Genomic DNA, 56545 nt, shown 5'->3' with positions numbered 1-56545 from the left:
AGGGGACGGTGTAGAGGACGTTGCGCACCGAGATGGTGCCGAAGCGCGTCACGCCCGCGCTGGCGACGCTGTAGTCGCTGGTGCGGTAGATGGGCAGCGGCGCGAGGGCGGCACGCTCCACCGCCAGGGCGTCGCGCACGGCGGCGTTCCTGCGCAGGGCATAGTCCTGCAGGAAGGCCTGGTAGGCGGCCAGATCGGCGAAGTCCTTCGAGCCGCGCAGCTCCAGCGCCTCGCTCAGGCCGAGCTTGAGATGGCCATGGGCCGCCTCCACGGAGCCGTTCTCATGGGCGAGGCCGGCATTGTTGCGGGTCGGCTCCAGGCCGTAGTGCCGGCAGAAGGCGGCGTAGCCCTCGGCTTCGTCGTCACGGGTGGCGAGATTGCGGTAGGCGGCCGAGAGCCGGTCGGTACGGTGTTCGCGGGGCACGCCGCCGAGCTGCCAGAGGGCGTCCTGCAGGCCCTCGGTCAGCGCGGTGAAGCTCTCGCCGCCGCAGATCGCTTTGAGGAAGCGCCAGCCCGAGTAGGCGAGCCAGAAGTGGTAGAGCAGATGCGGGAAGGGTCGGCCCGCTACGGTGACGCCGAGTTTGGATCCGTCGGTGAAGTCCGAGAGCGCCTGTCGCCCGGGCGGATGCTCCTGACGGAAGATCAGCTCGCGCTCGGGCCCCTGGGTGGCGCGCCAGTGGGCGACGCGCCGCTGCAGGGAGCGCAGCACGCCCTCACCGAAGCGCCCGGGATGGCGGCGGTCGAGTTCTTCGAGCAGGCTGGTGGCCCGGATGTGGGGCACGGCCTCTAGCAGAGGGACCAGTTCCTCACGCCAGACCTCGGCGAAGGGATCGGCGCGGGTGCGATAGGCGCGCGGCGGCTTCTGGCTCGGCAGTGTCGGACCGGCCTCGATGCGCCGCCCGGTACGCTCGCTGAAGCCGGCCTGGGCTGCCGCGACAGCCTGCGTCTGGCCTTCCCGTCGTGAGGTCATGTAGCGCCGGACCTGTCGGTCGGTGACGTGCAAGCCCGGCATCAGACCTCTCCCCGTGATTACGGGGGAAGGCTGCGCGCCCTCACGTCGAACCGGCCATCCCAATCGTCGTCAGGCGGCAATCGTAATTGGCGTCACACAAGTCGGTACAGTTTCGCATCGGCGGATCGGTGGTGCGCTGAATCGGTTCGTACGATACAAAGCGGCGAACCAAGGCCAGCCGTGAACGCGCTGTCACGATAGCGTAGAGAGCTGAATGACTTGGGCGGCGGACCCGTCGAAGGCCCGGTCGGCTCCGATGGGGCGGATGCGGACGCCTCGTTCGACAAGTCGCGCGCACGCATGGCTACCCCTCGAATCGGGCGTGTCGGCATCTACCGGCGGCGCGGCACCTCAGGTATAGCGCCGCCCCCGCATCGACCGGAGCGCACCGATGACGCTCGCCGACCTCGACAAGCCCGCCGACCTCACCTTGTGGCCGAGCGATGCTCCGGCTCACGTCGCCGCCACGTGCCGGTTTCCGACCCTACGGGCAGCCCTGGCCGCCGCGGCTGAGGCGATCGACGCCGAGAACGCCGCGCCTTGGATCATCATGGACGCCGGCGACATTCTCGCGCCCAATTGGATCCGTGCCAACGCCGGATCACTTCACCTGCAGTAGCGACGCGTGAGCCCGCGCCCCGCGGTATCCCGTTCACCCACTGCAGACCGCGAGCCGGGCGGTGAGTGACAGACCTATTCCACCGCAAGGCGGCCAGCGCCGTCTGGGGCTCTGCGCCAAGGTCGAGCGCCTCGGCTCCCAGCCGAGCGATGCGCTTCCCGATCGTGGCTGCACCGATCCTGCCAGGACGATGAATGGTATCCGCGGCTCCTGAAACGCGTCCATGAGCACGACGCGAGGTGCACGCTTGCAGAGGACGTCGCGTTGGTTGTTCGCCCAGTTACGCCAAGGAAGAACGCTGCGTGAACGTCATGCAACGCGACGTTGGCGCGGCAGGTTGAGCGGCCGCCGGCCCCTCGGCATGGCGACGTGGTCCCAGAGGAAGTCTCCGGAGAGCGCGATGTGCTCCCACCCGACGGGCGAGGTGTGGCTCAGCAGGTCGTCGGGCGCGGGCTCGACCGTCGTACGCAAGTGCGCCACCGCGTCGGCCATGTAGGTCGAGTTCCAATATACGATGGCGGCGATGACGAGGTTGAGCCCCGAAGCGCGATACTCCTGCGCCTCGCGCGAGCGGTCGGCGATGCGTCCCTGTTTGTAGGTGCAGATGGCACCGGCCAGAACGTGGCGCTGCTCGGACTTGTTCAGTCCCGCATGGCAGCGTCGGCGCAGCGCGGGCGCCTCGAGCCAGTCGAGCATGAACAACGTACGGCAGATGCGGCCCATCTCGGCGAGCGCGAGGTCGAGCTGGTTCTGCCGTTCGTAGGCGGCAAGCTTCTTCAGCATCGCGGAGGGCGCGACGACGCCGGCCTTCAGCGAGGCTACGAGGCGGATGATGTCCCCCCAGTGCTCGCGAATGAGTTCGACGCGCACCCTCTTTCCCATGATGGGCTTCAGCGCCGGGTATCGTGCGGCGGGCTCGATCGAGGCGAGCCGGCGGTCGGGGAAGTCGCGCAGGCGGGGGCAAAAGCGGAAACCCAGCAGCGCGCACAGGGCGTGGACGTGGTCGGTGCTGCCGCCAGTATCGGTGTAGTGCTCGGCGATGCTCAGGCCGCTGCCGTGATGGAGAAGCCCGTCGAGGACGAAGGGCGCCTCGTGCTCGGTGGCCGAGATCACGGTCGCATGGAAGGGATCGTGCTGATCAGAGGTGTGGGTGTAGAAGGCAAAGCCTGGATCGACACCGTAGCGGGCGTTGACCTCGCCGGCGGCGTCGCCGCGCTTGCCCGACCGGAAGAACTGACCGTCGGACGCCGAGGTGGTGCCATCCCCCCACACACAGGCGATCGGCAGCGCGTGGTGCGCGTCGATGATGCGCGCGAGCGCGGCCCGGTATGTCTCATCGCGGATATAGGCTTCGCGGGTCCAGAGAAGCTGGTCGCGGGTCACGCCCTGGCTCGCCTCGGCCATGCGAGACAGGCCGAGATTGGTGGCGTCGGCGAGGATCACGGCCAGGAGTGCGGCCTCGTTGTCGACCGGCCGGTGCGTGCGCAGATTGGTGAAGGCGGAGAGGAAGCCGGTCTCGCGCGCCACCTCGTGAAGAAGGTCGGTGACGCGCACGCGCGGCATCAGTGCGTCGATGCGCTCGGCCAGCGCCGCCGCGTCCGGCGGGGTCGCGGAACGCACCGGCGCGATAGACAGCCGGCCGTTCTTCATGGACACGCCCTCGACTTGGCCTCGGGTCAGGCGGCCTGCGAAGCGCTGGAGGCGCCAGTCGAGTTCACGGCCCCGCTCCGACAGCCACGCGTCGCCGCTCGCCGGCAAGTCGAGATCGGTGACGATGGGCGCAGCTTCGGCCGCAGGAAGGAGATAGCTGTCGAAGCGACGATACTCGCCCGAGCGCTCCACCCAGACGTCGCCCGAGCGCCACTTGTTACGCAGGTGGGCGAACACCGCAGTCTCGTAGAGCCTGCGGTCGACCTTGCCGTCAGCACCGGCGACGAGCCTGCGCCAATCCTTCTTGAACGGCATCGGCGCGTCGCGGGGCACGTCGCGTTTTCCGGAGCGGTTAAGCTGACGCAGGGTGGCGAGAGCAGCAATCGTGGGGTCCGTGCTCCGGCTCGCCCTGAAGTCGATCGCCTCTAGAAGGAGCGGCGCGAACTTCCTGAGGGTGCCATGCCGGTCGGCGGCGCGCACCAGCGGATCCTCCTCCGCGAGGTCAGCGATCGCAGCCGCGTCAGGCTTAGCGTGGATAAGCCGGTCCAGCCCGACCGCCCCGTCGATCGCGCTGAGCGCGTCGCCGCCGTCGCGCACCGCGGCCTCGACCGCTTCGATCGTGCCGTGGAGCAGGCGCATGAGCCGGCCAACGTCACGCGAGGTCGCCGTGTAGGTGCGCTCGCGGGCATTCTTCCCCCGTGTGAAGCTGGCACCGATCAGCCGATCGGCCATGCCGAGCACGGCGTCGGTCAATCGCCTCTCCAGGTCGAGCAGCGCCGCGACCAGGATGGCGCGGCGTCGGTGCGGCGTGTAGCGTTCGATCGCGTGGGGCGACGACAGTTGTCCCTCCCGCACGAGTGCGCGCAGCCGGTCGGGGTGGATCCGGTTGGTGAGGGTGGGGTCGAGACCGACCGCGCGCACCATCGCCAGCCGGTCCACAAGTTCGCGAACGTGGTCAGGCTTGGGCGCGACCGGCAGGTCCCTCGTCCAGGCAAGCAGCGTGCGGCCGGTCGCAGGATCCACGGCCAGCATTGCATCGAGCCTTGTGATCTGCTCGTGCGAGAGGCCGGCGAGCAAAGCGTCGGCGGCGCGCTTCCTCGCACGAGCGCGTCCGGCCAGCCCGGCGCGTTCGATCGTGTCGGGTGTCGGCAGGACGATGCGGACGTCGCGCAACGCGTGGATGATTCCTTCAGCGATCGGCCCTCCCTTGTCTGTCGGCCACGCCGCAGCCGCGGCGGACTCGATCATCAGCGGCAGATCCACCCGCGTCGCCGGGCGCAGGCCCAGGGCGCGCTCGAGCTCGCGAGCGTGCTCGGTCGCGGTCGCGACTCGGGCTGCGTAAGCGGCAAAGGCGCTCGGCTCGATCCCGAGTTGCTCGGCGAGGAAGACGACGAGCGCCTCGGGAGCGCCGGTAGCGACAGAGAGACCGAAGCCGGGGTCGCGCAGGAGCGCGAGCTGTAGCGCGAAGCCGAGCCGGTTCGCGTCGCCTCGATGCCCCGAGACGAGCGCCAGGTCGGTTAGGTCTAGGGTGTAGCGCCGGACAAGTTCGTCGCGACCCGTCGGCACGCCGAACAGCCGCTCGCGCTCGGCATCCGTCAGCAGGCTCCGACGTGCCATCCCGATCCTCCCACCGTCCAGAGAAGGCAGGGGATCATTGTGGACACGGATGCTTAACGGGACGCATTAAGTGGACGGGAACGAAGCCTGCGCCGGATCGGCTCGGCGGGCGTCCCGAGAACGGACGTTTGCGGGACGAGATCATGGGCGACGTGCTGGGTTACGCACGGGTGTCGACCGGAGACCAGGACGTCGCGGGGCAGACGCTGCGGCTCGAGCGGGCGGGCGCCATCTGCGTCTTCACCGACGTGCGGTCGGGCAAGAGCATGGACCGGCCCGGCCTGACCGAACTCCTCGCCTACGCGCGTCGCGGCGACACCCTGGCGGTGGTTCGCCTCGACCGACTCGGGCGCTCTCTCGCCGAGCTGTTGTCGAGCGTAAACCTGCTCAAGGAACGCGGCATTGCGCTCGTGAGCCTGGAGGAGAAGATCGACACCGGCTCGGCCGCCGGCGAACTGGTCTTCCACGTCTTCGGTGCGATCGCCCACTTCGAGCGGCGGCTGATCGCCGAGCGCACCAAGGACGGGATCGCGGCGGCCCGTGCCAAAGGCAAGCGTCCGGGCCGGCAACCGGTCGATCCGGACAAGGTCGTGGCCGCCCTGAAACTCGTCCAAGCCGGGCTATCGCCTACGGAAGCGGGGCGCCAGGTCGGGCTCGGCCGCGCCACCGTCTATCGCGAAATGGCCCTCGCCGGGATCACACGAGCGGTGTAGCCGCCACCCTCGCAGCTCTTCCGAGGCGGCAACCGTTCACGACCCGTTCGTCTCGACCGTAACTCAGCGAACAATCAACGCGACGCCCTCTTGCAGGGCGGCCTCTCCCTGCCTGTCGCGTGCACCCTGATACACATGACGAGCTCATCGCGAAGGGTCATTCCGGTAGCCATCGGCCTCAGCCGGTCGTCATCTTGGCCGGCGCAGCCTCCAGCGGCAGGTTGCAGTCCGTACAGCCGAGGCCGGTCTCCGGCTTCGCCCAGGCGTTCGCCCCGCAGCCCGGGCAGGTGTACTTCGTCTTGCTGGCCGCCTTCTTCTCCCGCGTCTCGCGGTCGGCCTCGCTCCCCGCCTCGACGAAGGGCACCATGCCCGTCCGCGTGGCGAGCAAGTCGGCGCAGGCGAGCGCGAAGCGTCCGTCCTCCTCGATGTAATGGCTGACGCGCTGACCCGTTTCCTTGCCGCCCGGCTCGCCCGTCGAGGACGGGATCAACCCCACGGCCCGCATCATCCGCGCCCATTCCTGGTTGTGATAACTGCCGCGCGACGGCGTGCCGAAATGCTCCTGCTGCAGGTGGACCATCTCGTGGACCAGGGTCGCGAGCGTGCTCTCGATGCTGCGCTCGGCGAAGTAGCGCGGATTGAGCGCGATCTCGTCAGTAGCTTGCGTGCCGTCACGCGTCGTGAAGCGCTGACCGGAGAAGTAGCCGTAGGCTCCACGTCGGCGCTGGAGGGTGATGAGGCAGGGTGGCAGTTTATTCGCGAAGAGCCGCTCGTTGAAGAACGCGTAGGCCTCCGTCAAGCCGAGATAGGTCTGGGTCGTCGGCTCCGTTGTATCGTACGAAACAGAGGCGTCCGACCCCTGCTGGACGGCAGCCCCTTCGTGCGTGCGAGCGACACCATCGTTCGACGGCGACGGATCTCCGTCCGGAGAAGAGGCGAGGCCAAGTTTCTCAATCTTAGGTTGTGCCATGGTGCCGACTCGTCGCGGGACGAGCTCGGTTCACGCCAGCCACGTAGGGCCCCGGCTCTCAGCGACCGAAGAAGGCATCCTTCAGCGACCGGCGCAGACCGGTCGATGGCTCATCCACATAGCGTCCACGAACGGGACTATCGGATGCCGGGGACAAGGGACGGGTCGGATCAGCCGTCTGGATCAAGAGAGATCCCGGACCGCCTCTCCGCCGCGCCAGCACAGGCCGACCCGGAGGATGAACGCCGCAGAGCAGCGCTAACCTTTCGAGCTGCCGATCTCGGAGCAGCGGCAACCCACAGCCCCAGCACGTTCGTTGCCTAGGCGTCCCTCTGCTGCCACGGACCGCCTGGAGGGCTCAAGCGGCTCACGCACGTTGAGGCCACGTCGGTAGCGATTGCCCACAGGTAAGACATCCGACGAGCTTCAGCGAGGAGACATCACGGGGATCGAGAGGCGATCGGCTTCTCAAGCCCGAAGTTTCGTCGGGCGTGTTTCCACGTGACCCAAGCTTGAGGCTATGAGCGCCAATTGCCGAGTTCCGTGAACCCGAATTTCTCGGCATCCTCGCCAATCGTCCCCAGTCCATCGATGAGGCCATGCATGAGCCCCGGCCGGTGCTTAATCGGGACAGAGGCGAGCCCCTCGCGCAAGGCATCCCGCCAAGCCGAGCCTCTGTGCCACGCCTCAGCGTAGGCCATGGCGAGATCACCCGCCCGTCGCGTTCTAGCCATTGCCTGTCCGAGAGCCGCCGCCTGGACGGCGTCCTTGTCGCGCTTCAGGTGCCCGGCCGGATCGTCCCGCCGCCGGCTCGCGACGATGAGCTTGTGGACGGCGAAACGCTCCGGGGACGGCACCACGACGTTGACCCCGCTGCCATGCAGGAGCACGGCCCTGACCGGCTCGTGGATCAGAAAATCCAGGAAGCGGAGCGGTTGCGCCGAGGCACCGCCCAGTGCGGGCATGTCCGCCGGCTTGCCGTCGTGGTCGGAGCTGCCGCGGTTCGGCGTCAGGAACTCGACCTCGTAGCCCTTCCCGTTCCGGAACTTGGTCGACCGTCGCCCGTCCGCCTGGTGGGGGACATCGCGAAAGGTCGCGTCGACCGAGCGCAGCACGTCGAGCATCGGCGGCAGGCTGTCCTCGACCGCCGCCGAGATGGAGTGGAACTGCGCGAAGTCGGCGTCGCCGGTCTGCAGAGCGGCGTTCGGCAGTCGTACGCCGAGGATGCCCGGATAGCACTGGAACGCGACGGTGCCGACCAAGACGCCGCGGAGGCGGAACAGGCCGGCTTTCGAGAGGGCCTGCACCACGTCTCCCGAAAACCGCTCGGCCGCCGGCAATCCCGCCTCCCGCACGAGGGTCGAGACCAGCTTACGCCGGGCTTTATGATCGTCCTTGACGGCTTGGAAGCGTTCGACCCGTGCCGTGATCTGCGCGTCGGCCTTGGGCCCAACGTAGCGGCGCTTGACGCCGTCCGGCCCAGGCAGGTCGAAGTACCAGTAGGCGCGGCCCTTGACCGGGACCGTCACGAAGCGGCCCGCGACCGGGAAGTCGGCCTCGAACGCGCCGTCGAGGCTGCGCTGGCACAGCTCGGCGTAGAGCGTCCGGTACGCAAGGTCGATCTCCTTCACGGCCGCTCCGCTATAATCTTTTCACGCAAGAGTTATAGCGGAGCGGCGGAGGGATACGACGCCTTGTTATAACTTTTCCGTAGGGAAATTATACACGGCACTCAGCGTGCCTGCGCTCGCACCTTATCGGGATGAGCAGGATGGTGCCCTTGCGAGGCACGGCGGCCGTGTCGACGAGCGTTTCTCGGCCGTGCAACATGAAGCTTGGTCATGGCGTCTGATACGATGTGGCCCTGCCTGATCGATCTCATCGTCTGTTGGCTCATATGAAGCGACGTCACCCCTCGCCGATGTCAGGCTGGGTCTGATCGGAAGGACGAGACATCCCTCCCCTTTCGCCGCGTCGCACCCGATCATTCCGGGGTTTGGACCGGTATCTACGCGCGAGGACCGGATCCTCTGGTCCGGTCTCAAGGCTGTTCGACGGTAGTGATTCACGGCCTCAGCCGCGGGAGAATTACAGGGTGCTCCCTGTCGGCGGTGGCTCCCTGTGCTTCCTCAGGAGGCGCTGGCCGGGCGGGCGCCGCCGCGCAGGCAGGCGATCGCCTCTCGTACTTCGACGGCGTGATCGACGAGCTTCCGCTTCAAGCGATGCGCCTCGGCCACGGTGTCCGGCAGGCGCGAGAGCCGATCCTCGAGTTCGCCGGTGCGTAGCCCGCGCGCGAGCTCGTCCAGGCGCTCCAACATATCGACGAAGCAGGCGGGTTCGGGCTGGTGGGTCTGTGTCTCTGGGGTCATCTGGGGCTCCGTGTGGCTCAGTGGATGGTCGGATCAAGGGGTACGACGGGCGCGACCGCGAGGGTTCGCCCGTCCGGGAAGGTCACGCTGAGAGCGCCGACCGCGGCCTCCAGGCCGGTGATCGGGTGACCGGCGGCGTCGGTGAGCCGGACGAAGCCCGCCGGCCAAGCGGCTGGCTGCTCCGGTGCGGCACACGCGGTTCGCTCCCGCGCAACCAACACAGCCAGGGTCTGCTCCAGGCCGCGTTCGAGCGCGTGCGCGGCCGTGGCCGCGCGCCGCTCGGCGGCCTCGAGGCAGGCCTCCGCCGCGTCCGCGACCGCCTCGCAGCCGGCGATGGCCGTCCGGCATACGCTCCGCTCGAGATCGTCGAGCGCCGCGACCAGGTCGGCCCAGGCCCGCTCCGCGCGTGCGGCGGAGTCGTCCAACAGCGTGAGGACGAGGTGCCGCGCCTCCGTGGGCGTCGGCAGGGACGCCCAGGCGACCATGTCGGCGATCGTCGCCGCGTCGGTGCGGTGCCCGACCGCGACCACCACCGGAACCGTGAGCGTGCCGATCGCCGCGGCGACCTCGCGGCTGTCGAGCGCCCCGGCCGGGCTGCCGCCGCCGCGCACGAGCAGCACCAAGCCGCGATCCTCGCAGCCCGCGTGCAGCTTCGCGGCTTCGTCCAGGTGCCGGACCAGCTCCGGGACCGCACCGGGGCCGTCGAAACGACTTTCGAGATCATCGACCCGCAGGTGACCGGCGTCCGCCAGCGCGTGCAGCGTCTCGGCGATGTCACTCCAGCCCTGCCCCGGCGGGTGCAGCACGCTGACCCGCTCGAGATACGCCGGGCTCGATAGCTGACGTTGGGCCTCGAGAAGGCCGGCCCGCATCAGCCCGTCGAGCACGCGGGCACGGTGCAGCTCCGCCTCGGAAACCCGCCACGCCGGCTCAATCGCACTCACGTTGAGCCGCAGCCGGGCATCCGACAGCCACGAGGCGGTGCAGGTGAGCGTGACGTCCCGGTGTTCGAGTTCCGTCGGATCGAACGGGCGGTCGAGCGCGACGGCGATCCTGGCGCGGGCCTCCACGCCGATCCGGGCGCCCACGATTGGGGCGTTACCGCCGAGGAAGCCGTGGGTGGGCGCGAGGTCCAAGTCGTAGCTGCCCTGCCGACGGGGCCGGACCCGGGCGACGGTGGCGCAGACGCGGAACGCACGCGGCAGGCCGGTGCGCACCGCGCTCCCAGTTCGGGCCCAGAGCTCGTGGATGTCGAGCGCCGGCCCGGTCGGATCCGGCGGTGGCGGGAGGCCGGACCGGGGTCGGCCGGGTGGTGGCCCGCCCTCCGGTGTGGCCGGCGGGGCGCGGCGGAATTCGTGGATGCGCATGGTCAAAGCTCGGATGTGCGTGGGGTGGCGTGTGGACGGGGCTGCCCGGTCGTAGGGTCGGCCCGGACGCGGCGCGTCCGGGCCGGGGTGGTCAGAACGGCGCGTCGGACGGCCAGCCGTCGCCTGGCGGGATGCGGGAGCGGATGAGCAGCTCCTCGATGCGGTCGAGGCGCGGCCGGTCCGCCTTCTCGAGTTCGCGGCGCAGGATCCCCTCGATCGCGGCCTGCACCGCGCCCGGAACGGGCGAGGAGTGCCAAGCGAGGTCGTCGACCGGCGTCGACACCGGCCCGGCGAGCGTCAGCAACGCCGCGCCGAGGTCGCAGCCGGCCTCGACGACGCGGGGTTCGCTGAAGACGCGGGATCCGACGTGGCGGTCGCCTGTGACGATCAGGACCGCATCGGCGCCGGTCCAGTGGACGTACTCGGCGGCGTCGCGCAGCGCCTCATGCACGGCGTCGGGGTCGTCGAGATCGACCTCTCGCTCGGCGAGGTGGACGACGCGAGCCTCGTTCAGCTCGAGAAGTCCCGGCGCCAGGGTCTCCCAACGGAGCCCACCGCCCTTGGGCACCAGGGCGAAGAGCTGCCTGATCTTGTCTGGGGCGCGGGCACGCCGCCACCGACCCTGCTCTTCCAGGGCTCGGCGCAGCTCCGCGTCCGCTGCAGCTTGCGCCGGTGTCGGCCGGTCGCTGGCCGCGATCACGATCCGTGGCCCGAGCCGGTCGTCGTACTCGACCCCGACGCGGATCGGGATCGGTTCGCCCGGCCGGGTCCAGGATGGACCCATGCCGAGCAGGCCGGCCAGGGAGGCGAGCCAGTCCTCACGGAGGAAGATGTGGCCCAAGCCGGGCTGACCGGGTTCGGGGGCCGACAGCAGGGCCCGTAGGCCCGGTTTATACCGGTGCGGCAGGACCTCGAGCAGGACCACCCGCTCCTCATGCGAGGCTGGTGGGCATGCGCAGGCCTGCGCGCCGGCGGGCACGTCGGTGTTCATATGTTTTCCTCGGGTGCGAGGGAGGAGACCCGGGCCGAAACCTCAGCGCGTCGGCGCTGCGTCTTCGTCCTGATCCGTCCTCCTTGGGGTTTGCGTCGGGTAGCCCGACACTTTGCCCGTCTCGTCCCTGTTCCCCGTCCCAAGCCCGGCACGCAGGGGCCGGGCTACTGTCTGAAGGGATTCCCCCCGGCGCAGGCCGGGCCTTATTCCATGCTGCCGATCCGCCGAGCTTATCCAACGCTGCGATGGTCAGCCCTGACCGTGCCCGATCCGGATCGGCTCGCGTGAACCCGGGCGAGCCGCCACCGACGCCCACCTGCCGATACCCGGAGCACCGCGACCGAAGGCAGACAGCTGGGCGCGCCGACGCTCTCAACGCCGGCCGAACCCGCGGGCCTTCGGGTCTGGCTCGGCTGTGCGCAACAGGGCGGCGAGGTAGCCGACCGCCTCCAGGGCGTCGGCCCGTGCGGCGGCCAGGAGCGCCGTGCGGTTCGGGACCCGCTCCTCCGGCCGGCGCGTGATGTCCTCGACGGCGCGCACGGCGAATCGCACCGCGTCCCCGGCATCGTACAGGCCGGGGGTGTCGCGCCGCCCTGGCGCGAATCCGGAGCAGGTGGGCTTCGGCCGCGCCTGGCGCGGCGCCCCCGACCCGCCGGGTCCGGCCGCGGCCTGAAGCGTGCCGAGGAGCGCATCGACCGAGGCAGCGAAGCACGCCGGCAGATCCGGCCCGATGAGCGGGCCCTGCGCGTTCGTCATATCGTCCGCCCGCAGACCCTCAGCGCATGGCTCAGCCCGTCCGACCATCCGCGCGGATCCGCGGAAGTGCCGATCGGTCGAGGTCGCCCGCTGCCTCCCGGCAGCATTGCGACGGTGCCGTTGTCCCTGGTTTTCCCGAATCTGGAACTTCAGTAGGCGTGCCCTGCACGGATTTGCACCCTCCCGCCGTCGGCTCGGCCGCACGCGAAGGCGGACCTCCCGGGGTCGGCGCCCGGCGCGCCAGCCGCAGCCAGGCGATCCATTCCGGCGAGACGATGCGCACGATGTTGGTGTCGTTGCGGAAGCCGGTTACCCGCCGCTCCTCCACCGTGACGAGCCCGAGCTTCACGGCCTCGCGGATGGCGTTGCGCACCGTGGTCTCGGCCACGCCCACCAGCGCCGCGAGTTGACCGACGGCCAGACGACAATCCTTCCGCCGCACGACCTCGGCCGCCACCAGGGCGAGGACCGCCTGCTCGGCCAGCGTGAACCGCGCCGCCAACCCCGGCGGCAGCCGCCCCGAGGCGGCCCAGCGGCGGCGGCGCTCCAGCGAGCCATCCGTGCGCGGGCGCGAGCCGACGGCTCTCCTGAACGGGCTGACAAGCTTTTGGGACGCGACCGCAACCGGTGTGTCAGCGGTTCCTCTTGGGTTCGCAGTTCGTCGTGGCCGCAAGCCGTCGTTTGTCAGGCTGCGTGCCTCGATCAACCCGGACAGGCTCTCGGCCTCGGCCTCCGTCACCTTCCCGTCCCCGTAGGCGCGCCAGAGCAGTGCCGTCACTTGCGGCAGGGTGATTCGGCTGGCCGCCTCGATGGCGCGGCGGATTTCGTCTGCGAACACGTGTCTCGGCCCTTTCCACAGGGCCACAGGGGGACGTTCGGCGACGCAGGCTGTGCGCTCCGATCAAGACAAGCCGGTACCGTTGCCAGAACCGGGGTTCTGACTTGACGCCCGAGGGCGCTTCATGGCTTGTGAGGGGTGCAACAGGCCTCACAGCCGCTTCGATTTCGACAGCCTCGACCTTGCCGGGTCGGGGCTGTTGGCTTTTCAGGGTCCTACTGCGGCGGTCGGTGCTCCTAGTGTTGTTCCGGCCGGCGACTCGCATGAGGTGCGCGCCAGCCGGACATGGCATGTCGGCCGTGTCACACGGCTAAGTCAACGTCTGGGACAGGATGGGCTTCCTCAGCGCGATGACGTGGGCCGGCGTTGCTGGGGTCGGCTCCGGTCTATTCGCCATAGCTGCTGCTGGGCTGTGGTTCTGGTCGGCCGCGATCAAGCTGCCGCCGCAGACCACCACTCTCGTCAACCCGGACGGCTCCCTGACAAGCCCGCCGCGTGAGACCGCGATGGAGCATCAATCGCGGATCAGCGCATGGGCCGCCCCCTGCGCTGGCGTCGCGGCGCTGCTACAGGTCGCGAGCTCCGTCCTGGCGGGATAGGCTTGTAGGTGATCGCATCATTGCCTGCATCTCCGCAGCCTCCGGCAACTCCGGGGTCCCGAGCAGGGCACTCATCGCCTCCTGCGCATCGATCCAGCGCCACACAGTCTACAGCTACTAGTTAGCTAGCTAGTACCCGCTGCTAGCTAACGGATAAAGGCCAGCCAGCTAGTAGCTACCAGCTTGCTAGTGGCTACCATTTGATACCCGTTAGCTAGCTGTTAAGCTATGCATGACGTGGTGAGTGCAGCGTCCGAAACTGGAGGAACCATGCCCGTCATAGCTTTTGCCAACCCGAAGGGCGGCTGCGGGAAATCGACCAGCGCGCTGCTGCTGGCGACCGAGCTGGCCGTAAAGGATGCTTCTGTCACCATCATCGATGCTGACCCGGAGCGTTGGATCAGCCAGTGGGCGAAACTCCCTGGGAAGCCGGCGAACGTCACAATCATCAGCGACGTGACAGAAGAGAGCATCGTGGACGCTATCGATAGCGCCGAGCGCGAAGCGGCCTTCGTCATCGTGGACTTAGAGGGTACGGCTAGCTTGTTGGTAGCCAATACTATCGGCATGGCCGACTTGGTGGTAATTCCTACGCAGGGATCGAGCATGGATGCCAAAGGGGCGGCAAAGACGATCCGCCTCATTCGCAACTCTGAGAAGCTGTCGCGGCGGCGGATCGCCCATGCGGTTCTGCTCACTCGTACCAGTGCGGCCGTCACCTCCCGCGCCCTGCGCAACGTGCAGGAGCAGTTGCAAGCAGGTGGCATCGAAATGTTCGAAACGGCTGTCGTGGAGAGAGCTGCCTTCAAGGACCTGTTTGATTTCGGCGGAACACTATCGGGCCTAGCCGCGACACAGACGAGCAACCTCGAAAAGGCCATCCAGAACGCTCGCGAGTTCGCAGGGGAGGTGGTCTCGAAGCTGAAGGCGGCGAGCGCGAGGACTGCAGCGTGATGGCCGGTAAGGAACGTGCTTCTCTCGGCTTTGGCGACGAGCTTGACGACATTGATCCGTCCGCCTGGGCCAAACCAAAGCCCCGAGATGACAAGCCTGCCCCCGAGGTGACGAGGCAGGCCGCCGAAGCGACCGGCTTCCGTAGCCGAGAACCCGCCAGGATCGAGCAGGCGCCGGTCACGCCTCGGCAGCAGCGCCGTCGCCGGACAGGACGCACGGCCCAGCTAAACCTTAAACTGAAACCAGAGACAATCGAGGCGTTCACCCGCGTCGCGGACACAAATGGCTGGGGGCTCGGCGAGGCCTTCGAACGCGCTGTCGTTCTGCTAGAGCAGAGCGGCGGCGCCAAATGATAGCTGGTAGCTACCAGCTTGTTAAGCGGATTGAGGGTACTTAGGGATAGTACCTCTATGCGCATAAGGGCGGGACACTGTTGGCGAAGTGAGCGTGGCCGGACTGGCGGGCGTTGAGAAGGTTTCCCAGCCCGGAGGCCGCCCATGTCGCTTCCCTCGCAACCGCTACCGCCTGTGCCCGAAGACACCGCTCGGATCGCGCGGGCCGCTTTCCGGCGCGGCAACCCATACATGCTCCTGCGCGAACGGCTCGGCGCGCTGTTCGCCGATGCCGATTTCGCTGACCTCTACTCAAAGCTTGGCCAGCCAGCCTACGCACCCTGGCGCCTCGCGCTCGTCACGCTGATGCAGTTCCGGGAGGGACTGAGCGACCGGCGAGCCGCCGAGGCGGTGCGAGGGCGGAGCGCCTGGAAGTACCTGCTCGCGCTGGATCTGGCGGATGCCGGCTCCGACTTCTCGATCCTGTGCGAGTTCCGGGTCCGCCTGCTCGAACACGAGGCGGGCGAGCGCCTGCTCACCCGCCTTCTTGAACCGCCCCGGGATTTTAGGAGGCTCCAACTCTTGAGTATCCGTGTTGGTCAAGTGTGGTTTGGAGCCCACGGCCGATTGTCTCTGATGAGGGCATTTGCCATGACGATGAGCCTACGCATGATGGCCACGAGAGCGACCTTTTTCTGCTTTCCGGCGGCGGTCAGCCGATCATAGATAAGCTTGAGGTCGACGTTGAAGCGCGCGGCAACGATGGCGGGAAAGTAGAGCGCTTGGCGTAGCGCAGCCCGCCCACCTTGAATCCGCTCCTTTCCTTGCCATCGCCCTGATTGTTGCGAGACAGGAGCAAGTCCGGCCAGGCTAGCGGCCTGCTTGCCTTCCAGTTCGCCGAGTTCCGGCATGTCGATGATAAGCGTGACGGCGGTGACCTCGCCGACCCCAGGAATGGTTTGCAGAATGGCAACTCGCCTCGAGAGGTCGGGGTCCAGTGCGGCCATCCTCGCCAGTTCGGTGTCGATCCGCTTCACATCCTTGTCGATCCGGGCAAGACGATCTTCCAGCTGCCGTTTGAGCAGAGGAAGTGTCGCGACGGAGCGGCGAATTTTCGCGGCGGCCCGATCCTTGATGAGCGCTCGGCGTGCGGCGAGCAGCTCCCTCAGGTCGTGGAAGCTTTTCGGCCTCGGCGTCTGAGCCTCCAATTCAAGAGCGGCGCCCATCCGAGCCAGCATGGCAGCATCGACGCGGTCGGTCTTTGCCAGGCGGCCGGTTGCCTGAGCAAATCGGCGCGCCTGCTTCGGATTGACCTTGACGAACGGCACGTCTCGGCTGCCGAGAACAAGCTCGAGCTCGCGATGATGTAATTACCCAGGCCTGTGATGGCTGGGCTCAGGCGCCGACGGTTTTGAGGATGGCGCCGAATGGATTGGCGCCGGTCAGGCGCGCGGTGTCGACGACGGTGCGGATGGCGGCCTCGCCCTCGGCCGCCCACATGGCCCGGTAGCCGTTGGTGACCTTCCGCTGCACGACGGCCGGACGCAGCAGCCGCTCGGAGCCGTTGTTCGTCGGCTCGACCTTTCCGGGATAGGCGAGGAAGACCAGGAGCTGATCGCGGGCGCGGCTGATCTTGGCCTGCAGGGCGAGGCTCAGATCACAGCGGCTCGACGTGGCGAGGATGGCACCCAGTTGCCGATCCAGGCTGCGGCGCTTGGCCGAGAGCGTCGCGGCGGCCAAGTCGGTGACGCGCTCGGCCAGGGCGAACACGCGCTGCAGCCAGAGTTGCAGACGCCAGGGCACGGGATCGTCGCTGGCCTCGACGGCGTAGGCGACGTCGCGCGCCAGATGCGCCAGGCAGGTCTGGTGCTCATCCGCATGGCCCTGCTGGGCCGCGTAGCGGTCCGAGATCCACACCGCGGGCCGATGCCCGTCCATCATCTCGCGCACCACGACAGCGCCGCGCGTCGGCGAGGCCGTGTGCACCACGGCTTGCGCCGAGTGGAACAGCCAGTGGTAAGCGTTCGAGCCCTCGATGCGCACGCCGGTCTCGTCGCAGGCGACGACCTCGGCCTTGCGCAGGGCGGCGATGGCAGTGTCACGACCGGCACGGAAGCGGCCTTGCGCGCGGTGGAGCAGGTTCATCAACCCGCCCTGGCTGAGCGTCAGACCGAACAGGTCGGAGAGCGCCGCCTGCAGCCGTTCGTAGGAGAGCGCCTGAAAGGTCTTCAGGTACGTCGCCACCGCGTGCAGCCGCGGACCGAACGGGGTGCCGCGCGCCGCTTCCGGCACCGGTGCGACCACCCGCTCTCCGCAGCTCGGACAACGGACCGCGAGGCGCTGGTGCTGCGTCACGATCGGCGCCACCGCGGGCAGCTCGATTTGCTCAGAGACGCTGACGATCTCTGCCGGAAGAGCGGCATGCAGGCTGCCGCCGCAGCGCGTGCACGCCTCGGGACGATGCTCGACGATTGTATCGGGATCGTCGCTCAGCACCCGGCTGTGACCCTCGTGACCGGGCTTGGCGCCGCCCGGCTTGGAGTGCTCGCGCTGCTCCTTGCGATCGCTCGCGGGCGGCTTGGACGAGGTGCGCGAGGTCTTCTCTGGCCGCTGCAGCCGCAGCACCAGCTCGATCAGCTCCTCGCGGCTCAGCCGTTCCAGTTCGCTGCGGCCCATCTCACGAGAGAATCAGCGAAATCGGCTCCCGGCAAGAGGCAAGCTCGTCCCGGCAAGCGGCGCAGCCGCGGGCGTTCAACCGCCGGCCAATCCACCCCGTGGGTAATTACCGCGATGATAGGGTCCTGTGGCCTCGAAGACGATCAAGGTCTTCTGAAATGCTCCGATCCATTTCAGAAGCAGCCGATGACCTTCACGATTATTGCCGACACTTAGCCGGTGTCCATCGCCCAACCGGTAGGCGTCAAGGGTATCCTTGGCTATGTCGATCCCGATGGTCTGCTGCATGTTTCGCCTCGCCGCTTCGTCTTGCCATACGGGCCCAAAGCCCCTGTATCCGTTCAAGTCGGTGAAGGTTGTGGAGAGCGGCCACACTCAAGAGCGGTCCCGTGTCGACCAAGAGAATTTCGGCCCGCATCCCCTGCATGACGGGCAACGACCCTTCGATGCAGCCCCAGCCAAGGAGCCATTCCTCCATAAGACAAGAGACTGGTGCCATGACGAGGCATACCCCACCCTTTTCCCCTGAGGTTCGCGAGCGGGCGGTTCGGCTGGTTCGGGAGCACGAGAGCGAGCATGGCTCGCAATGGGCCGCGATCCAGTCGATCGCGGCCAAGATCGGTTGCTCGGGCGAGACGCTGCGCAACTGGTTGAGACAGGCTGAACGCGACCGGGGCGACAGGGCCGGCCCGACTACGGATGAGCGCGAGCGGATCAAGGCTCTGGAGCGGGAGAACCGCGAACTCCGGCAAGCCAACGAGATCCTGAGGAAGGCGAGCGCGTATTTTGCCCAGGCGGAGCTCGACCGCCGGTTCCGGTCATGATCGCCTTCATCGACGCGCATCGCGCGCTCTACGGGGTCGAGCCGATCTGCAGGGTGCTGCCGATCGCCCCGTCGACGTACCGTGCCCATGCCGCGCGGCGAGCTGATCCCAGCAGGCTGCCGGCCCGGGCCAAGCGCGACGCGGCGCTGATGACCGAGATCCGGCGCGTGCACGCGGCCAATTTCGGCGTCTACGGGGTCCGCAAGGTCTGGCGTCAGCTCGCCCGAGAGGGGATCGCAGCGGCGCGCTGCACGGTGGCCCGGCTGATGCGGGCGATGGGCTTGGCCGGCGTCGTGCGCGGACGCAGGGCCCGCACAACCGTTCCCGATCCGGCGGCGGCCTGCCCCCTCGACCGGGTCAACCGACAGTTCAGGGCCGAGGGCCCGAACCGATTATGGGTGGCGGATTTCACCTAGTGGTCTGAGTTAGAAGTCTGTTTGCAGAAGCGGCCGACACTGGCCAAGATTGCGTCGGCTGACTTGGTCCAGACGAATGGCTTGGGATGAGCGTTGGTCTCAGTGATGTAGTCTCGGATCGCTGCCTCCAAGTCCTCCGTGCTGGTGAATGCCCCGCGCTCCAGCCGACGTCGGCTCAGAACGGAGAACCAGCACTCCACGAGGTTCAGCCACGACGCGCTCGTCGGCGTGAAGTGGAGGTGGAACCGGGGGTGCTGCAGCAGCCAGTCGTGGATCAGCTTGGTCTTGTGCGTCTTCAGGTTGTCGAGCACGAGATGCACCTCCAGATCCGCTGCAACGGATCGCTCGACCTGCTCCAGGAAGGTGCGGAACTCGGCGCTGCGATGCCGCGGCTTGCAGCTGCCGATCACCGTTCCGGCTTTCACGTCGAGGGCGGCGAACAGGTCGAGCGTGCCATGCCGGCGATAATCGTGGGTCACGCGCTCGGCCTGACCCGGCCGGAGGGGAAAGGCCGGCGCCGTGCCCTGCACCGCCTGGATCTGCGGCTTCTCATCGACGCACAGCACCAGCGCGCGATCGGGTGGGGCGAGGTAGAGGCCAACGACGTCACGGACCTTCTCGACGAACGCCGGATCCGTGGAGAGCTTGAAGGTGTCGGCTCGGTGCGGCCGCAGACCGAAGGCGCGCCAGATGCGCGACACCGCGGTCTGGCTCATGCCCGTGCGGCGGGCCATCGTGCGGGTGCTCCAGTGCGTGGCGTTGGCCGGCGCCTCTTCCAGAGTGAGGGCGACCAGGCGCTCGACGGCCGCGTCATCGATGCTCCGGGGTGCGCCAGACCGGGGAGCATCGACCAGCCCCTCCAGCCGATGTGCGGCAAAGCGGCCCCGCCACAGCGCCACGGTCTGCCGGCTCACGCCCAGAGACCTTGCAACGCCCAGATTGGTCGCTCCTGATTGCCCGCAGGCCAGGATGATGCGCGCGCGTTGAGCCAGAGCCTGACCGGTTCCATGCCGCCGCAACAGGCGTTGCAGGGCGGCTTGCTCTTCCGCACTGAGGTCCAGAGCGACAGCTTGCGGTCCACGCGACATGGCACACCTCCTGGCTCGGTGCGATCCAGTCTGCTCCCACAACCCGCAAATGCACGTACTTTTCTAACTCAGACCACTAGGAGCGCGTCTGAGTAACGGGGTTTGGAGCCGGGGTGGAGCGGCGAGACCTGAGCGGACGATGCGGCTTGGCGGGCTCAGCGGCCGGCCTGTGCCAGCTTCAGCAGGTTGTGGGCGGTGCAGATCATCGCCCATTCGCCCCGGACCTGATCGAGACCGCGGAGCAGGAACTGCCGGAAGCCTCGGGCCTGCTTGATCTGCCCGAACACCGGCTCGACCACCTGCTTCCTGAGGCGATAACGGCTGCGGCGGCCAGCCCGCTTCAGGCGGGCGGCCATCGCGCTCATCAACGGCATCTTGGTCACCTTCCGGCGGCCGGCGGCGTTCGCCTCGCCATGACGCGCCCGGCCCGGGGCAAGGTAGCCCGTGATGCCCCGCTCCTTGAGCGCGACGAGGTTCGCCTCGTTGGCAAAGCCGGCATCACCCGAGACCTCCCGCGGTTTGCGCCCGAGATGAGCCCGGACCCCGTCCACAAGCGGCACGAGCGCGCGGTGATCGGCCGGGTTGGTCACGAGCCGGTGCGCGACGATCACCTGATGGGCCGCGTCGACCGCGATCTGGCCGTTGTAGCCCTGCACGAAGCCATCCCGCGTGGGCAGGATCCGGCTGTCCGGGTCGGTGAAGTTGCGCTGCGCCCGGTCGGGTGGACCGCCGTCTTCACCGCGCAGTGGCCGGCCCTGCCAGCGCATGCCCGACGAGGCACCCGGCCCGCTCTCGTCCTCTGGATCGGGCGGGTCAGCCGCCTCCGCCTCCAGCGCGGCCTTGGCGGCGCGGATTGCTTCCAGCCGCCGCTGCTTGTCGGCCATCCAGTCCGGCGTCTCGTCGCCGCGCCGGTCCACGCCATGAGCCTGATCCTCGGCCGCGTCAGCCTCGCGCGCGCTCCAGCCAAGCGTCCACCTCAGCGGCCAGGGCCGGCTCGGCCGTCTTCATCCGCCCGTAGCTCATCGCTTTGTGGCGGGAGGCGTTCGCCTTCAGCTTGGTCCCGTCCATCGCCACGTGGGCGAACCCGACCAGACCGGCCGCCCGACACAGGCGCAGCACCTGCACGAACAGGTCCGACAAGGCCGCGAGGTGACGCTTGCGGAAGTCGGCGATGGTGCGGAAGTCGGGCCGGTTCAGGCCGGTGACAGCCATGACGTCGACAAAGCTCCTCGCAGGCCCGGGCGAGCTGGCGCGAGGAGTACAGGCCGCGGCTGTAGCCGTAGAGCAGCAGGGCCACCATCATGCCGGGATGGTAGGGCGGGTATCCGCGCTCCTCCGTGTAGGTGTCGAGGATGGCCGAGAGGTCGAGCGCCTCCCGCACCGTGTCCCGCACGAAATGCGCCATGTGCCCGGGCGGCACGAACTCGTGCAGCGAGGGCGGCAGCAGCCAGCCCTGATCGACGTCCCAGGAGCGAAACACCTTGGCCATGAGCCGAGTGAATCACCTCTGGGTGCCGCCGTCGAGACGGTTACTCGGACGCGCTCCTAGTGGTCTGAGTTAGAAAAGTACGTGCATTTGCGGGTTGTGGGAGCAGACTGGATCGCACCGAGCCAGGAGGTGTGCCATGTCGCGTGGACCGCAAGCTGTCGCTCTGGACCTCAGTGCGGAAGAGCAAGCCGCCCTGCAACGCCTGTTGCGGCGGCATGGAACCGGTCAGGCTCTGGCTCAACGCGCGCGCATCATCCTGGCCTGCGGGCAATCAGGAGCGACCAATCTGGGCGTTGCAAGGTCTCTGGGCGTGAGCCGGCAGACCGTGGCGCTGTGGCGGGGCCGCTTTGCCGCACATCGGCTGGAGGGGCTGGTCGATGCTCCCCGGTCTGGCGCACCCCGGAGCATCGATGACGCGGCCGTCGAGCGCCTGGTCGCCCTCACTCTGGAAGAGGCGCCGGCCAACGCCACGCACTGGAGCACCCGCACGATGGCCCGCCGCACGGGCATGAGCCAGACCGCGGTGTCGCGCATCTGGCGCGCCTTCGGTCTGCGGCCGCACCGAGCCGACACCTTCAAGCTCTCCACGGATCCGGCGTTCGTCGAGAAGGTCCGTGACGTCGTTGGCCTCTACCTCGCCCCACCCGATCGCGCGCTGGTGCTGTGCGTCGATGAGAAGCCGCAGATCCAGGCGGTGCAGGGCACGGCGCCGGCCTTTCCCCTCCGGCCGGGTCAGGCCGAGCGCGTGACCCACGATTATCGCCGGCATGGCACGCTCGACCTGTTCGCCGCCCTCGACGTGAAAGCCGGAACGGTGATCGGCAGCTGCAAGCCGCGGCATCGCAGCGCCGAGTTCCGCACCTTCCTGGAGCAGGTCGAGCGATCCGTTGCAGCGGATCTGGAGGTGCATCTCGTGCTCGACAACCTGAAGACGCACAAGACCAAGCTGATCCACGACTGGCTGCTGCAGCACCCCCGGTTCCACCTCCACTTCACGCCGACGAGCGCGTCGTGGCTGAACCTCGTGGAGTGCTGGTTCTCCGTTCTGAGCCGACGTCGGCTGGAGCGCGGGGCATTCACCAGCACGGAGGACTTGGAGGCAGCGATCCGAGACTACATCACTGAGACCAACGCTCATCCGGTAGATTCAGGTGGTCGTCGCAACAGCCTGCGGAGGGCAGTTGCGATGGTGGGGCGGCGGCGTTCGGATCGGGCACTCCGGAGCAAGCTGAGATCGCCGGGGCGTCCGCCCGTGGCACGGCAGGAGCATCGACGCCGGTTCTGGGTATTGATCGCGTTGGGTCTATCGAGCGAGGGCGCTGCGATGGGATGCGGGATCTCACAGCCGGTAGGGACACGCTGGTTTCGAGAAGCGGGCGGACTGCCGCCCTCACATCTCTCGCCCTCGTCGCCGTCGCCCTCTGATCGCTACTTGTCCTTCACCGAGCGTGAGGAGATCGCGCTGCTTCGGGCGCAAGGTCAGGGCGTTCGGGAGATAGCGAGGCGGCTGGGTCGGGCGGCCTCGACGATCTCACGGGAACTGCGGCGGAACGCGGCGACGCGCAGCGGCAATCTCGACTATCGTGCTACGACAGCCCAATGGCACGCCGAGCGTGCGGCGCGCCGGCCGAAGCAGGCGAAGCTGGCCGCCAACGCAGCTCTGAGGACGTATGTGCAGGACCGGCTCGGGGGCGCTATCATCGCGCCCGACGGCGCTGCGCTACCGGGGCCGGCCGTGCCCTGGAAGGGACGGCGACACGGGCCACGTCAGCATCGGCGCTGGGGTCTGGCGTGGAGCCCGCAGCAGATCGCTGAGCGCTTGCGGCTGGACTTTCCAGGCGATGAGACGATGCGCATCAGCCATGAGGCGATCTACCAGTCTCTTTACATCCAGGGTAGAGGAGCGCTGAAGCGCGATCTGACCGCGTGCCTACGCACGGGACGAGCTTTGCGGGTGCCTCGATCGCGCAGCGCTCGTCGGGGCAAATCGTTCATCACCCCCGAGGTCCTCATCAGCGAGCGGCCGCCCGAGGCAGAGGATCGCGCCGTGCCGGGGCATTGGGAAGGAGACCTCATCCTCGGGCTGCGCAGCTCGGCGATCGGCACCTTGGTCGAGCGAACGACGCGCTTCACGATGCTGCTGCATCTGCCGCCGATGGCGGGGCACGGAATAGTAGCGCGTGAGAAGAACGGGCCGGCGCTGGCGGGTCATGGTGCCGAGGCCGTGCGCGACGCGATCAGCCGCACGGTCACGAGCCTGCCAGAGCAGTTGCGGCGCTCGCTGACCTGGGACCAGGGGGCGGAGATGGCTGAGCATGCCCGACTGCGGATCGATTCGGGTTTGCAGATCTATTTCTGCGATCCGCGCTCACCCTGGCAGCGCGGCACGAACGAGAACACCAACGGTTTACTGCGGCAGTACTTCCCCAAGGGAACTGACCTCGGCGCTCACAGCTCAGATGATCTGGCGGCGGTTGCGGCAGCGCTCAACGGTAGACCGCGCAAGACACTGGGATGGAAAACCCCCGCCGAGGCTCTCGACGCGATCTTACGATCCAGCCATGCTGGTGTTGCGACGACCGCTTGAACCTGGGTCCCAAGCCATTCGTCTGGACCAAGTCAGCCGACGCAATCTTGGCCAGTGTCGGCCGCTTCTGCAAACAGACTTCTAACTCATACCACTAGGTGATGTCCATCGCCCAGACCTGATTGGGTCTGTCGACCGTTAGCCCCCGCAGCAGATACGGGTAGATCTTGTGCCCCAGCGTAGGCTTCGAGGTGCTCGGTTTGCGGTAGAGTGCCTCGATGCGCAGGCGCTTCATCAGCGTCGCGACATGGCAGCGGCCAATCGCGACGCCCTCTTTGTTGAGGAGATCCCGCAGCATCCGGCTCCCCGCGAAGGGCAGTTCGAGATGCAACTCGTCCATCCGCCGCATCACCGCGAGATCAGCGGCCGGAACCGGACGTGGCAGGTCGTAGACGCTGCCCCGGCTGATCCCGAGCGCCTTGGCCTGTTTGGCGATGGGCAGATCGTGCCCGCGCTCGATCATCGCTTTGCGCTCAGCAGACCGGCTTTGCCGAGCGCGCCGGACAAAAAATCGTTGGTCAGCGTCAACTCGCCGATCTTGGCGTGCAGCGTCTTCACGTCGATAGCCGGTGCCGCCTCCGACCGGGGCGCGGATCCGAACACCCCGGCAGCCCCGTCGAGAAGCTGGGTCTTCCAGGCCGTGATCTGGTTGGGATGGACATCGAAGTGCTGGGCCAGTTCGGCCAGGGTCTTCTCGCCCCGCAGGGCAGCCAGAGCCACCTTCGCCTTGAAGGCTGGGAGATGGTTCCGGCGTTGTCGCTTGCTCATCATCGCTCCTGACTGGCCGCCGTCAGGCAGAAATTCCACTCAGCCCCACTGTGCAATTTCCCCGAGCCACCTCTCTCGTCGGCGGTCAGAGCCACAAGGTCGAGCTAAGTGCGGCCGGGGAGGATAGCGTTCAAGGCAAGCTACCGGCCCCGGTCACAGGAAACGTCGTGGCCGCCGTGGCGCTGAAGGTCGGTGGCAAGGCGGTCTCGGCCCGCTTCACCAGCAAGGCCTGAGAAACAAGTTCGCAGGCCTCCGGAGAGCCGTTCTGCGATCCGGAGAGCACGATGCCTGACGGTTCGATCGAGCGCCGAACCGTCTACTTGTGACTATGCCCTGCCGGGGGCGTCTGCGCGCTCCCGGCGCCTGCCCCTGCAGGTCCAGCCGCATGGCCGTCTGCCGGTTGGCTCATTGTGCCAGCGCCATCCATGTTCATCGAGCCGTGGTCCATGCTGCCGTGGTCGCTCGCGGCCTGCGCCTGCATCCACAGATCGTTATACACATCCTCGGACATCTGCGGCAGTTTTTCCAGGAACGCCACGGTCGCCCAGAGCATCGCGTCGCCATCGCTCTCCATCGACGGCATGCCGCTCATCTTGATCCCGTGCTTCAGGATCCAGAACAGCTCGCCCGAGGTGTAGCGGTCCGCGACCTCTTTCAGGCTGGGTGGGCGTGGATACATGCTCTCGGCCAGTTCACTCTGCTTGGCGCCGGGCGCGCCGTGACAGGTCACGCAGTGTTCGGAGAAGTGCCTCACCGCCGAGACGATGTTCTTCGGCGCGTCGTAGCCAGCCGGGGGCGCGAGCTTGGCCGCATGCACCTTGATCGAGCGCACGCGCGCCGTGTTCAGCACCCAGCAGGTCGCGGCCCAATGCCGGTCTGTGGCAGCCACGTTGAAGAGGCCCGCATAGATCACCGCGGCGGCGATCAGGACAGACAGGACGCCGGCCGACAGTAAGGTGACGAGGACGATCTTGACGGTTCTCATGCCTGCGTAGAGCACAGCGAGTTCGCCTGCAGTCAAGAGCGCCGATGGTCCGACCCCGCGTTCGAAGCAGGCTTGATCTCGGGATCAGAACAAGACTCGGTACACAAGGTATGCGGCCGCGAGCAGGGCGAGGATCGCTGCAACCCGAGTGATCCTAGAAGAAGCCCTCTTCTGCGGGACTTCCTCGTCGCAGTCGTACCACAGGGGATTGTCGCCATTCATCGTCTTACTCTCCCGATCGCCGAGGCCGACAACTATGATGAGCCGGCTCCGTGTTCCGCAGATCGCGGAGGTATCCAGCGTATCCGCACACCCCTAACAGGGGCTTTCTACGCTTCGGGACCACGTGTGTGACCTGACCGGCTAGCCTTGGACCGGACTGATTGGGAGGATCAGCCAACACCGGAGAAGTTGGGGATGAAGCGAGGATAGAGGCCGACCGCAGAGCAAGTTGCGCTGACGCTGCGCCAGATCGAGATACAGACGGCACAGGGCAACAATTGTACCGCCCGCGGATTGTGAGACACCGATCTGAAGCCTACGCGGCCAAGGCCGCGGGTGGAAGCTGCGCGGTGCGAATGGCGGCTGGTGGTCGGAACCCGTGCCGCTCGATCAGCCACGTCTCATTGTAGAGGTCGCGAAAGGCCAGCAAAGCGCGACGCAGGTCCTCGACCGTGTCGAAGCTGTCCACCCAGAGCAGGTTTTCCTTGAGTGTGCGGATGAAGCGCTCGGCGCAGCCGTTCCCTTCCGGTGCACGCACGAAGGCGGGCGAACTCGCGATGCCCAGGAACGCCAGCTCCGCCTGGAAATCGTCCGACATGTACTGGCTGCCGTGGTCGTGCCGGACACTCAGGCCGGAGGCGATTTTGGCCGTAAAACCGCCGAAGCGCTGCCGCACGCCCTGGCGGATCGGCTCCAGCGCCTCGAACCGTGTGGCCCGACGCGCCGCATGGATGCCCACGCACTCGGCCGAGCAGTGATCGACGGCCACGAACACCGCGACCTGGCCCTCAGCCGTCCAGGTGGTGGTCAGATCGGTGCCCCACATCGTGTCCACCCTCTCCGGGACGATGGTGCCGTCGTGATTGCGCGGGCCGCGCGGTGTGCCGACGCGATGCGGATTCCGACGGAAGCCGGCCACCCATTCCGACGCGAAGCCGGCCAGCGTTCCGATTTGATGTCGGCCACCATTCCGAGATGAAGCCGGCCACTCGGTAGCCGGCATCGGCGACGGCGCATCCCCGTGGGTCAGCAACCGCGGCATCCCAGTCCTCGACCACGAGGAGGATGGGATGCCGGCCAGGAGAGAGCTGACCATGCGACAGATCAGACAGATGCTGCGGCTCGCCCATGAGGGGGTGAGCGCGCGTGAGATCGGACGAACCCTCGGGATCGCCCGCTCCACCGTGCAGGACAACCTCGGCCGAGCCAGCGCTGCCGGCCTGACCTGGCCACTCGGCCCCGAGGTCGGCGACACGGTTCTGGAACAGCGCCTGTTCGCCCGAGCCGGAGTGAAGCAGGGCCTTCGACGGTTAGCCGAGCCAGATTGGCCGTCGCTGGTCCGAGAGATGCGCCGGCCTGGAGTCAACCTCACGGTGCTGTGGGAGGAGTACCGGGAGGCTCATCCCGAGGGATACGGCTATTCCCGGTTCTGCGACCTGTACCGCGAGTTCGAGCGCCGCCTCACCCCGGTGATGCGCCAGCACCATGCGGCCGGCGACAAGGTCTTTGTCGACTATTCCGGCAAGCGGATCGCCATCGTCGATCCGGCCACCGGTGTGGTGCGCGAGGCCGAGATCTTTGTCGCGGTGCTGGGCGCGTCGAGCCTGACCTACGCTGAGGCGACCTGGACGCAGACGCTGCCCGACTGGATCGGCGCGCACGTCCGCCTGTTCCGCTTCCTCGGCGGCGTCCCCCGCCTCGTCGTCCCGGACAACCTCAAGAGTGCCGTCCACAAGGCCTCGTTCTACGACCCGGAGATCAACCGCTCCTACGGCATGATGGCCGACCATTACGGCGTCGGCATCCTGCCAGCCCGGCCCCGCAAGCCGCGCGACAAGGCCAAGGTCGAGGCCGGCGTCCGCTTTGCCCAGAGCTACATCCTCGGACGGCTACGTCGACAGACGTTCTTCTCACTCGCCGAATGCAACGCCGCCATCGCCGTGATGGTGGAGCGCATCAACGCCCACCTCATGCGCCGGCTCAGCACGACCCGGCGCGCCCTGTTCGAGGCGATCGAGCGGGCGGCGCTCCGTCCCTTGACGGTGGAAGACTACACCTTCGCCGAGTGGCGGCTGGCTCGGGTCAATCTCGACTATCACGTCGAGGCGGCCGGCTTCCTGTACTCGGTGCCCCACGCCCTGATCCGCGAGCAGGTCGACCTCCGCATCACCGCGCGCACCGTCGAGGTGTTCCACCGCGGTCAGCGCGTCGCCGCCCATGAGCGTCGCTATGCCGGCCAGCGGCACGGCACCGATCCCGAGCACATGCCCAGCGCGCATCGGCGCTACGCCGAGTGGAGCCCCGAGCGCTTCCGGCGCTGGGCACGCGGCATCGGCCCGGAGACCGAGGGTCTCGTCGTAGCCATCCTCCACGACCGTCCTCACCCAGAGCAGGGCTTCCGGACCTGCCTGGGCATCCTGCGCCTCTATCGCGGGCTCGCCCCCGGCCGGGCGGAGGCTGCCTCGGCCCGGGCCGTGGCCATCGGTGCGCTCACCTACAAGAGCATCGCCTCGATCCTGGCCAACAGCCTCGACCGCACCGCGCCGTCTGCCGAGGCCGCTCCCGTCCTGCTCCACCCCAACCTGCGCGGCCCGCGCTATTTCCATTGACGGAGACGACGATGCTCACCCATCCCACCCTCGATCTCCTGCGCGAGCTCGGCCTGACCGGCATGGCCTCGGGCTTCAAGACGCTCGATGCCAACCCAGAAGCCGGCGCGCTCTCGCACGCCGAGTGGCTCGGACTGCTGCTCGAACACGAGGCCACCGCCCGTCGGCAGAAGCGCTTCGAGACCCGCGCCCGGGCCGCGCACCTGCGCCATCCCGCCAGCATCGAGGATGTCGACTACCGCAGCCATCGCGGCCTCGACCGTGCGCTGTTCCTCAAGCTCGCCACCGGCGACTGGATCCGGACCCGGCGTAATCTCGTCATCACCGGCCCCTGCGGCGTGGGCAAGAGCTGGCTGGCCTGCGCGCTCGGGCACAAGGCCTGCCGAGACGACCTCTCGGTGCTGTACTACAGGGTCCCGCGCCTGTTTGCGGCTCTCAGCTTGGCGCGCGGCGATGGTCGCTATGGCCGGATGCTGCGCCAGATCGCGCGCGTGAACCTCCTGATCCTCGACGATTGGGGACCCGAGCCACTCCTGCCCGAGCAGGCGCGCGACCTCCTGGAGATCATCGAGGATCGCTACGACACTGGCGCGACCCTGATCACCAGCCAGGTGCCGGTCGACCGCTGGTACGACATCATTGGCATCCCCACGCTCGCTGACGCCGTTCTCGACCGGCTGCTGCACAACGCTCACCGCATCGAACTCGCCGGCGAGAGCCTACGCAAAATCAAGGCGGCCGAACCTACCGCTTGACCTGCTGAACCGACCCCGTGATCTTCACCTCCGACCCACGGGAGCGCCTCCGCCACCGGCCGGCTTCAGATCGGAATGGTGGCCGGCTTCGCCTCGGAACGACGGCCGGCTTCAAATCGGAATCCCCGGCCGGCTTCGTCGGAATACGCACAGAAGCCCGAGCCGGAAGGCCGGGCGGTGGTGATCGAGCTCGACGAGATGTGGCACTACCTCAAAAAAAGTCCGAGCCGCTCTGGATCTGGAAGGCTTGGGATCGTGCTTCAGGGCAACTGGTGGACTGGGAGTGCGGCGGTCGTGACAAGGCCACCTGCGAGCGTCTGATCCAGCGGCTCGCGCGCTGGCGCACCCGGCTCTACTGCACGGACGCCTACGCCGCCTACACCGTCCTCCTGCCGCTCGGGCAGCACTATACCGGCAAGGACGAGACCCACGGCATCGAGCGGGACAACGCCCGGCAGCGGCACTGGCTCGCCCGCTTTCGACGCCGCTCCATCGTGGTCTCGAAGAGCAAACGCATGGTGGACGTCAGCCTCGCCCTGTTTGCCCGCTTTGCCGGGAACAGCAGGATCAGCGACCTGCTATCTATGCTGACCTAAAACCCTCCCATCAGGATGGTAGACGAAACTCAGTACCGGCGCACCAGCGTCGCCAACTCGGCAGGGACGGTTGAAGCTCCGGGCGTCCAGCGCAAGCCAAGCTTCACATCGTGCGAGTCCGTATTCTTGAAGGTCAATGCCTCGCAGGATTGGCACTGCCCGGCGTAGTTGTAGACCGTGCCGGTCGACGCATCGCCGAGGTTGAGATAGCGATAGGCGAGCTCGACCGTGAAGTTCGGGGTCACCTCGTAGCCTATGCCGGCGTGCAGCGCCCAGGCGAAGCTCGTCTTCGAGGCAGATTTCGCGTAGGCGAGACCTTGCGTGACGACGTTCGTATCCTTGAAGTTTTCGAGCGTCACCTGCGCCGCACCGACCCCGGCGCCCAGGAAGGGCGTGAGACCATACCAGTGCCCTAGATCGACGTAGCCGTTGACGAGAGCGATTGCATCCTGCTTCGTGGCGCTGTACTCGTCCGCGCCGTAGCCGAGCGGCAGGCTGGCATCGCGGTAGCGTTCCAGGCCCGTGAACGTGGCCGCGCTGCGGTACTCACCTGTGACGTCGACCCGGAACCATCGGTTGAAGCGGTAGCCGACGCCGACGCCCGCGAGCGGTGCGCCCGCGAAGCCGAGGTTGACCTTCTCGATGGTGCCGAGCGCGTCCAGGCTGTTCGAGAGCCGCTCCACGGATTGGTTGCTGAACCCGATGTCCCCGCGCAGGTAGAAGCCCGATGCTTCCCCATCCACGTCGCCCGCCAGTGAACCGCGCAGTTCAGGAGCGGGGGTCACTACGGGTCCCTGGAGGAGGTCGGCCGCTGACGCGGCGCTCACCCCCGCCGCAATCCACAGCACGCATCCAGCCGTGCTGGAGCTTCTTACACCCTGCATTACAGCAAGCTCCTGACCACGAGAGCGATGTTGCCAATCGTGGATCTAACAGCAGAGACATGACCTGTCCGTTAAGATTAACACGGGAAGTCTCCACGCTGCCGGAATTGTTCTGCCTCCGATGCTCAGGGCAATGCCGCGAGGACAGATCAGCCCTCTGTCTCATCGATCTTGCTGATTCAGATGCCCTCGAACAGGGCCGAGGAGATGTAGCGCTCGGCAAACGAGCAGGCGACCGTGACGATGCGCTTGCCCTTGAATTCGGGCCGGCTCGCGAGCTCGAGGGCCGCCGCGACGTTGCCGCCCGTCGAGATGCCGCCCGGGATGCCCTCGAGGCGCCCGAGCAGGCGCGCCGTCTCGAAGGACTCCTGGTTCGTGATCGTCAGGACTCCGTCGAGCACCGAGCGGTCGAGGTTGCCCGGGATGAAGCCCGCGCCGATGCCCTGGATCTTGTGCGGGCCGGGCTGGCCGCCGGAGATGACCGCGGAATCCTCGGGCTCGACGGCGAAGAGCTTGAGGTTCGGCAAGCGGGGCTTCAGCACCTGGCCGACGCCCGTGATGGTGCCGCCGGTGCCGACGCCGGCCACGAAGGCGTCGAGCTGACCCTGCGTGTCGTTCCAGATCTCCTCGGCGGTGGTCAGGCGATGGATCTCGGGGTTGGCCGGGTTCTCGAATTGCTGCGGCATCACCGAGCCCGGGATCTCCTTGAGGAGTTCCTCGGCCTTGGCGATGGCACCCTTCATGCCCTGCGCGCCGGGGGTGAGCGCCAGCTCGGCGCCCAGGAAGGCGAGCATCTTGCGCCGCTCCAGCGACATGGTCTCCGGCATAACCAGGATCAGGCGGTAGCCGCGGGCCGCCGCCGTGAAGGCCAGGGCGATGCCGGTGTTGCCCGAGGTCGGCTCGACCAGGGTGCCGCCGGGCTGAAGCTTGCCGGACGCCTCGAGCGCGTCGATCATGTTCACGCCGATGCGGTCCTTGACGCTGGCGATCGGGTTGAAGAACTCGAGCTTCAGCAGGATCTCGGCATCGATGCCGCGCTCCTGGGGTAGGCGGTTCAGGCGCACCAGGGGCGTGTTGCCGATGGTCTCGGTGATGGAGCCGAAGACGCGGCCGTGGCCGGGCTTGCCAGAGGGGGACGAAACAGCGGAATCGGCCATGAACTTCTCCTGAGCAGCAGTGTTCGCGATGAGCACCGCGAACGGGTAGCAGCTGCCGTCAAGGCTGACGCCCAGCCGACATCCGGGATTGGGTTGAAGGTTCTCGTAATTCAGTGAAGCGGAGAGACTCCCCTCCGTCTACCCGTCGCAGTGGGAGGGCCGGTGTCCGTGATCATTCGCGAGCGCGGAGCAATCACCGTGCCCGTTGTCTCTGGCTCCGGAACCCTGATGCTGCGCCTTCAAGACAGGGCCTTGCCGATTGGCGCCGCGATGTAAGGCTTCGGCCGGCTGAAGCCCGGATTGCTTTCTGCCCTGCGCATCTGGCTGGTGCGCATCAGCCAGCTGACACCGCTCTCGCTTGCCGAGGCTGCGAAAGGCGCCGGCACTCCCGATGCAATCAGGCCGGCCGCAGCCAGAACCACACCCACGCGTCTCATCTTACTCTCCAAAGCCTCAAGCTGCGGGCTTCTCAAGTGAGTTCGAGGCATCGCGTGTGCTGGTTACAAGTGAATAGGACCGGCTGCCGTCGGGCCGGGGCAGATTGAGAGGGTATGAACCGCTCCGGGTTTCCCGGAGCGGTTCAGTGGCCGGCGTCGACGGCATCGGCGGGTTCGAGAAGCAGTACCACGTCCAACCCGACCCGACGAAGCTCGCCTCCCTCGACCTCTCCTTCGGCGACGTCGCCCGGGCGCTGGAGGCCAACAACGCCAACCAAGGCGCCCGCTACCTGGAGGACAACGGCGAGGGCTACGTCGTACGCGCCGCCGGTCGCCTGGAGAACATGGACGAGATCCGCAATGTGGTCGTCACCACCCGGGGTGGCGTCCCGGTCCGGATCAAGGACATCGCCGAGGTGCGGATCGGGCGCGACCTGCGCACCGGCTCGGGCAGCGAGAACGGCCGGGAGGTCGTGGTCGGCACTGCCCTGATGCTCATCGGCGAGAACAGCCGCACGGTCGCGGCCGCCGTCGACGCCAAGATGAACCAGATCCGCAAGTCGCTGCCCCCGGGCGTCGAGGTTCAGACGGTGCTCAACCGGACGCTTCTCGTCGAGGCCACCGTCAAGACCGTGGCCAGAAACCTGGCCGAGGGTGCGGCCCTGGTCATCGTCATCCTGTTCCTGCTGCTGGGCAACATCCGTGCGGCAGTCATCACGGCGCTGGTCATCCCGGTCGCGATGCTGATGACCATGACGGGAATGGTCGAGGCGAAGATCTCGGCCAATCTGATGTCGCTCGGCGCTCTCGACTTCGGCCTTATCGTCGACGGAGCGGTCATCATCGCCGAGAACTCGCTCCGGCACTTGGCCGAACGGCAGCACGAACTCGGGCGCAAGCTCGACCTGGAGGAGCGCCTGCAGACGGTCCGAGCCTCGGCCGAGGAGATGATCAAGCCGTCCCTCTACGGGCAGGCGATCATCATCCTCGTTTACGTGCCGCTCCTGACCTTCACCGGGGTCGAGGGTAAGATGTTCGAGCCGATGGCCCTGACCGTCATCATCGCCCTCATCTCAGCCTTCGTCCTGTCGCTGACCTTCGTGCCGGCGATGATCGCCATCGTCATCACCGGTAAGGTCACTGAGAAGGACAACTTCATCATCCGCGGGCTGAAGGCGGCCTACCGCCCTGCGCTCGCGGGCGCCGTGCGCGCACCGATGGCGTTCATCGGGGCGGCCCTCCTGCTGCTCGTCGGGGCAGGTCTGCTCTTCACCCGGCTCGGCGCGGAGTTCATCCCGACGCTGGACGAGAAGAGCATCGCGATGAACGCGCTGCGCATCCCATCGACCTCGCTGTCCCAGTCACAGGCGATGCAGCTCAAGATCGAGCAAGCGGTCGCGAAGTTCCCGCAGGTCGCCTACGTGTTCTCGAAGACCGGCACCGCCGAGGTCGCCTCCGACCCGATGCCCCAGAACTCCTCGGACACCTTCGTCATCCTCAAGCCGCAGGAGGAATGGCCGGACCCGGGGCTGTCCAAGGCGGAACTGCAGGAGCGGATCGAGGCCGCAGTCGGCAAGCTCGCCGGCAACGTGCTGGAGTTCTCCCAGCCGATCCAGCTGCGCTTCAACGAGCTGCTCGCCGGCGCCCGCGGCGATCTCGCCGTGAAGGTGTTCGGCGAAGAGTTCGAACCGATGCTCAAGGCAGCCAACCAGATCGCCGCAATTCTGCGCGGGACGCAAGGCGCGGAGGACGTCAAGGTCGAGCAGACGCAAGGCCTGCCCTTTCTGGAGATCAAGATCAACAAGACAGAGGCCGCCCGTTTGGGCTTGAGCACCGCCGCAATCCAGGAGGTGATCGGTGCGGCGATCGGCGGACGCGAAGCTGGCATGGTGTTCGAGGGCGACCGCCGCTTCCCCATCGTGGTGCGCCTGACCGACAAGGTCCGTGAGGATCGCGAGGCGCTGGAAAACCTACCCGTCACGCTGCCACCCAGCCCGAATGGGCGCGTCGCCTCCGTGCTTCTCAAGCAGGTCGCGAGCTTCGAAGTCACGGAGGGGCCGAACCAGATCTCGCGCGAGAACGGCAAGCGGCGTGTCGTGGTCACTGCCAACGTGCGCGGGCGCGACATCGGCTCGCTCGTGGCGGAGGCACAAGGAAAAGTCGGCGCCCAAGTGCAGCTGCCGGCCGGCTACTACGTGACCTGGGGCGGGCAGTTCGAGAACCTGGCCTCGGCCCGGCAGCGGCTCATGATCGTGGTGCCGGTCTGTTTTTTCCTGATCTTCCTGTTGCTCTACTCGGCGTTGGACTCGCCCCGGGACGCACTGCTGGTGTTCAGCGCCGTGCCGCTGGCGCTGACGGGGGGCATCGCGGCCCTGTGGCTGCGGGGCATGCCGTTCTCGGTGCCGGCGGCGGTGGGCTTCATCGCGCTCTCAGGCGTGGCGGTCCTGAACGGCCTCGTGATGCTGACCTTCATCAAGCAGCTCATCGCCGGGGGGCGGCCCCGGCGGGAAGCCATCCTGGAGGGCGCGATGACCCGGCTGCGGCCGGTGGCGATGACCGCGCTCGTGGCCTCGCTGGGCTTCGTGCCGATGGCGCTCGCCACCGAGACCGGCGCGGAGGTGCAGCGCCCGCTCGCGACCGTCGTAATCGGTGGGCTGATCAGCGCGACCCTGCTCACGCTCATCGTGCTGCCGGCGCTCTACGCGCGCTTTGGCGGCAAGGAGACCCCGACATCTTCCGTGAAGGAGGCCGCGGATCGCGCCTACCGGCCCCTCAGGCCAGCCGCAGAGTGAGACGCCATGTCCCCGCAGAAGCCCTCACGTCTCAGGCGAAGTCCAGGATCCGACCCGAACCGCGCCGCCTCCGAGAGAGGCTGCACGGGACCGAGAGGGATCTACTCCGTGCTCGCCATGGTCCTTCTCTGGTCGTGCGGCACGGCGGCCGCGGGAGGCGCGGAGGCCCCGTTTGGGCTATCCTGGGGGCCTGTGACGACCGTACCGCGGCCCTCGATGGTGGACCGCGAGGCCAACATCACGGCCCTGTTCTACTTTCATGACCAGCCGCCGGCATCCGGGCCGGACACACAGCAGGTTGTGCTCGAGGTCTGTCGGGACGAGGGCCTGCAGCAGGTCATCTGGATCAGCGAGCCGTTCCCACAAGCCGAGCTCGCCGCGAAGTACGATCCGATCTACCGCGAAGGGGTTCGGCGTCACGGTGAGCCGGTGAAGGATCGCAGGCCAGAGACCGTCGTCTGGCCAGGCGGGCACATGCTCCTGGCGGTCCGCTCCGTCGAAGGCGGCCGCAAGCGGCTGATCATGATCGCCACTGGCGATCAGTACGAACAATGCTCGGCGGCGCACGAAGCGCGCGCCGGCCACCCAGCCAGCGTCCATACCTCCACCCTGCTGGATCCATCGACGCCATGACGCGTGTGACGGCTCACCGTGCCGGACCGTGTGCTACCGGCGTGCGGAAGGACAGCGGCATCGTCCGGGGTCCGATCTGCGCTCGGCGCGCTGCCGGTGTTGTGGTGACCTATCATCGCCGGCCGGCGGCATCGCTTGTGATCGACGCGAACGCCCTTGCGCGTGCCGAGACGCAACCGGAGGCCGCCAAGGCCCGGGGTTACCGCCTCGCAGGTACAGGCCAAGGAGGTGACGCTCTACGGCGTGTGCGAGGTGCCACATCGCGCCGCTCGGTCCGAGCGTGCAGATGGGAACCACGCGGTCATCACCAGCGCGGAGCGCGCCGGCGGCCCCGGCGAAATCTGGAAGCGGCATGGGGACGTGACGCGGGCACGCACAAGCCCGTGCGGGCAGCCTGAACGACTCCACGGGAAGGAGCCAAACACAATATCGGAGCGTCTGTTGGTGACACCATCCCTCATCCACGACTTGTTTCACCGGATCATGGGGTTCGATTATCCCCAGAACCACTGGTGGATCGACCTCCTGGCCGTGCTCGCCTTCGTCGTCACGCCGGCTTGGACAGGATGGCTGATCGTCCGATTGGGCCTGCGGTGGGCGGGGCTGCGGCGCCGGCTGGCCCGCCCGGGGGCGGTGCCGCCGCGCGGCCCGCAACCGATGTCGCCGGCCGCGGCCGGCGCATCCGGGGTGGTGCCAGGCTGGCGCCTGGAGCACTTCATCGTCCGGGCGACACTGCGCTTCCAGCTGCGCCTCGTGCTGCTCTCGCTCCTGACCCTTCCGGCGGCATGGCTCCTCCTCGGAATCCCGAAGCATATCATCAACCGCGCCATCACCGACGCAGATGGGGATGGCTATCCGGAGCTGACCATCCTGGGTCTCACCCTCTCGCAGGTGGAGCTCCTGTTCGCCCTGTGTGCGGGCTACCTCGCCGTGCTCACGATAGGCGGGTTAGCCAAGTATGCGGTGAACCGCGCGCGCGGACGCGTCAACGAGCGCCTCGTCCGCCGGCTGCGCCTCGCCATCATCCGGCGGACCCGCGGGGAACGCTCGCCCGAGCGCCGGGCCGCGCTCGCGGCCGTCGCCGTCCAGGAGGTCGAGCCCATCGGCTACTTCGGGGCGAGTCTCGTGGCTGTGCCGCTCGTCCAGGGCGGGTCGCTCGTTACGAGCGTCGTCTTCCTGCTTCTCCAGAACGCCGCCCTGGCGCTGGCCGCGCTGATGATGTTGCCGGTTCAGCTCACGGTCCTACCCCGGCTGCAGCGCCGCCTGAACGCCAAGGTTCGCGAGAGGGTCTACGCGACGCGGGCGCTCGGGGGGCTCCTGACTGCGGAGGACACTGCACACGCGCCCGCACGCGCCGCGTCCGTGCCCGATCCAGCACGAGAGGCGGGCCTGCTACGGCGGATGAGGCTGGCGGAGGAGCTTGAGCGGGTGCGGGTCGAGATCAACGACCTCAAAGGCCGCCTCAAGGGCGTTTACAATTACACGTCTAACCTCACGCCGTTCTTCTTCTTCGCGATCGGCGGCTACCTCGTCGTGCAGGGCCGCCTCTCGCTCGGCGCCCTCGTCGCCGCGCTTGCGGCGTACAAGGAGATCGCCCCGGCCTTGCGCGAGTTGTTCGACTTCGCGCAGAATTGGTCCGATGCGAGCGCGCGGTTCGAGGAGGTCACCAAGGCGCTCGGCCGCTCCCGACCGGATCCCGGGCCGCGTCGCACCCAAGCGCCGGAGCGTTCAATTCGGACCGCGTGAGCGCTCGCCCGCGGGGCCTGATGGCCGTCTAATCGCGGGCCGAAGCGCAAGCTCTTTCTGCGGCGATCGTATGCCGGGTGCAGGGTCGTCTTCGCGGTCGGCAGGAGCCGCCGCATGATGGAGCTTCGCGGGAGGAGCCTTCCAATGTGGATGCCGCACTTCGCTGAGACAGCGGGTGCACCCCATCAGGCGGAATGGCTCTGCCCACGTCCCGGCAGGGAGAGGCCTGTGTGCTCGCCGCGCGAACGCGATCCGCTCGTCAGATCAGGCGACCGCTCCGGCGGTGCGGTCGAATCTCTCGCCAGACTTCAGCATGGCGTGCATCGTAACCGCCAACTTGCGGGCGACGGCGACAGCGGCACACTTGAAGCCAACCCGTGCCTTGAGAGCGAGCCTCCAGGTCCGGAGGCCGCTGAGCTGCGTCCCTCCATGCGGCATCGGTCGTCCCACCACACAGCGGTACCAAACATCCTAGCAGCTACGGCCGGTTGGTGCTCGTGTTCTTGGGTTCGGATCCTGGGAGGATGGGATGGCCGCTCCGGTGCCGCTGCGGTTGGCCTTCGATGCCGAAGGCTTGTGCATCCTGGCAAAGGGCGCGATCCCGCTCAGACCCGTCGCCTGCTGGCTTTGTCGGCGACCTATGCGGGCGGCTCTCGCGCTCCGAGGCGGCAGCTTTCGGTGGGGTTGGGCTGTAGACGGTGCGAGACTGGGTTCCGGCCTTCAACGCTGGTGGGCCGGATGGGCTGAACAGCGTGAGGCACTTCGGGCCTAGCTTGAGGAAGGACCTACGCCGGCTGCACACGGGGTGGTGCGCGTCCACCACGGCGGACGTGAGGTCGCCGTGCACGCCGAGTTGAAGGGACGCCACGGCCGTGTCGTCGATGAAACAAAAAGCCCGGCCTCTCGGCCGGGCAGTGAGGGTCCCTTTGCACGGGGACATCAAGACCGGTAAGCTTTGGAGAACAACCGGCCTCGATCTGGGAATTAGAAGTCGCGCTGGACGCGGAAGCGGAAGGTGGAGACACCGGTCGACGTGGCGGTCCGCGGCACGAAGGTGCCGTTGTTGATACCAGCGACGTTGGCGTAGGCGGTCGGGCTCTTGTCAAGGTCGATGGCCCGGCCGTTCTTCAGGCCGATCTGCGTGTAGAAGCCCTCCACGCCGATATCGAGGTCCTTGACCGGCGACCAGATCAGGCTGGTCCCCCCCGAGAATTGGTAGGTGTCGCGCAGCGCCTGGCTCAGCTGGAAGAATCGGGTACCCGGCAGGCCGACGGCGTTCGAGCCGAAGGTGTTGGTGCCGTTCGGGTTGATCAGGCCGAAGACCTGACCTTGGGCGAATCGAGAGGCGGCCGAGAAGCTCTGCTCGCCGTAGGAGCCGTAGAAGGCCGAGCGCCATTCCGGCGACCAATAGTGCAGGTAAGACGCGACGGCCGTGAAGCTCGTAGACTTCTGCAGCTGGCCGGTGAACGGGTTGACCACCGCGTCCGAGAAGTACTGCTGGAACTTCTGGCCCTGGATGGCGGCCGTGCTCTGCGTGTAGCAGCCGGTGAACGCGCAGTAGCCGGTGTAGTTCTCCGCGCCGTTGCCGTAGGCGCCCTGCAGGTACAGCGCGTCACCCGGCGCGATGAACGGCGTGTTGATCTTCAGGCCGCCCTGAACCGCCCAGCCGTAGGTGTTGTTCGCGTGCGGGATGCTGATGTTCGAGCCGGTGCCGGTGCCGGCGCCGTTCTGGACGTTGCCGACGTTCAGCTCGTGCACGGCAGCCGAGAGCTGAGCCGAGCCCCAGGCCTGGTCGAGGCGCAGCACGCCGACGAAGTCGGGCATCCGCGAGCGCTCGATGGCGTCGATGAAGCTGTAGCGGCTCGGGACCGCGCCGGTGTAGCCGATGAACACCGGAACCGGCGAGTTGCCGAGCAGAAGGCCGCTATTCGCCAATGACGAGATGTTCGCCGCGCCGGTCGGGTTGATGGTCGGCGAGTAGATCGGGCTGCGACGGAAGACCGGGTCTTCGATCGAGATCGTGGCGGAGAGGCCGTTGCCCAGGGTCGCCGTGTAGGCGAGCAGGTTGGTCGAGAACACGTCCGAGCCCAAGCTCTGGCCGATGATCTCGAAGTCGTGGGCGTAGAAGTCGAAGAACGAGGAGGCGCGACCGGCGGTCAGGCCGGCGAACTGGATGAACGCCTTGTCGACGTTCATGTACTGCTGGGCACGACCAAAGGCATCAACGCCGGTGGGGACATAAGCATTGCCGATGCGCTGCTGGGTGCCGGAGGTGCCGATGCTGGAATGGCCGGTGCGCGACCCGGCATCGAGGCGCACGAAGGCGCGCAGGGTGCCGTAGGCGGTCTGGGTGCGGGCATCGAGGTTGATGCGCATCCGGCCCTGGTAGCCCGACGTGTCGCCGCTCTGGCCAAACTGGCGGGAGTAGCTGGGCTGGTAGCCGCCCTCGAACCGGGCGCGGCCCGAGATGCGCAGACAGGTATCAGTCCCGGGTATGTAGAAAAAACCGGCGCCGTAAGCGGTGCAGACGCGGACGTACTCGATCGGAACTGCCTTCTTGACCGGCAGGTCGGCGGCATGGGCGGCGCCCACCGCCGCAAAGGCGGCAGCCGAGCCCAGCAGTGAGTTTTTCAGAAACCTCATCGATATCCCCAAAACTTCGAGACCCAGTGATGCAGACGCGCCCGGTTTTCCGGGTCTTGCAGCATGTTCTACAGATTTGGCCTGCGTTCTGAGCGGCAGGCTCCTGCGGGCTGTCGTCTGGCGACGCCCTCATGCGCCCTCACCATGTGTGAATGGGTTCCAGCGAGCAATAAGGATTTCGCGTTCACAGTGATGGTTCCCGTGCATTGTGTCGTGATCGCCACAATCGCACGAGCCTTCAGCTAGAGCAGGTCCCGATCAGCTTGAAGCATAAGCGTCATCCTCGTAGCCGGCCGCCGCGAAGTAGTTGCGGCACTCCTCAGGCGAGAAGCACGCGAAGGCTTTGTAGATCGCCGCCCAGAGATCGCTGACCGTGCGGGCCGCCGCGCTGCGCAGGAGCGCTTTCAGTTTTGCGAAGGCCAGTTCAATCGGGTTGAACTCAGGCGAGTACGGCGGGAGGTACAGGAGCCGGGCTCCGGCTGCCTCGATGGCCTCGCGCACGCCCGCCACCTTGTGAGCGCCGAGGTTGTCCAGGATCAGCGTGTCGCCCGGCCTCAGGGTCGGGACCAGTGTCTCTGCCACGTAGGCGCGGAAACGCTCGCCCGTGACAGGCCCGTCCAGCAGCACAACCGCACTCGGCCCGCTCGTGCGCAGCCCGGCGATGACCGTGGTGGTTTTCCAGTGTCCGGCGGGCGCCGCGATCCGGCAGCGCGCGCCGCGTGGTGCCCAGCCATAGCGGCGAACCATGCTGGTGTTAGCCGCCGTCTCGTCCAGGAACACGAGGCGCTCCGGATCGAGCTCGGGCTGGGCCTCGAACCACGCCTCACGCGCCGCTCTCACGTCGTCTCGCTCCTGCTCAGCTGCGTGCAGCGCCCTTTTTTGCGCGTGATCCGGTGCCGGGCGAAGAAGCGCGACAGAGAGCTGGTGGTGACCGCGACCCCGTGCTCCCGAAGAGCTTCGCGCAACTCGCGCAGGAGGATCTGCGGGCGCGCCTCATAGGTCTGCCGGATGAGCTCGGCATGAGCCTCGATGTGATGGGAGCGCTGGTCGCCGCCCAGCGGCTTGGGCGCGACGTGCCCCACCCGCTGCTTCTGTTGCGACCAGCGGCTGGCGCTGGCCCGGCTCACGCCGAAGCGCTCGGCGGCCTGTCGGCAGGTCGCCCCGGCTGAGACTGCGGACGCCACGCGCTGGCGCAGATCAACGGACAAGGTTGTGGGCATGGGCGCCTCCTTGCCCCGTCAACCCGCAGCAACCCAGCACAGCTTCCGATCGGACGAGCGCCGCTCTAGCGACGGCTCGGGAATGCGCATAAATGCTGCTCTGCGAGCGCGCCCGCGCGGCGGGCGATAAGATAGCACAAGAGCGTAGGGCACCGAACTCGACCAAGCAGCAGGAATATGTTCTGAGTTCGCTTATCGCTTATGCTGTTGCCTCATGCGCACGGATTAAATTACCTCTGAGTAGAAGATATGTGCTCTAGGACAGAAAAACTTCCAGAAAACAGGGAGTCCGTTATTATAATCCGTCATTACGGTTTATTAGAACCTTTAGATTGGGATAGAGCTTGCGATGAAGAATTAAATTTAATGGATGATTTATGGAATAAATTTGTCGACATTAACGAAAAGTACATTAAGTTATATCACAAAACCATCTCCATCGATCAACAATTTATTGAAGCTAAGGAAGAATACTATAATTTGTCAAGAAGCGGAGCGCCATTTCTATCCGTTTCGGAAGCAAAAAAGAACTTAGCTGTTGCACAAAAGGATGCGTCCCGCAGAATGGCAGTTGCGCTTCGGGCCTTAGAAACTGCGCGGCGGGATGAAGTTAAACTCGCTCGGCAGAACAGCGGCCTTTGGTGGGGTAATTATAATGCGCTCGTCCGCGCCTTCGAAAACGGGCGCAGCGCAGCAGTTCGAGGCGGCCACACAATGCGGCGCCGCACAGCCGGCGGGAACGGCCGACTTACAAACACTCTACAGGGCGGTGCTGCCGTCGAACACTTGTTTGACGGAACCTTAAGTCAAGTGATGATCCGCGAGCCGCCAGAGCGCGCTTGGTCCGCCGAAAGCCGCGGAGAACGTCGCCGGCTTCAGCGAACCGTGCTCACGGCCACTGTTTTTGTCCGACTTGGCGAGCGCCGCAATGTCACTTGGCCGATGGTGATGCACCGACCGATTCCGTCTGATTGTCGCGTGAAGAACATCGTCGTTACAAGACGTAGAATTGGTGATCGGTGGAAATGGGCAGCGAGCTTCACCTGTACCCGCAGAGCAGACCAGCCCCCGCCTACACCGTCCGGATCTGAGCTCATTGCCGTCGACGTCGGCTGGAGGCGTGTGCCCGAAGGTCTTCGCGTCGCGACTGTCTTGGCAGCCGGTGCCTCGCCTCGCTTCATCATCTTACCGCCGGATTTGATCGAGTCGTTCGCCTTCATCGACGAGCTTAGACAAAGGGTTCGCACGAGTGCGCGCACTGGTCTTGAACTGCTTCAGAATATAAATTCCGATTCATTCGAACAACCCTATCAAGATTTACTTGCCACATTTCAATCAAAGCAAGAAGAAGGGTTCGCTCATTTGAAAAAATTTTGCTATAGCGAATTCTTTACTAAACAATCCAGGGAAGCTGTCGGAACGAAGATAAGCTCATGGCGCCTGGATTATATCAGGCTCGCAAGATGGTTGAGCAATCAACAGAGAAAATTGGTCGCACGCAGAAATAATATCTACCAAAATGCTGTTATCGGCGTCATCGAAAATGCGTGCAAGTTAATCGTGAACGATGTGAAGTTCGGCGAGATAGCTGCTCGTGAACGGCCGAGCAAAGACGCAAAATTCTTTCCCCGTCGCGCGAACTATTACCGAGTAGTCGCCGCACCTTCTGAGCTCGTCCGCTGTCTTAAATTTCAGGCCTTCAAAAGAGGTGTCGCATTTGAAAAGAGGGAAGCCATCAATCCCGTTGGTTGCCCGGAGTGCGGGTCGGCGGCACGCAGAACCCGAGCCGATGCATGGCCACAAATCTGCGCTAGATGTGGTATAAGCTTCGATCAAGATATTGCCGTTTGCAAGTCGCTTCTGTTGCCGGAAATGTGAATTGCGGATAGGATTGGGCGGCTGTAGTTGAATTATTCACGAGTCGCAGATTGTATCTGCGGAGCCGTAGCATTCACGTTGAGGTCAATGTTTAGACATGATTAAGGATCATTTCGCGTTCCATCATGTCCTTCACGACAGCGACACCTGAACACTAGGACAATAGCGAAAAGCGCCGGACTTTACGTCCGGCGCTTTTAAAAGTATTGGAATATAAAAGTTTTCGCTACGAAGCGGCGAAACACGCGTACCGACTTTGTGACTGCTGCTGACGCGTTTGTCAATTGGCTCATGACGTGTCGAACGTCTGCTTCTTCGGTATTCCGCCAAAAGCGGTCCGGAAGATAGCCACCTGAGAGGACCTTTGTCCTGCCATGCAGCATTTCGCTGATCTGACCGTTTATTGAGGTCGCTACGAGTGTGTTGTACACGGATCAAACCGGCAGCTCGCTGTCGGAGAACCCTGTCGGCTATTTTAGTATCGGGCGAACGCTGTCTGGGCATGCCTGTCAGTTTGACCTCAGCGGATGAGCCGGACATCAACGCCAGCAGCTTTGGCGATTTCTTGCCAGGCGGCATTGGCGGTTAGGGCGACGGCGCCGGAGCGAGCAGCCAGCGCAAGGCAGAGCCGATCCCCGATCCCGAGTCCCTTGAACCGGGTCAGCGGCTCGAGGAGGCCTGCGCGAATAGCGAGATCGTCGTCGACCGGCGTGAGTGGGAACACGAGGCCGGTCCGTAGCGCCCGCACGGCCGGCTCGTCGGCCCCGTTGCGGATCATCCAGCCGGCGACCTCGCCGAAGTTCACGGTCGTCATCGTGGCCGTGCCGGTGAACGCTTGAAGCAGCTGCTCCCAGCCGGGCTCTTGGCGCAGGTAGGCGAGCAGCGCCGAGGCGTCGAGGACACTACACGCCAAGATCGGACTCCGTCGTAGTTGCGTTCGGCTTATCGTCCGCCCCTGCTGATGCCCCCTCCTCCTTGGTAGCCTCGGCACGTCGCGCCGCGAGGAACGCATCGACCGAGGCGCCATCACCTGCCAGGAAGGAAGCGGCGTGGGTCTGTAGCTCTGCCATGGCGGATGCGACGGAGCGAACCCGAAGTTCGCCATCGACCAGGGTCAGCACGACTGGGCCGCCGTACTCCAGGTGGAGAGCTTTGCGAGCTTGGGCGGGGATGATCAGACGACCACCTGCGTCGATCTTGGAAAGTGTCGCGCTCACGGCGTGGTACTCCGATGCTCTCGATGTGACATATCGACCATGCTAAGCGATTATAGCCAACAATCAGCATCCACCATGGAGCGGCAATAAGGCATCTTCATCATATCTGTCATCGGACCGGTTCAGAGAGGCATGGCCTTAACCGACCGGTTTCGGCCAGAGTCGATCACCTATGGCCGGAACATAGGGTTGCTGGCGTTTCGGCCAGGGTCTAGTTTCGGCCATTGTTTTCGGCCAAATCTTGGATCATGGCTCGCACCTTCGCCTACCTGCGCGTGTCCACTCTCGGACAGACCACCGACAATCAGCGCCAGGAGATCGCGGCGGCCGGCTTTCAGGTCGAGCCGCAGCGCGTGATCACCGAGACGGTGTCGGGCAGTGTCGCCACCGACCAACGCAGGGGCTTCGTGCGCCTGCTCGACCGGCTGGAGCACGGCGACGTCCTCGTGGTGACCAAGCTCGACCGGCTCGGCCGCAACGCCATGGATGTCGGCGGCACGATCAGGCGCCTCGACGCCCTCGGGGTGCGCGTGCACTGCCTCGCGCTCGGCGGTGTCGACCTGACCAGCTCGACCGGCAAGCTGACCATGGGCGTGATCAACGCGGTCGCCGAGTTCGAGCGCGACCTGCTGATCGAGCGCACCCAAGCGGGGCTCGCCCGGGCGCGGGCCGAGGGCAAGGCGATCGGAAGGCCGGCGAGCCTCACGCCGGAGCGGCGGCGGGAGGCCGAGCGGCTCCTGCGCGACGGCCGGAGCGCATCGGCTGTGGCGCGTGAGCTCAAGGTCGGCCGGACCACGATCCGGCGGGTGCAGGAGGCGATGCGCAGCCATGAGGTTTCCGTAATTTTGTAGATCGTGTCCGTTCATGAAGCACGGCGAACGACCTGTGCAGACAGGCGCAGTCTACAGCGCAGCCGAGGCTGTGCAGCATCTTCACCCGCTTCCGCGAAATTGCACGCGCCCTCGGAGATCTTGTCCTTGCGCAATTCGGCTTACCGGGATGGCTTTAAAAAGCGGCTCGCAGAGGTGATTACGCGATCCGCTGACCACATGCGGAAGGACAGCAGATAAACGATCAGTCCAAGTGTGAAGTAGCACGAGGGTGTGACCTCGCTATCTTCAGGCCAATCAGGTCGCCGCGGCGCTGACATGCAGTTTAGACTTGCAATCCGTCTCCTCCCTGCACATCGACCTCTGCAGCAATCCGCGCGAGTTCTTCCGGGTGCCGGGCGACGACGCGAAGCAGGTTCGTCATCGGTCGGCTCGCGAGGACCTCGCCACTCTCGTACTTTTGGAAGGCGCGCGGCCCCCCACCGAAGATGTGCCCGGCTCTCGCCTGTGTCAGGCCGAGTCGCTTGCGCAGGCGCACGACCTCGTCCGGGCCGGCGAGGTTCTCGACCTCGGCCTTGAGCCGACTCAGCTCGCGATCCGAGACCCTCATGTCGGCACGCGTATGGATGCTTTCACCGCTGGCGTCACAATACCAGCCGGGCATCGGGAACGTACGCCGGCGTCCTTTGTACGTAATCGTGAAGGGACGGGTTGCGCGAACCATCGGCCTCCCGGTGACGGGGCAAAAAAGTGCCTCAATCATTCCCCTTCTCCTTGAACGACAGCAACACGAACTCAGTCACGACGTCAGCACGGAACTTGACGTACAGCACGCCTAATTCTGATGGGATGTGGCACACATCCTGCCACTCACGATGATTGTGGATGGATGTCACGAACTTGTAGAAATGCTTTCTCTGCATGCTGCCGATGATGGCTGCCATCTCTGACGGACTCAGCCCCAGCTCTGCTGCCGTTCGCAGCGCCGAACCGGCGACTTGGAAGGCAGGCGACACCGCCCAGGGGCGGACGCGCTCCAGGTCGTACGCCGGCTTGCGCTTCTCTGACATGGCCGTTTATACACCATAATGGTGTCGTTGCAAAGCCCAGCTTTGACCGTGTTCGATCCGAATAGTCCGGCTGCTCTTAAAGCCAAGCTGTGGCAGGGTTCAGGGCATGCCGATCCGGCCCGAGCACCGCTTCTTCTACCCGATCGACTGGCGTGAGCTCTCGATCTCGATCCGCTTCCGGCGCGCCGGCGGTCGCTGCGAGGCGTGTAAGCGCCCGCACGGGCAGACCGTGTTCCACCTCGGCGATGGCCGCTGGTGGGATACGGAGGCCGGCGCCTGGCGCGATGGGCGCGGCAGGATCGTGCGCGTGGCCACCGGCAAGGTCGACGTGCTCGCGCGCGTGCGCCGGACACAGGTCGTGCTGGCGACCGCCCATCGCGACCACGATACCAGCAACAACGCGGGAGCCAACCTCGCGGCCTTCTGCCAGCGTTGCCATCTCATCCACGACCGGCCCGAGCACCGCCGACGTCGCTGGCTCACCCTGTTCCGGCGCAAGGCGCTCGGCGACCTGTTCCGAGGCCCCTACGCCTGAGGGGACGCGCCGGCCGCGCGTGAACGGGTCGAACACGGCAGCCGGCGCGCTCGCGAGCGGGAGCGTGAGGGCGCTCAACCGCCGCGATGGGCAAGAGAAGAAGTAACGCCGACACGGGGATCCGGATCCTCGCGGATCGCTACGCCTCTGCGGCATCCTTGGCCTTGCGCGGCCGTCTGGCGCGCTTCGGCCGCACGGACATGTTCGTCGCGGGCTCAGGGCTCTTCGGCCCCGCTTGGCGGCGCTGCTGACCAAGGCCGAGGCTCTTGGCGAGCGCGGAGCGCTGCTCGGAGTAGCTCGGCGCGGTGGTCGGATAGTCGCGCGGCAGACCCCACTTCTCGCGATACGCCTCCGGGGTCAGACCCAGCTTCGCGAGGTGGCGCTTGAGCGTCTTATAGGGCTTGCCGTCCTCGAAGCTGATCAGCGCCTCGTGCGTGATCGACTTCCGGATCTGGGCTGGCGTGGGTTTCTCGACCTCCGGAGCGGCAGGCGTACTGGATCCGCATAGGCCGGTCAGCGCGGCATGTGTGCTGGCGATCAGCGCAGGCAGCTCCGACACCGGGACGCTGTTGTTCGTCACATAGGCGGAGACGAGCTCAGCCGTCAGCCCGGTGTGGTCGACCGCCTCAGCCTTCATCGTCACTGCGTTCTCGCCCACGTCGCACCCAATTCTTGAAGACGGCGGGATATTCCGTCGCCGCAACCGAAAGCGCAATACGCCCCCCACAAAAGCACTGTGTTACGCCTGAACCTCAAGCATCGCACCCAACTGCGCCCGCGTTTGTCAAGGCGTCTGCTGGGTGTGCAAAGACGGCTGGCGGGGGAACTGAGCAAGGCCGATGCTACGGTCGACCGCTTGCTCCTCGCAACCGGCACGACCGGCGTCACCGGCCTCGTCAAGTCGCTTAGAGCCGCCGAAGCATTTTCTGCAGCGACGTTTCGGGTGCTGACCAACAGCTTGCCACCGAGGGCTGCCCCGTTCCCGAGCGGTGTGACCTCGGTGTCCTGCCCGCATCCAAGTGCCCTCTGTAAGGAAGGCTCTGTGCTCCACCGTGCCCAGTCGGCTTCGGGTGGGATGGATGCCCGAGGTCCGGTCTGAAGGCGGGAGAGCTATATGCCGATCAGCCGACGCCAGCTCGCGGCCTCGCTGCTTGCGTCCCCGCATATCGCCGAGCGGCACGCCATCGCGGCCTTCGTGGCAGACGCAGCGACACAACCGGCCCCCAACCCGTTTCCGGATACCAGCGTCGGAGCCGTGCGTCAGGTCTGGCGGCAGCGCGCCGCGGAGTTTCGATCGTTCGACATCGAGGCGGTCGGGCTCTCCTGCCTGCTCACGGCCGTATCCGGCATAGGTGTAGAGGAGGCGCTGGTGCAGGAGATCCTGCGGGCCGGCCCGCACACCGCGAACGTGTTTCACCGCGGCGACGGCTGCCGGATCGTCGGTGCCGTGCTCTACGGCAAACCGGGCGTCGGTCTGCCGGTTCTTCCGGTACCCAGAGCGATGCGTTCAGCCCTCAGCCGACAGTCCCGCGCTCACAGGCCAGCCGAGCAGCTCGATCTCTTCGCCCGGACGGAGACATGATAAATAGCTCTGAATGCGCAGGTCGACCGCGCCACCGTGTTTTCGATCCGCAGTACGGTTTGTAGAACTAACCCCAGCGGCGCTCGATGATGAGTGCATGGGCCAGTGTCCATGCCGATCAGGGTTTGCCAGGCGCCGGACGACGGCGGTGGAAAAGGGCTGCTCATACGGGCGGATCTGACGCTTCAACAAGGATGGCGACCCAGCCGCTCCCCAATCCGCGAGTGCTCATCTCGGCAATGCGAGCAGTTACGAACGTGACGCTCGCGGCCTTCAATCCCGGGCTGCCATGGGCTCGACGCCCGTCACCGTAGGCATGAGGCGGCAGCTCACGAAGAACCTCCGTAACCAAAAGGGCGAGCCTGCAGCCCGCCCCTTGTTCCCATGACGCGCTGCCATGACGATCCTGCTCCAGCAGGATTTCTTCTTGGCCGCGATAGCGCGCTACTTCTTGCGCCCAAATCGTAGGCCTTTCTTCTCAGTCGATGCTGCCTTGGCGCTCACTTCGCCCTCCTGAGAGGCAAACGCCTCCTTGAGGACCGCCCCTAGCGAGCCCTCGATTGCAGGAGTTCCCTTGGCCTTGCCGCGACCTTTCGGCTGCGGTGGTGGCGGAGGTTCGGGATCGATGAGACTCGCCACCCGCGCGGCGATATCGGCGACGATTGCTGCGTCGGCGGTACCCTCGTAGGTAACACCGCCGCCCTCCTGGTCGCGCGCCCGAAAGTCGAAGCTACGCACCTGGTTGATCACTGCGACCCCGTTCACCGCCCCGGCACTCACCTGTACGGCGAGGCCGGCCTTGCGCATACCCTCGGCAACCGTGTTGATCACCACGGCAATGACCATCCCGTGCCGATTGACGGCTTCCTCCGTGAGGACGAGCCAGTAATGGCGGCCACGCATCTCCTTCCCGACGGTCGGATTGGGGTCAAGCGAGTAGACCTCCCCACGTCGAGGAACGCGGGGGCCCAAGGCCATCAGCCCATCTCCTGCCCGAGCGCAGGCCCATCGAGCGCCCCCTCGGTGCCAGCATAGAGCTCGGGCAAGTGCTCCGCTCCCTCTAGCAGCTCAGCGAGCGTGTAGCGCCGCCGAAGCAGGACCGGCTGTACCTTCGGCTCGGCCACGAGCTTGCCATCTACCAAGCTCACCTCGACCTCGGCACCAGCTTCGATCCCGAGTTCCGCGAGGAAGTGGGTTGGGATTGAGAAAACGGTAGCGCCGCCCTGATGGCGAAGCTTGCGGAGCACACCCTTGCGCCCGATGCTGGATCCGCCAGAAACCTGGCGCCGGCGGGTCGCGACACTGGCGGATGCGGTTTGCATGGCTTGCTCCTTCGGCAGCAATATGTGCTACAGAAGTGAGACATTACAAGAGGCTTCGCTGCTACGGCCCCGATGGCTGAGCATGGCCCGCATCCAAAAAGGGTTCTCGCGTACGGATCGGCGTCAGCCCTCTTTGCCAATCGACATCGTTCTACCGCTCTCGGCCTTCGCGTGCGGGTTGCACGGGAGGAACTTGGTGCTCCATCCCACGATGCTGTCGCGTTCGCTCGCTGCGTCGCCGCGTGCGATCCTTTTCCTTCGGGACTGGTTCGACCAACACGACATGGTTTCCGTCCGGAGATAGATCCAGGGGCGCGGAACGGCGTACCGTCACGCGAGCCTCAGGCGTCTGCACTTTCCGCAAGGCCGCGAGGACCCACGCTTCGAAAGCCTGGGCCTCCCCCTCGTCCGCTCGGGCGTCGATCGCGAGATGCACGGCCGCATCCGGATGCCGAGCGACGACGTGGGCGAGCGCACTGCCGGTCTCAGGGGTGGCGCCGCCCAGGCCACAGATCAGAGCACGATCCGGCTGTCCGTCCTGCTGATACAGGCTCAAAGCCTCGGTCTTTGTCCGGGCCACGTAGATCCGCTTCGGTGAGCGTCGATCCCCCAGCTGGATCAATCCCGTCGTACCCTGCTGCCCGCTCCCCACCGCCACACCGGTTCCATCGGTCTGCTCGATCCCCAATAGGCGACCGCTCTGATCCCTGCGGGCGAACGCTATTCGGCCTTGGGGATCGATCAGGACATCGGCGCGAAGCTGCTCCAGGGTGAGCGGCAGCAGACCCCGTATCGCCGTTGCGGCGCTCCGGATCTCCCGTCTCAAGCCCTGCCACAAGATCGCGGCGAGCCGGCCGATACGCTCCTGCTGCCCCGGAATATCCGACGCGAACGGGATCGCGTGACCTGCTCGGCTCGGCCGCGGGACTGGGTACGCTGTGGGGGCATGCAGGCGCTCCGCCATGCGCTGCCGCAACGCCCGCGCGGCCGGCGACGGTGTGCGTACCGAGGCCGGGGCGATCCCGGCGAGGGCCCTCCTCCAGGGTCCCGCGCGCTCCAGGCCCATCCTGCCGCCGCTCCGCACAGGGATAACGCGTGTCTGGGCCGGCGCACCGCACCAGCCGCGCAGGTCGTCTCCGGCGAAGTCGGCGACGTTCGCCTTGCCGCCGCCGCTCGCACATGCAGCTAGGAAGGCCTGCCGGATCTCGCTCTGGCCGATGGACGCCATCTTGGGGTGCGCAGCTTTCCGGCTGCCCGGCAGGCCGCGCTCCTCCGGCCGGACCCCTGAGCGGACCGCCTCCAGCCGATCCCGGATCCGCGCCGTGTCGACGTAGAGCCGCACCGTGCGCCGGTGCCGCGTCATCGCCACGTACGTCGCCTCTGCGCCCGCGCCGCGCAGGTCGGCGACATACGCCTCGTCCACGGTCACGCCTTGGGCGGCGTGCGTGGTCATGGCGTAGCTGTGCTGGAGCCGCGGGACCTGCGGCTCGCCCCGTTGCCGATCCCCGACCAGCGCGCTCGTCCGGGCGCTCAGCCGGACCCCGTTCTTCACGAGCCGCAGCGTCAGCACCGGGTCGGCCGGATCACCGGAGAGCGCCTCGACGCGCGCCAGGTCGGCGTTGCGGATCGCCTGACTACCGACCTTCACGCTCTCCCCGAATATTACCTCGTCGCCGACCGTCAGGGCCAGCGCCTCGGCCCTACCACCGCCGCGCGGGATCGCGTCGATCTCCACGTCTTCCCCCTCCGGCAGGAGCCCGTCCTGCTTGAGACGGGCGCGGATCCGCGCGTTGAGCGCGCGCACGTCCTTGTTCCAGCCGGTCAGCACCGCCCGCGTCCGCTCCGCCCCCTCGGGCTCGAGGCGGCTCTCGGCGTAGGCATCGACCAGCGCCTGGATCGTGGCCTCGCGGTCCGTCCCCCAGGTGATCGCGCCGCCGCGGTCGTAGGCCTCCAACGCGCTCGCGGTCCGGCCCGCGGCGAAGTCGATGCTGGCCGCCCGCATCCAGGCCCCCTCCGCCTCGCTGCGCCCGCGCTGCCGTTGGATCTCGTCCATCCGGCTCGCGCCCAGCGCCCGGACCAGCAGCCGCATCGGCGCGCCCGCCGGCACCGGGACGAGCTGGCGCGTGTCGCCGCTCAAGACCAGCTTGGCTCCGGCTGCGCCTGTTGCCTCGACCAGCGCGGCGAGATCGCGCGTGCCGATCATCCCGGCCTCGTCGGCGATCACCACCGTCCGCGGCCCCAGCGCGATCTCACCCTTGTCGATCCGGTTGAGGAACCCGGTCACGGCCCGCGCCATCGACTCGGGGGTGGCCGTGTCGGTCTGGATCACCTCGACCGCCTTCCAGCTCGGCGCGATCGCCCAAACCTCGCCGCCGCTGGCCCGCACCGCCTCGGCGACGCTCGCCATCGCGTACGACTTGCCCGAGCCGGCGCTGCCCTCGACCACGCTCACCCCGTCGCGGTTGAGCGCGTGCCGCACCGCAGCCCTCTGCTCCGGGCGCAGGCTCGGGCGATCCGCCAGGACCCGCGTCACCACCTCGTCCGGGACGAACGCACGCTCGTCCTGCCGGGTGTAGGCCACGCGCAGCATGGTCTGTTCGGTCGCGATCATCGCGGGCGTCGCGTAGACGGGTTTGTCCTGGGCCGAGCGCCCGACCTCCACCACCCGGCCGTCCTGGCGCAGGCGCTCCACCTGCTCCAGGACGGCGTCCGCCCCGGCCTCGCATTGCAATGCCTCGGCGGTCAGGCGCAGCAGCTCGCGCTCCTCCAGAACCGCCTGCATCTCGAGGGTCGCGGCGAGGCCGGCCTCCGCCAGGCGCTGCAGCCGCTCGGCGGGCGCGCCCGCCCGCGTATCGCGGATCCCGTCCGCCGCGATCCGCACCTCCTCGAACAGCGCCGCACGTGTCCAGCCGGCCTGGACCAGTTGCCGATCCCACTCGGCTTCCAGGCTCGCCAGCGGCGTCTCCCGATCCTTGCCGGCTCGCGTGTCGAAGGCGGCGGCCTGGGCCGCGACCCGGTCGTCGGCCGTCTCGAACCCCTGCTCCCGCGCCACCCGCTCGATCGCCGCGCGCCGCTTGGAGAACAGCTCCAGCACGGGCTCGGCCAAGCCGGCGACCTCGAAGTTGCGCCCGCTCCTGACCGCCTCGCAGCCGAGCTCCGCCCTGAGACCCTCGGCCAGCTCGCTCCGGTACAGGGCCGCGATCCCGCCGGCGTTCAGCAGGATCTCGCGGTTGTCGAGGCCCCCGGTCGAGCCGTCGGCCCGTACGCACAGGTTCAGCAGGATGGCGTGGCTGTGAACGTGCGGATCCTGGGCCCGCGAGGTGAAGTGCCGGTACACCGCCGCGCTCACCCCGCCGGCCGGGGCCCGCTCCCGGCCCTGCGCCCCGGTCCGGGTCACGATCAGGCCGGCCGCGTGCGCGTAGTCGAGCGCCCGGCGCACCGCACGGTCATGCGCCGCCAGGATCCGGGCGCGCTCCTCGGGTCCGGCGAACGCCGCCAGCACGCTCACGCTCTTGGGCGCAGCGAACTGGAGATCGTAGCCGACGCTGCGCCGACCGTTGGTCGACGCGCGGACCAGCGGTTCCAGGCTTTGCGGGTCGCGGCCCGCCGCCAGGTCGCGCAGCACCCGCCCGTCGACCTCGGCTCCGTCCGGGCAGGACCGGAACGGATCGCGGGATCGGCTCAGACCGGAGCCGGCTCCGGACCTGGGCGTCCACCACACGCCGTTAGCCTCGCCCGCGCCGTTATCCGTGTAGTACGCGACTTGGTCTCGACCCTCGCTGTGGCCGCGGCGCAGCGTCGCCAGCGCCCGGTCGAACGCTTGCGCGTAGGCAGTCTCGAAGGCGGCGCTGCCCTCCGAAGCGGTCTCGGCCGCAGCCTTGCGCGCGTACGCCGCCGCCATTTCGTCGAGCGGGCTGTCGGGCGTGCTCAACCCGGCCTCGCGCCGGATCTGGCGCGCCATCGACTCGTAGTACTCGACGCTGGTGATCCGCGTGCAGGTCATCATCGCCTGAGCACCCGCACGCGCCTAGGCTGCGCCTGCATCGTCGCTCGCCTGGACCTCCGCGCGGTACAGGTCGACGATGAAGTCGCTGATCACCTGGATCTGGTCGCGCATCTCGGCCGCGCTCGCCCGGGCCTCGCGGGCGCTCAACGCCGCCGCCTCACTGAGCTCGGCCAAGCGGGCCACTGTCTCGGACGGGCCCAGCGCGGCGGTGAGCGCCTCCTCGACGAACAGGTACGGCGCGATCCCGCGCGCCCGGGCCGCCGCCTCCACGGCGTCCCAGAGCGCCTCGTCCAAGGACACGCGGACGGGACGGCGGGCCATGGGTGAGCTCCTGACAGTCAGGCTGTGCGATCTAGCAATAGCTTAGCGGTAAGCTTGGCCGCCAAGCAGCACCATCGGTGCGTGATGTGTCTGGATTTTGGTTAGTAAGCCTGAGGTTATCCACAGGCCGTCCACGGCTATCGTGGTCGTAAGCTCGGCCGTGGTATGATGCCGGTCATCCGGGATGGTGGGTTCGTGCGGTTCGCAGGTCCAGCCACACATGGTGGGTATGGCTGACGGAGCGGACTGCGGAGACCGCGAGAGGCGCAAGGAGTGATGGCGATGGGTGAGGCCGTCGAACCCGATCCCTTTAGCGAGCTGCGCGCCTTCCTGCGCGAGCAGATCGAGCTCGCCCCAAGCCGCAAGCCGTCCGCCTTCGAGGCGGTCAAGGCCGTGCTCCCGGAGATCAAGGAACTCAAGGCCAAGCGCCGGACCGACGCCGAGATCGGTGAGTTCCTCGCCCGGATGGGCGTCAAGCTCAGCGTCGGCACGCTCCGGCAGTACATCCAGAACGCCACGCGCGAGCTCGCCGGCCGCAAGCCCGTGCGACGCCGCCGCAAGGCCAGGGCGAAGTCACCCGCCAGGACCTCACGGGCACCTTCGGAACACCGGCCCGATCCGCAGCCACGCGCCACCGCCGCGCGTGATCCGGTGCCGACGCGCGGGCACGCGCCCGCCTCGTCCGCCCTCGGGCACAGCATGAGCAACAGGGACCTCTAGGCCGCGCAAGCAGGCTTGGGCATCGGATCGGAAGGGCAGCATGGCAAGGACACAGCAGGCGCGCACGGAGACCACCCCGCGGCAGAAGCGGCTCGTCCTGGTCACCTCGGAGAAGGGCGGCGTCGGCAAGAGCGTGACCGCCCGCACCCTCGTCGAGTACCTGCGCGAGGGCGCCACGCGCGTGGCGGCTTACGACGCCGACGGCAGCGTCGGCGGCCTCATACGGGTTCTCGGCACCCGGGATGAGGCGGGCGAACTCCTGGCCGAGCAGGATCCGACCGTCGGCGTGGGCTACTACAACATCCGCGACGGCGCTGAGAGCCACACCGTGCTTAACTGCCTCGGGACGGGGGAGCCCCTCATCGTCCACGATCTCGCCGGCGGCAGCCTCGCCGACCTGACGCGCATCACCGACATGGGTGAAGGTCTCGACGATCTGCTGGCCGCCGTCGATGAGAACGGCTACCGTGTCACCGTCCTGCACCTGATCACGTCGGAGGTCGCCGCGACCCGTTCCGTCGACCGCTGGATCAAGTTGGTCGGCGACCGGGTCGATCATGTCGCGGTCCGCAACACCCGCTGGGGCAAGGCCGAGTCCGATTTCCCCTTCTGGCACGGCTACACCGACGGCGACGGCGAGAGCCGGGGCGGCAAGGTCCGCACACGCCTGCTTGAGGAACTCGGCGGCCTCGAGATCAGCCTCCCCGCCCTGCCGGCCGGCACGTTCGCCAAGGTCGACGCCGACGACCTGCCCTTCTCGGCGGCCGCCTCCGCGTCGCGCCTGACCATCGTCGAGCGCTCGCACGTCGCGCGCTACCGGCGCGAGGCCGCGGCCGCGCTCGAGCACCTGCGACCCGTCCTCGGCCTCTGAGGCGAGGTCCAGCCTCTCAGATCCTCAGATCGCGATGCGCCCCGACGCCAAGCTCAATTTCGACAAGGCGGCCGAGGTCTTCGGCCTCGACCCGGGGCTCCGCGACCAGACGTGGCGGCGGATGATGGACCTCGGGGTCAATCCCGATGATCCTCTCTGGGTCTATCTCGCGGTCACCGGGCTGCTGGAGAAGGCGGCCCAGACTATCCCGGAGGCGATCGACGCAGTCCCCGAACGGGTCGAGCAGGCGGCCAAGCGCGCCGTCGGTCCGGTGGCCCAGGCCGCCAGCGCCCGGGTCGAGGCCGCCCACGCCACGCTCGCGGAGACCACCGGGCAGGCGGTCGCGGCGAGCGCGAGCGAGCATTTCAGGAGGATGGAGCGCACGCGTGTACGGACGGCCGTCATCATCGCGACCGTGGCCGTTCTCATCGGGGGCGTGCTCTGCGGTGGGGCGGGCTACTGGCTCGGACGCCGGGATACCACCGGCATGGGCGAGAAATGGGCTGCTCTCTCGCAGCGACCCGACAGCCAAGCATGGCTCAGTCTGGTCGAAGCCAATTCCGACTTGCGAGGCCTGATGAACCGGTTCTGTGCCCCATGGCAATTGCAGACGGATACCACGGTCAACCGAAGATACTGCGCGATCCCGCTCTGGACTGAGTTCACCTCTGCACCGGTCGGTGGACTACCTGAAGCGATCTATCTCACCCTGCGCGATTGGCTGATCGCTTTGGGGCCATTCTGGCTGGTCATCGTAGCCGGGTTGGCTGCTCTCGTGGGTCGCCGCCTGTTGAGCCGTCTGGTGACGTTTCGGCCCGTGGCTTGGCTCCTGAAGTAAACTGGGGCGCGCGGCCGGGGGGCACCCAAACCACAAGTCGG

Annotated in this window: 45 protein-coding genes, 9 pseudogenes and 1 other annotated feature (1 of these 55 cut by a window edge); of the genes and pseudogenes, 22 read left to right on the top strand and 32 right to left on the bottom strand. The window is 66.9% G+C overall.

The features are described 5' to 3' along the window. Positions 1–1012 carry the 5' portion of an IS21 family transposase gene (istA, locus tag PQI07_RS36720; protein ID WP_274928828.1) on the bottom strand. The gene continues 509 nt to the left of window position 1, outside the view, so 1012 of the gene's 1521 nt are visible here — the first part of the coding sequence; the start codon lies at positions 1010–1012; the stop codon falls past the left edge of the window. Positions 1013–1403: 391 nt separating this feature from the next. Between istA (PQI07_RS36720) and PQI07_RS36715 the strand changes: the two genes are divergently transcribed. After that, on the top strand, positions 1404–1631 hold the full coding sequence (locus tag PQI07_RS36715) for a hypothetical protein (protein WP_274929334.1): 228 nt from the start codon (positions 1404–1406) through the stop codon (positions 1629–1631). 309 nt (positions 1632–1940) lie between these two features. Here PQI07_RS36715 and PQI07_RS36710 read toward each other — a convergent pair whose 3' ends face one another. Continuing rightward, a complete protein-coding gene (locus tag PQI07_RS36710; protein WP_053622085.1) occupies positions 1941–4898 on the bottom strand; it encodes a Tn3 family transposase in 2958 nt (985 codons plus the stop codon). 143 nt (positions 4899–5041) lie between these two features. On the opposite strand from PQI07_RS36710, the gene PQI07_RS36705 reads away from it, so the two are divergent. Beyond that, positions 5042–5611, top strand: a complete 570-nt coding sequence (locus PQI07_RS36705) for a recombinase family protein (RefSeq protein WP_043075164.1) — start codon at positions 5042–5044, stop codon at positions 5609–5611. Positions 5612–5789: 178 nt separating this feature from the next. Here the strand turns inward: PQI07_RS36705 and PQI07_RS36700 are convergent, their stop codons facing one another. From PQI07_RS36700 to PQI07_RS36670, 7 genes are all read right to left on the bottom strand, one after another. After that, the gene (locus PQI07_RS36700; RefSeq protein WP_274929333.1) at positions 5790–6581 is read right to left on the bottom strand and encodes a SprT-like domain-containing protein; all 792 of its coding nucleotides are present in this window, start codon (positions 6579–6581) and stop codon (positions 5790–5792) included. 518 nt (positions 6582–7099) lie between these two features. Beyond that, positions 7100–8212: a nucleotidyltransferase family protein gene (locus PQI07_RS36695; protein ID WP_274929332.1), complete on the bottom strand. Its 1113-nt coding sequence runs from the start codon at positions 8210–8212 to the stop codon at positions 7100–7102. 498 nt (positions 8213–8710) lie between these two features. Beyond that, on the bottom strand, positions 8711–8950 hold the full coding sequence (locus tag PQI07_RS36690) for a hypothetical protein (RefSeq protein WP_274929331.1): 240 nt from the start codon (positions 8948–8950) through the stop codon (positions 8711–8713). A 17-nt stretch (positions 8951–8967) separates the two neighbouring features. Further along, a complete protein-coding gene (locus PQI07_RS36685) occupies positions 8968–10317 on the bottom strand; it encodes an exodeoxyribonuclease VII large subunit (protein ID WP_274929330.1) in 1350 nt (449 codons plus the stop codon). 91 nt (positions 10318–10408) lie between these two features. After that, positions 10409–11308, bottom strand: coding sequence for a hypothetical protein (locus PQI07_RS36680; protein WP_274929329.1), 900 nt, complete (start codon positions 11306–11308; stop codon positions 10409–10411). Between the two features lie 372 nt (positions 11309–11680). Beyond that, positions 11681–12064: a hypothetical protein gene (locus tag PQI07_RS36675; RefSeq protein ID WP_274929328.1), complete on the bottom strand. Its 384-nt coding sequence runs from the start codon at positions 12062–12064 to the stop codon at positions 11681–11683. A gap of 31 nt (positions 12065–12095) precedes the next feature. Beyond that, positions 12096–12902 (bottom strand): helix-turn-helix domain-containing protein, encoded by an 807-nt coding sequence (locus PQI07_RS36670; protein ID WP_274929327.1) that lies wholly within the window; start codon positions 12900–12902, stop codon positions 12096–12098. An 869-nt stretch (positions 12903–13771) separates the two neighbouring features. Here PQI07_RS36670 and PQI07_RS36665 point away from each other — a divergent pair. The 3 genes and pseudogenes from PQI07_RS36665 to PQI07_RS36655 form a co-directional block, all read left to right on the top strand. Further along, the gene (locus tag PQI07_RS36665; protein ID WP_274929326.1) at positions 13772–14455 is read left to right on the top strand and encodes a ParA family protein; all 684 of its coding nucleotides are present in this window, start codon (positions 13772–13774) and stop codon (positions 14453–14455) included. Continuing rightward, positions 14455–14808 (top strand): stability/partitioning determinant, encoded by a 354-nt coding sequence (locus PQI07_RS36660; RefSeq protein WP_274929325.1) that lies wholly within the window; start codon positions 14455–14457, stop codon positions 14806–14808. Before PQI07_RS36665 ends, PQI07_RS36660 begins: the two co-directional genes overlap by 1 nt. A gap of 144 nt (positions 14809–14952) precedes the next feature. Further along, a pseudogene (locus PQI07_RS36655) lies at positions 14953–15348 on the top strand (transposase); the annotation flags it as partial. Between the two features lie 38 nt (positions 15349–15386). Here PQI07_RS36655 and PQI07_RS36650 read toward each other — a convergent pair. The 3 genes and pseudogenes from PQI07_RS36650 to PQI07_RS36640 form a co-directional block, all read right to left on the bottom strand. Next, positions 15387–16127 (bottom strand): annotated as a pseudogene (locus PQI07_RS36650) (IS110 family RNA-guided transposase); the annotation flags it as partial. A 55-nt stretch (positions 16128–16182) separates the two neighbouring features. Continuing rightward, a complete protein-coding gene (gene tnpC, locus PQI07_RS36645) occupies positions 16183–17463 on the bottom strand; it encodes an IS66 family transposase (RefSeq protein ID WP_274929324.1) in 1281 nt (426 codons plus the stop codon). 75 nt (positions 17464–17538) lie between these two features. Further along, entirely contained in the window at positions 17539–17751 is a 213-nt protein-coding gene (locus tag PQI07_RS36640; RefSeq protein WP_274929323.1) for a hypothetical protein, read from the bottom strand. A 209-nt stretch (positions 17752–17960) separates the two neighbouring features. On the opposite strand from PQI07_RS36640, the pseudogene PQI07_RS36635 reads away from it, so the two are divergent. Continuing rightward, a pseudogene (locus PQI07_RS36635) lies at positions 17961–18700 on the top strand (IS3 family transposase); the annotation flags it as partial. Further along, positions 18242–18358 (top strand) — a sequence feature (AL1L pseudoknot). Its footprint overlaps the pseudogene before it by 117 nt. Here PQI07_RS36635 and PQI07_RS36630 read toward each other — a convergent pair. Then, positions 18700–19791, bottom strand: a complete 1092-nt coding sequence (locus tag PQI07_RS36630; protein WP_274929322.1) for an IS630 family transposase — start codon at positions 19789–19791, stop codon at positions 18700–18702. The pseudogene PQI07_RS36635 and the gene PQI07_RS36630 sit on opposite strands and share 1 nt — an antisense overlap. A 155-nt stretch (positions 19792–19946) precedes the next feature. Next, positions 19947–21280, bottom strand: a pseudogene (locus PQI07_RS36625) (IS1182 family transposase). A 136-nt stretch (positions 21281–21416) separates the two neighbouring features. On the opposite strand from PQI07_RS36625, the pseudogene PQI07_RS36620 reads away from it, so the two are divergent. Then, a pseudogene (locus PQI07_RS36620) lies at positions 21417–22492 on the top strand (IS630 family transposase); the annotation flags it as partial. Beyond that, complete coding sequence (locus PQI07_RS36615) at positions 22467–23867, top strand: IS30 family transposase (RefSeq protein ID WP_274929335.1); 1401 nt, start codon at positions 22467–22469, stop codon at positions 23865–23867. The pseudogene PQI07_RS36620 and the gene PQI07_RS36615, both read left to right, overlap by 26 nt. 97 nt (positions 23868–23964) lie before the next feature. Here the strand turns inward: PQI07_RS36615 and PQI07_RS36610 are convergent. Beyond that, a pseudogene (locus tag PQI07_RS36610) lies at positions 23965–24635 on the bottom strand (IS3 family transposase); the annotation flags it as partial. A 50-nt stretch (positions 24636–24685) separates the two neighbouring features. Between PQI07_RS36610 and PQI07_RS36605 the strand changes: the two are divergent. After that, entirely contained in the window at positions 24686–24868 is a 183-nt protein-coding gene (locus PQI07_RS36605; protein WP_274929321.1) for a hypothetical protein, read from the top strand. Positions 24869–24951: 83 nt separating this feature from the next. Here the strand turns inward: PQI07_RS36605 and PQI07_RS36600 are convergent, their stop codons facing one another. Next, positions 24952–25620 (bottom strand): c-type cytochrome, encoded by a 669-nt coding sequence (locus PQI07_RS36600; protein WP_274929320.1) that lies wholly within the window; start codon positions 25618–25620, stop codon positions 24952–24954. A 538-nt stretch (positions 25621–26158) separates the two neighbouring features. Next, positions 26159–26740 (bottom strand): annotated as a pseudogene (locus PQI07_RS36595) (transposase); the annotation flags it as partial. A 172-nt stretch (positions 26741–26912) separates the two neighbouring features. Here PQI07_RS36595 and istA (PQI07_RS36590) point away from each other — a divergent pair. The 3 genes from istA (PQI07_RS36590) to PQI07_RS38070 all read left to right on the top strand — a co-directional run bounded on the left by istA (PQI07_RS36590) (position 26913) and on the right by PQI07_RS38070 (position 29802). Then, complete coding sequence (gene istA / locus PQI07_RS36590; protein WP_053609000.1) at positions 26913–28451, top strand: IS21 family transposase; 1539 nt, start codon at positions 26913–26915, stop codon at positions 28449–28451. A gap of 11 nt (positions 28452–28462) precedes the next feature. After that, positions 28463–29206, top strand: coding sequence for an IS21-like element helper ATPase IstB (gene istB / locus PQI07_RS36585; protein ID WP_053608999.1), 744 nt, complete (start codon positions 28463–28465; stop codon positions 29204–29206). Positions 29207–29478: 272 nt separating this feature from the next. Then, entirely contained in the window at positions 29479–29802 is a 324-nt protein-coding gene (locus tag PQI07_RS38070; RefSeq protein ID WP_446721022.1) for an IS1 family transposase, read from the top strand. Between the two features lie 29 nt (positions 29803–29831). Here PQI07_RS38070 and PQI07_RS36575 read toward each other — a convergent pair whose 3' ends face one another. From PQI07_RS36575 to PQI07_RS36565, 3 genes are all read right to left on the bottom strand, one after another. Further along, positions 29832–30629, bottom strand: a complete 798-nt coding sequence (locus PQI07_RS36575; protein WP_274929318.1) for an outer membrane protein — start codon at positions 30627–30629, stop codon at positions 29832–29834. Positions 30630–30865: 236 nt separating this feature from the next. Next, positions 30866–31843 carry a cysteine synthase A gene (cysK, locus tag PQI07_RS36570; RefSeq protein WP_274929317.1) on the bottom strand — a complete coding sequence of 326 codons (978 nt, stop codon included), beginning with the start codon at positions 31841–31843 and terminating at the stop codon, positions 30866–30868. Positions 31844–32082: 239 nt separating this feature from the next. After that, positions 32083–32271, bottom strand: coding sequence for a hypothetical protein (locus tag PQI07_RS36565; protein ID WP_274929316.1), 189 nt, complete (start codon positions 32269–32271; stop codon positions 32083–32085). Positions 32272–32426: 155 nt separating this feature from the next. Here PQI07_RS36565 and PQI07_RS36560 point away from each other — a divergent pair. From PQI07_RS36560 to PQI07_RS36550, 3 genes and pseudogenes are all read left to right on the top strand, one after another. Continuing rightward, positions 32427–35072, top strand: a pseudogene (locus tag PQI07_RS36560) (efflux RND transporter permease subunit); the annotation flags it as partial. A 216-nt stretch (positions 35073–35288) separates the two neighbouring features. Then, on the top strand, positions 35289–35705 hold the full coding sequence (locus PQI07_RS36555; RefSeq protein ID WP_274929315.1) for a threonyl-trna synthetase: 417 nt from the start codon (positions 35289–35291) through the stop codon (positions 35703–35705). 441 nt (positions 35706–36146) lie between these two features. Next, the gene (locus tag PQI07_RS36550; protein WP_446721021.1) at positions 36147–37451 is read left to right on the top strand and encodes a multidrug ABC transporter ATPase; all 1305 of its coding nucleotides are present in this window, start codon (positions 36147–36149) and stop codon (positions 37449–37451) included. A gap of 264 nt (positions 37452–37715) precedes the next feature. On the opposite strand, the pseudogene PQI07_RS36545 reads toward PQI07_RS36550, so the two are convergent. The 3 genes and pseudogenes from PQI07_RS36545 to PQI07_RS36535 all read right to left on the bottom strand — a co-directional run. Then, a pseudogene (locus tag PQI07_RS36545) lies at positions 37716–37865 on the bottom strand (IS110 family transposase); the annotation flags it as partial. 570 nt (positions 37866–38435) lie between these two features. Continuing rightward, entirely contained in the window at positions 38436–40094 is a 1659-nt protein-coding gene (locus PQI07_RS36540; protein WP_274929313.1) for a porin, read from the bottom strand. Positions 40095–40352: 258 nt separating this feature from the next. Beyond that, positions 40353–41314, bottom strand: a protein-coding gene (locus tag PQI07_RS36535; protein ID WP_274929312.1) for an IS630 family transposase whose coding sequence is annotated in 2 segments (ribosomal slippage) — positions 40353–40975 and positions 40975–41314 — 963 coding nt in all. Because the reading frame shifts where the segments join, the coding sequence is not laid out codon by codon here. A 366-nt stretch (positions 41315–41680) separates the two neighbouring features. Between PQI07_RS36535 and PQI07_RS36530 the strand changes: the two genes are divergently transcribed. Further along, positions 41681–43192: a hypothetical protein gene (locus PQI07_RS36530; protein ID WP_274929311.1), complete on the top strand. Its 1512-nt coding sequence runs from the start codon at positions 41681–41683 to the stop codon at positions 43190–43192. A 520-nt stretch (positions 43193–43712) separates the two neighbouring features. Here the strand turns inward: PQI07_RS36530 and PQI07_RS36525 are convergent. Together PQI07_RS36525 and PQI07_RS36520 are read right to left on the bottom strand one after the other, a co-directional pair. After that, the gene (locus tag PQI07_RS36525) at positions 43713–44105 is read right to left on the bottom strand and encodes a type II toxin-antitoxin system VapC family toxin (RefSeq protein WP_274929310.1); all 393 of its coding nucleotides are present in this window, start codon (positions 44103–44105) and stop codon (positions 43713–43715) included. Beyond that, positions 44095–44409, bottom strand: coding sequence for an AbrB/MazE/SpoVT family DNA-binding domain-containing protein (locus PQI07_RS36520; RefSeq protein ID WP_274929309.1), 315 nt, complete (start codon positions 44407–44409; stop codon positions 44095–44097). The genes PQI07_RS36525 and PQI07_RS36520 overlap by 11 nt, the downstream gene beginning before the upstream one ends. A gap of 248 nt (positions 44410–44657) precedes the next feature. Between PQI07_RS36520 and PQI07_RS36515 the strand changes: the two genes are divergently transcribed. After that, entirely contained in the window at positions 44658–45260 is a 603-nt protein-coding gene (locus tag PQI07_RS36515) for a recombinase family protein (RefSeq protein ID WP_274929308.1), read from the top strand. A 304-nt stretch (positions 45261–45564) separates the two neighbouring features. On the opposite strand, the gene PQI07_RS36510 is transcribed toward PQI07_RS36515, so the two are convergent. Together PQI07_RS36510 and PQI07_RS36505 are read right to left on the bottom strand one after the other, a co-directional pair. Then, a complete protein-coding gene (locus PQI07_RS36510) occupies positions 45565–46002 on the bottom strand; it encodes a type II toxin-antitoxin system MqsA family antitoxin (RefSeq protein WP_274929307.1) in 438 nt (145 codons plus the stop codon). After that, on the bottom strand, positions 45995–46309 hold the full coding sequence (locus PQI07_RS36505; protein ID WP_274929306.1) for a type II toxin-antitoxin system MqsR family toxin: 315 nt from the start codon (positions 46307–46309) through the stop codon (positions 45995–45997). Before PQI07_RS36505 ends, PQI07_RS36510 begins: the two co-directional genes overlap by 8 nt. A gap of 106 nt (positions 46310–46415) precedes the next feature. Here PQI07_RS36505 and PQI07_RS36500 point away from each other — a divergent pair, with 106 nt between their 5' ends. Then, positions 46416–46844 carry a hypothetical protein gene (locus tag PQI07_RS36500; protein WP_274929305.1) on the top strand — a complete coding sequence of 143 codons (429 nt, stop codon included), beginning with the start codon at positions 46416–46418 and terminating at the stop codon, positions 46842–46844. A 139-nt stretch (positions 46845–46983) separates the two neighbouring features. Here the strand turns inward: PQI07_RS36500 and PQI07_RS36495 are convergent, their stop codons facing one another. Then, positions 46984–47502 (bottom strand): Ros/MucR family transcriptional regulator, encoded by a 519-nt coding sequence (locus tag PQI07_RS36495; protein ID WP_274929304.1) that lies wholly within the window; start codon positions 47500–47502, stop codon positions 46984–46986. A gap of 456 nt (positions 47503–47958) precedes the next feature. Here PQI07_RS36495 and PQI07_RS36490 point away from each other — a divergent pair, with 456 nt between their 5' ends. Further along, on the top strand, positions 47959–48426 hold the full coding sequence (locus tag PQI07_RS36490; RefSeq protein ID WP_274929303.1) for a hypothetical protein: 468 nt from the start codon (positions 47959–47961) through the stop codon (positions 48424–48426). Between the two features lie 444 nt (positions 48427–48870). Here PQI07_RS36490 and PQI07_RS36485 read toward each other — a convergent pair whose 3' ends face one another. From PQI07_RS36485 to PQI07_RS36470, 4 genes are all read right to left on the bottom strand, one after another. Further along, entirely contained in the window at positions 48871–49404 is a 534-nt protein-coding gene (locus tag PQI07_RS36485; RefSeq protein ID WP_274929302.1) for a type II toxin-antitoxin system PemK/MazF family toxin, read from the bottom strand. Beyond that, a complete protein-coding gene (locus tag PQI07_RS36480; protein ID WP_210342098.1) occupies positions 49404–49748 on the bottom strand; it encodes an AbrB/MazE/SpoVT family DNA-binding domain-containing protein in 345 nt (114 codons plus the stop codon). The genes PQI07_RS36485 and PQI07_RS36480 overlap by 1 nt, the downstream gene beginning before the upstream one ends. A 151-nt stretch (positions 49749–49899) precedes the next feature. Next, complete coding sequence (mobF, locus tag PQI07_RS36475; RefSeq protein WP_274929301.1) at positions 49900–53754, bottom strand: MobF family relaxase; 3855 nt, start codon at positions 53752–53754, stop codon at positions 49900–49902. A 21-nt stretch (positions 53755–53775) separates the two neighbouring features. After that, the gene (locus tag PQI07_RS36470; protein ID WP_274929300.1) at positions 53776–54075 is read right to left on the bottom strand and encodes a hypothetical protein; all 300 of its coding nucleotides are present in this window, start codon (positions 54073–54075) and stop codon (positions 53776–53778) included. Between the two features lie 282 nt (positions 54076–54357). Here PQI07_RS36470 and PQI07_RS36465 point away from each other — a divergent pair, with 282 nt between their 5' ends. Genes PQI07_RS36465 through PQI07_RS36455 form a run of 3 tightly spaced genes read left to right on the top strand, consistent with a single transcriptional unit; the run spans position 54358 to position 56504 of the window. Beyond that, on the top strand, positions 54358–54795 hold the full coding sequence (locus PQI07_RS36465; protein ID WP_274929299.1) for a hypothetical protein: 438 nt from the start codon (positions 54358–54360) through the stop codon (positions 54793–54795). A gap of 40 nt (positions 54796–54835) precedes the next feature. Next, positions 54836–55666, top strand: a complete 831-nt coding sequence (locus PQI07_RS36460; RefSeq protein WP_274929298.1) for a nucleotide-binding protein — start codon at positions 54836–54838, stop codon at positions 55664–55666. Positions 55667–55700: 34 nt separating this feature from the next. Continuing rightward, complete coding sequence (locus PQI07_RS36455; RefSeq protein WP_274929297.1) at positions 55701–56504, top strand: hypothetical protein; 804 nt, start codon at positions 55701–55703, stop codon at positions 56502–56504. Positions 56505–56545 lie beyond the last annotated feature (41 nt).

The organism is Methylobacterium sp. 092160098-2 (assembly GCF_028920805.1).
GTDB classification, from domain to species: Bacteria; Pseudomonadota; Alphaproteobacteria; order Rhizobiales; family Beijerinckiaceae; genus Methylobacterium; species Methylobacterium fujisawaense.
This window is presented reverse-complemented; position numbering and strand designations above follow the sequence as displayed.

Excerpts from the sequence above, each read along its gene's own strand:
- PQI07_RS36460 (WP_274929298.1), top strand. The coding sequence starts at position 54,836 with ATGGCAAGGACACAGCAGGCGCGCACGGAGACCACCCCGCGGCAGAAG.
- PQI07_RS36540 (WP_274929313.1), bottom strand. The coding sequence starts at position 40,094 with ATGAGGTTTCTGAAAAACTCACTGCTGGGCTCGGCTGCCGCCTTTGCG.
- istB (WP_053608999.1), top strand. The coding sequence starts at position 28,463 with ATGCTCACCCATCCCACCCTCGATCTCCTGCGCGAGCTCGGCCTGACC.
- mobF (WP_274929301.1), bottom strand. The coding sequence starts at position 53,754 with ATGATGACCTGCACGCGGATCACCAGCGTCGAGTACTACGAGTCGATG.
- PQI07_RS36680 (WP_274929329.1), bottom strand. The coding sequence starts at position 11,308 with ATGAACACCGACGTGCCCGCCGGCGCGCAGGCCTGCGCATGCCCACCA.
- PQI07_RS36500 (WP_274929305.1), top strand. The coding sequence starts at position 46,416 with ATGCCGATCCGGCCCGAGCACCGCTTCTTCTACCCGATCGACTGGCGT.
- PQI07_RS36485 (WP_274929302.1), bottom strand. The coding sequence starts at position 49,404 with ATGGCCTTGGGCCCCCGCGTTCCTCGACGTGGGGAGGTCTACTCGCTT.
- PQI07_RS36685 (WP_274929330.1), bottom strand. The coding sequence starts at position 10,317 with ATGCGCATCCACGAATTCCGCCGCGCCCCGCCGGCCACACCGGAGGGC.
- PQI07_RS36505 (WP_274929306.1), bottom strand. The coding sequence starts at position 46,309 with ATGTCAGAGAAGCGCAAGCCGGCGTACGACCTGGAGCGCGTCCGCCCC.
- PQI07_RS36490 (WP_274929303.1), top strand. The coding sequence starts at position 47,959 with ATGCCGATCAGCCGACGCCAGCTCGCGGCCTCGCTGCTTGCGTCCCCG.
- PQI07_RS36465 (WP_274929299.1), top strand. The coding sequence starts at position 54,358 with ATGGGTGAGGCCGTCGAACCCGATCCCTTTAGCGAGCTGCGCGCCTTC.
- PQI07_RS36715 (WP_274929334.1), top strand. The coding sequence starts at position 1,404 with ATGACGCTCGCCGACCTCGACAAGCCCGCCGACCTCACCTTGTGGCCG.
- PQI07_RS36515 (WP_274929308.1), top strand. The coding sequence starts at position 44,658 with ATGGCTCGCACCTTCGCCTACCTGCGCGTGTCCACTCTCGGACAGACC.
- PQI07_RS36615 (WP_274929335.1), top strand. The coding sequence starts at position 22,467 with ATGGTGGGGCGGCGGCGTTCGGATCGGGCACTCCGGAGCAAGCTGAGA.
- PQI07_RS36630 (WP_274929322.1), bottom strand. The coding sequence starts at position 19,791 with ATGTCGCGTGGACCGCAAGCTGTCGCTCTGGACCTCAGTGCGGAAGAG.
- PQI07_RS36480 (WP_210342098.1), bottom strand. The coding sequence starts at position 49,748 with ATGCAAACCGCATCCGCCAGTGTCGCGACCCGCCGGCGCCAGGTTTCT.
- PQI07_RS36455 (WP_274929297.1), top strand. The coding sequence starts at position 55,701 with ATGCGCCCCGACGCCAAGCTCAATTTCGACAAGGCGGCCGAGGTCTTC.
- PQI07_RS36675 (WP_274929328.1), bottom strand. The coding sequence starts at position 12,064 with ATGACGAACGCGCAGGGCCCGCTCATCGGGCCGGATCTGCCGGCGTGC.
- PQI07_RS36665 (WP_274929326.1), top strand. The coding sequence starts at position 13,772 with ATGCCCGTCATAGCTTTTGCCAACCCGAAGGGCGGCTGCGGGAAATCG.
- PQI07_RS36710 (WP_053622085.1), bottom strand. The coding sequence starts at position 4,898 with ATGGCACGTCGGAGCCTGCTGACGGATGCCGAGCGCGAGCGGCTGTTC.
- PQI07_RS36470 (WP_274929300.1), bottom strand. The coding sequence starts at position 54,075 with ATGGCCCGCCGTCCCGTCCGCGTGTCCTTGGACGAGGCGCTCTGGGAC.
- PQI07_RS36640 (WP_274929323.1), bottom strand. The coding sequence starts at position 17,751 with ATGCAGCAGACCATCGGGATCGACATAGCCAAGGATACCCTTGACGCC.
- PQI07_RS36690 (WP_274929331.1), bottom strand. The coding sequence starts at position 8,950 with ATGACCCCAGAGACACAGACCCACCAGCCCGAACCCGCCTGCTTCGTC.
- PQI07_RS36510 (WP_274929307.1), bottom strand. The coding sequence starts at position 46,002 with ATGATTGAGGCACTTTTTTGCCCCGTCACCGGGAGGCCGATGGTTCGC.
- PQI07_RS36705 (WP_043075164.1), top strand. The coding sequence starts at position 5,042 with ATGGGCGACGTGCTGGGTTACGCACGGGTGTCGACCGGAGACCAGGAC.
- istA (WP_053609000.1), top strand. The coding sequence starts at position 26,913 with ATGCCGGCCAGGAGAGAGCTGACCATGCGACAGATCAGACAGATGCTG.
- PQI07_RS36600 (WP_274929320.1), bottom strand. The coding sequence starts at position 25,620 with ATGAGAACCGTCAAGATCGTCCTCGTCACCTTACTGTCGGCCGGCGTC.
- PQI07_RS36700 (WP_274929333.1), bottom strand. The coding sequence starts at position 6,581 with ATGGCACAACCTAAGATTGAGAAACTTGGCCTCGCCTCTTCTCCGGAC.
- PQI07_RS36555 (WP_274929315.1), top strand. The coding sequence starts at position 35,289 with ATGGTGGACCGCGAGGCCAACATCACGGCCCTGTTCTACTTTCATGAC.
- cysK (WP_274929317.1), bottom strand. The coding sequence starts at position 31,843 with ATGGCCGATTCCGCTGTTTCGTCCCCCTCTGGCAAGCCCGGCCACGGC.
- tnpC (WP_274929324.1), bottom strand. The coding sequence starts at position 17,463 with ATGGGCCGCAGCGAACTGGAACGGCTGAGCCGCGAGGAGCTGATCGAG.
- PQI07_RS36660 (WP_274929325.1), top strand. The coding sequence starts at position 14,455 with ATGGCCGGTAAGGAACGTGCTTCTCTCGGCTTTGGCGACGAGCTTGAC.
- PQI07_RS36530 (WP_274929311.1), top strand. The coding sequence starts at position 41,681 with ATGGATGATTTATGGAATAAATTTGTCGACATTAACGAAAAGTACATT.